Below are 57,671 nucleotides of genomic sequence, written 5' to 3'. Positions count from 1 at the left end.
ACTCGCAGACGAACGCACGGCGGTCCGTATTGTCTTCGAAGTGCGCTTCGATCAGGCCCGCCGGATGACCTTCCGTGTACAGGATGAAGGTGCTGATAGACGACGACACCGCGTGATCCGCGGCGGTGGCGTCGAAACTGGCGACGTCCGCCGACAACGCGTCCTCGAGCGTCGCGCCGAACGCATACGGCGCCTCGCGCAGCGATGCAGTGCGAAGTTCGCGGAAAACGGCGCCCTGGTCAGCGGCGATGCGGCGAACGGTCAGTGACGGACTCATGCAGACGAAAACCCCTTGAAACCTTAAGACGTAGCTTTAACCGAACCGGCGCGCGAGTCAAATCATTATTGACCCGCCGCGCCGCTGCACGAAGCGTGGAGGCAAGGCGCGCGCAAAAAGGCGGGATAGGCTTGCCGGGCGGCACGGGCCGCGCAGGTCGCGGCACGCGCGGCCGGTCTTCCGGCGTCGCTCACGGTGCTTCGTAGCGGCCCGTGCCGTCCGGCCACGGCGTGAGCAGTTCATAGCCGTCGTCCGTCACGGCGATCATGTGCTCCCATTGAGCCGATAGCGAGCGGTCCCTGGTGACCACCGTCCAGCCGTCGCGCTGTACGGTGGTGCCCGCGCGGCCTGCGTTGATCATTGGCTCGATCGTGAAGACCATGCCCGGCTTCAGACGCACGCCCTGCCCCGGCTGGCCGTAATGCAGCACCTGCGGGTCTTCGTGATAGACCTTGCCGATGCCGTGCCCGCAGTAATCGCGCACAATGGAGAAGCCGTCGCGCTGCGCCACTTGCTGAATTGCGTAGCCGACGTCGCCGAGCGTCGCGCCCGGCTTCACTACGCGAATACCGGCGAGCATCGCCTCGTAGGTCGTGTCGATCAGCTGGCGCGCCACCGTGCCAGGCTGGCCCACGCAATACATGCGGCTGGTGTCGCCGAAGTAGCCGTCCTTGATGATGGCGACGTCGATGTTGATGATGTCGCCGTCCTTCAGGATTTCGTTGCGAGCCGGGATGCCGTGGCACACCACCTGGTTTACCGACGTGCAGACCGTCTTGGGAAAACCCAGATAGCCGACATTCGCGGGAATCGACTTTTGCGTGTTGACGATGAAGTCATTGCACAGCGCGTCGAGCTCTTCGGTGGAGACGCCCGCCCTGACATGCTCGCCGATCATTGCCAGCACGTCGGCCGCGAGGCGGCCGGAAATCCGCAGCTTGGCGATGTCGTCGGGGGACTTGTAGGTAATGGCCATGAATTCAGTCGATGTGGGTCGGATGAGGTTCGATGTTCAGCGCACGCCGAGCCGCCGCGAGTGGCCGGTGCATCATGCTCGCACCTACGATCGCTGGCCAATTGTACAGAGGATCGCCGGCGGGGCCGGGCAAACGGTTCGACCGAGTCGGCGCGGGATCTTTTTAGGCGTCGGGTCATCGTCAACCAACGAGACGCGCCAGGCCCATAGATGACGTCGAGGGTATCGAAGGGTGGTCCCACCGCAAAGCGAATGCGATGCACGGCCGCGATGCGTACGCGATTGTCCGCACGCTCGCCGGCGTGCAGAGTCCCGGCTATGGGCGCGGCCGGCGAAACAGTCTGCCCGACGACACGATCATTCGATACCGCCGCAAGATGCATACTGTCCTCGCCGCATTAACCTTTGAGTGGAGAGACCGATGACCGAATCCTCGAAGCACCACGCCATGCCGGCCGACCGCGGCCAGTGCAAGGCCATCGACCTGGCAGGCAAGATCGCGCAGATCGACGGTCACTGGCAACCGCGCGTCGTCGCTGAAATGAATGACTATCAATTCAAGGTCGTGAAGGTCGAAGGCGACTTTCAGTGGCACCGGCATGCCGATACCGACGAAACGTTCATCGTCCTCGAAGGCGAGTTGCGTATCGACTTTCGGGCGGGTCCTTCGGGCGACGGTTCGATCGTGCTGCGCCCCGGGCAGATGGCGGTGGTGCCGAAAGGTGTCGAGCACAAGCCATCTGCAAACGCAGAAGTCAAGCTGCTGCTGATCGAGCCGCGAGGTGTGGTCAACACCGGCGACGGTGCGGCGGGCGAGCGTACCGTCGAGAACGACCAGTGGATCTGAGGCGCGCTGCGACGTAGGCCGGCTGGGAAGTCAGAGGCAGCGCAGACGGGTGCGCGTGGCAGGCGCGATTGTCGTCGATCGGGACGCGCCGGTTGAATGTTCGTACGTGGTCGCTCATGGTCGGCTGCACGGCGGTCTCATGCCGGACCTGCCTCGCCGGCAAGCTTATCCGAGCGATACCTTTTCCGGTTCGGCCCGAAACTTGTCTTCGAGCGCATTAACGCAGTTCGTGAACTGGGTGCGAAGGCCCGCGGAGTCGTCGCTCGGTGCGGAAAGGCCGTCCGATGTCACGGTCCAGCCGCTCGCAGTACGATCGACATCGAGATCGAACAACTGGGCCGATTCATTCTCCAGGATCACTGACTCGCGAAAACGCCCGCCCGCGGATTGGATGATCGCCTGGCAGCCCTGGTGAAGCCGGGCTGGGCGATGAGCATGCGCACCGATTGGGCCGCCGCTTTCAGGAACCGCGCTGTACATACGGAAGGACTCGAACTGCGGCGGCATGGCGGCAGCGACGAACTTCGCGTCGGAATCGGAAACGCCGTTGCTGCATCCGGGCAAGCATCCGACCAAGGCTGCCAGCATGATGCGACTGTGAACGTTGCAGAACGCGCGCAGCTTATCCCGCAGCTTGTGCTGACGTCTCGCAACTAAAGCTGACCCGGTTCGAGCCCGGCCCAGCGCGCCGACATGATGAGCGGCTGACTCAGGCATCGGGGCCTCGCTGGGCGGGGGCGCTCAGGTTCACGCACTCATATGCGTCGCGCCCGAGCCGGCCGACTTCGCGCCACACGGCAAAGGGAATCTCCTGACGGGTCGCATGACCCTCCACCAAGCTCTGGCATATCTGTGTCATCTGTCGAAGCAGCCCGATCGCATGGCTTTCGATTCTGTCTGCGTGCTGGTCGAGTGCCGTCTTCGCTTCTTGAGCCCGTTGCGCCATTGCCCGCCACTGGTCGTCGCGGATTTCCTGAGCGTTGGCGCCGCGCTGCGCAAGAGCGCTCGAAACGATGTAGAGGTCTTTGAGCGCAGTGATGACCTCCGGTGCCGGCACGACGCAGCCTTCGCCGGAGTCGGGCTGCGAGTGCGTCATCGGCATGGCCTCGACAAGTCCACCGAAGGCGCAATCGCGGGCTTTGTTTCCGACGAAGTCATGCGATCCGCCGAAAAACAGGCGCAAACGTGAGCGCTAGCAAGCCCACCGGACGACGACGCAATCATACGGTCGCTTCAGTGCTTATAAGCGAAGCATGCCTGCGCAGCTTCAGTGGGCGACAGGCCGGCGTCGAAATAGCCCCGAAGACGCTTCGTGGTCACAGAGTCGGGATGATAGTGCGGGTGGATAAACCCCGCATCGACCGCTTCGCCGTGCCAGACACGCGTCCATTGGTCGAGGCCCTGCTCGTACATTAGCGATACGTATTTCGAGTCGTTAAACATAGTGATTTTCCGAAAACCCAATAGACGCGTTTGCCGCTGATGACCCGCAGACACCGGACGCGACCACCTCTGCTCTCGCGCAACGTTGTCCGCAAGTTCTGACGCGCGACACCCCGCCGCAATCGTCGCTACCGCCGCCGAGTGTTCCGCGCCTCTATGCGCTTGGCGCGACGGCGACCGGCTTCAACGAACGCTGAACCGGTCAGTCATGGTTAAAGCCCCAATGACTTCCCGACGCATATCACGACTGTACCGAGACACTGCATTGCGCGATCGGGCTGCCGAGCAGGCCGAGCAACGCGCGTAGTCGTTGCCGATCCTGCACCGACAGGCCAGGGCGTCCCAGCATGCACTCGATCTGCGATTCCCAATAGTCGCGACGGATAAGCCACGGGCGATGCACCAGTGCGCTCATCGCCTTCTCCAGTTGCCCAATTTCGGTCTTCACCGTGTTCACGTTGGTCTCCTTGCGTGACCCTCTGAAACCTGGACCGTCTCCCACGCTATCGTGGACTGAAGCAGGCAGTTGATCCGGAAGAGGCCAGTGGCCCTTTCGATCACTCTTCGCAACGCCGATGGCACGCAGGTATCCGCCGCGACCCCACGCGCCAGACCTCGTGCAACGTCCGCTACAGGTAATTTAGCCATACCACCATCAGGACGTAGCTGAGGACGAAGAGCCAACTCAAAGTGCGATTAGGCCATGCCGACATCGGCTATCTCCATCAATACGGATGCTGGGTCAGTCTTTGCTGCTTCTGATCGCCGGGTCCGAGGCGAAACGCCTGCGCGATCTTTGCGGATCACCATGGCGCCCACGGATTTGCGCAAACGTTAGCGTTTTCACGTTCGACCCACGCTCGCGACGTGGATGAATTAACAATCTATTACGGCGTGCGCTCGGCATCTTTTGATAGGTGCAAACCCCATGATGCTCAGCCACCGCTTCAGCGGATGCGCGTCGCCGCCTTCATGCGTGAGGTGCGGCTCGCCTTGCTCAAAGCGTTGCAGCGGTGACGCGTGTCCCGGATACCTACCTATACCGTGCCAAGGGTTCCAAGCGTCGCGGGCCACAGCATCCACGGTAAGTGAGCAAACGTTTGCTTTTCCATGCTCGATCTGCCGCCGCATATGGGTTAATGCACCTGTATGACGGCGTCGGGCTTCAATGTTTTCGCTACGGAAAAGACCCGTGTTCCCCAGCCAATCAGTCCGGACTCAGGCGGCTCGATCGCGAGTCACGATCAGGTTCCGGCAGGGTGCCCGCAATGGGGGCCGGCCGGCGAACCGGACGGGTTGGCTTCCAGCAGACACCACTAAAAATCAGTGAACGCCCCTCAGGCCGCTTTCCAGCTGACTCTGAAGTTGGCGGACTTGCCGCTGCGCTGCCCGCAACTGGCTCTGCGCGACGGCTTTCTGTTGCGTCAGCGCGGCGGCTTCGGCACGCGTTTGCTGCTGCTGGCTGTTGACAATCTTCTGCTGCTGATGCGCGACGTCGAGGTCCGCCTGCAGGCGGTTCGCGCGATCCTGGGATAGCGCAATCCTCCGTTCCACGGACGCCCGTTGCGCGTCGAGCCGGGCCCGACGGATTTCCACTTCCGACAACTGCGCGGTCTGCCGCACGAAGTCTCTGTAGATCAGTTCTGCGCGCGTTTCGTCCTGCGTCTTGATGACGCGCCAGAAGTTCTGCTGCTGCGACAGCGCGACGTAATAGCTCGTTTCCCCGGCGTTGAACACGAGGCTTGCGACGTAGCTGCCGTTGCGCGTTCTGCGCAGTTCAGTCAGGTCCGAACCGCGGAGCAACCGTTGCAACTCGGCGACGTTGCCTGCGGCCGATTGCGTCGCTTCGTCGGCTGTGAGCACGCCCACCTGAGCCGGCTGTTCTTGCGTCGTGGCCGGCGTTGCCGTCGCCCCGCCCGGCTGGGCGAGCGCGGCGGCGCTTGTCCCGCTGTCCGGCACAGTCTGCGCATCGCCACTCTGCATGGCCCCAAACGTGACGAATGCGGCCATGGCGAGCTTCTCCGCAAAAGACAGTTTCATATGTTTGCCAACCTCTCATATCGATAGCAACGAGTTGGCAAAAAACGCCAACCGCAACTGGTGAAGTGAATCCTTGGTGACCTCTCGGTGACCTGTTAACGGCAATTGCGGGGGAATGTTGAGGTGACAAACGGGAGATCGACCGAAAAGAATGAACCGTGTCGGTTCAACTGCGAGCGTTCAAGGACTCGCGCAAACCAGCCGCCGCGACTGACGCGGTAGACGCCGGCGCGCAGAGTGCGGGACTCATAGATTTCTCCTGGCACGGTCGGCATCAGACCAGGTCGGCCGTGAAGATACGCAGGACCGCGCAACGACATCAGCCGGCCAACTTGTCAAAGCCGGCACCGATGCGTGTTGCACCGCGATTATCGGGCTACTGTGTATTCGGCCGGATGTCGACCAGAGCTTCGGTCAGAACCGCGAGTAAGCGGGCCCGCGCTCCCTCACCGCAGCCGTTGCGGCTATTGCGCCGCGGTCAGCTTGTGACCTGTCCACAGGGCCGCCGTGCCTGTCTGCGGCGCTTTGCGCTGGTCGCTCACTTGCTCGATCCCGCTTTTTAGTACTGACTCGCAAAAGGCCAGGCGGGCCCGGTAGTAATCTGCGTGCATCTGCGCATCGAGGATTCGTTGTTCAGCCTGGAACAGTTCCAGACGCAATTCTCGCAATGCCTTCTCGGCCCGCTTCTCTGGAGTAGGCACGCTACGCACTGTCCAGCTTGCTATCCACTGCAGCATGATGACCCCCTCATCGTCATGATGACATTCCGCCAGCTTCAAGTCCGACTTTTTGGCTCGGGTCCGGCGGCCCCTCTCTTGCCGGCACCACCGGTGACTCAACACCTCGATGATCAGGGAATACGTGCGCGTAGCACCGCGCGGTAGATCACGTTATTGCGAAGATTTTTTCGCGCCCAGCGACCGGTTGTTCTGGTGTGTGGCCGGATCGTATCGGTAGGTCTATTACCCGCGGATTTCCACGACGAGGGCAAGTCAGCCGAGAGCCCGTACCAGGACGCGAGGGCTCGCGCGGTGAAGACAGGGACGTTCTTCGACTCACGGGGTTTCTCGATAAATTCTGGCGGAAAGGGTGTCCGCCTTACTTGATGTCTTAATTCGTGGATAAGCATTCGATACTATCGGCAATGCGGTGTCTAAATGACGTCCAAGCGAATCTGCTCCAACAAATCGGCTGGCAGAACGATCTGGCCAATGCCAGGCAAGGCACGAACTCGCCCTTGAGGACGGCTGCGACATCGCTCTTGAAGAAGTGAACCAGTGCCTGTACGAACTTCATGAATGCCTCGCAGGAGTGTCGGGCAGCGCCTTCACGAGGTGCAACGTGGTGCGCTGCGTGACGAAACATGTCCGCAGATCGTTTTGGTGTGCGCCACTTGTCAGAATGACCAGGGCCTTCCCGTCGCTGCGATCAACCTCCCTAATCGCCAGGCGTCGTCGCGACCGGACACATCGTCGTACTCGGCGGTCATCAGCGCATGGAGATGCGTGTGGTAGTCCGGGCCTCGGTTTGTCGCAGAAGAATGCGCGCAGCCTCGGGATCGGGAGAACTGCAGTCTGTTACTTGTGGATGACATCGAGTTTTCTTTCGCGCACGACGTTGCGCGTGCATCCAATTTAATGTTTCCCGCTGGCTCAGCCACGCGCCCGCGCGCAGAGCGGCCAGTGCGAACAGCGAACTGATTGCGCCATCGGCGAAGGCGTCGGGTACGCTGCTCGTCGCGTAGAGATTATCGAGACTTAATAGGAAGGGCGCCACCCATGCAAGGCGCGGATACGAACGCGCACCGATGCCGAGCAGCATCGCGAAAGCAAGATACAGCGCGGCGGGCGGCATCGGAACGAAGTGCGATACCGGCAGGCAGGCAAGCAAGGAGGCCGCGAGATCGGACAGGCCGAACAGCATGGCGAGAACGAGATGGGTGCCGCGCGCGGGCACAGCGGTTCCAAGCGCGAGACAGCACAGCGCGCTGTCGAATCCGAGCGAGAGTTGATCGATGAGTGTGATCATCACGGACTCCATCGCGTCATGAGTTTGCCTTCACGCCAGCGTCAGCACCAGCACCTCACCGCCGTATGTCGGCACGATCACCCGACCGTCCACCGCAATCGGTCGATTGAACTTTGGATGAAGGAAATTCCAGTTCCATTGCTGCGAGTCCCACAGTGGCACGATCTCGCCGCTGCCGTCGCCGAAGCGGCCGAAGTCCTGCGCGTCGTAGGCGAACAGGCGGCCGTTGGTGACGCGCATGTTTGCGTCATCGTAGGGCATCATTGCCCAGATGACGCCGCCGTTGTGCGCATCGGCGGACAGCGCGAGGCTCCACCCCGGCATGCCGCCCGACGGCACCGGACTGTTCGGCGAGGCGAACGCCTCGCTGCTCGCGAGATAGGTCGATGCATGATCGTCACGCATGCTCCATGCGCGCACGTTGCCGTTCTCGCCACCGCAGAAATGCATCCAGCCGTGTTCCGCCGATTTCCACGCCACGGGGGTGCCGTGCAGATGATGCGTGCGGTTCGCCGAGAACCGGTTGAGCGCGGCGGGATTCGGCGGTGCGGGATCGATGCCCGGATCGAAATAAGTGTAGAGGATGGGCGGCGCGGCCAGCTTGGCGAAGTTGCCCTTGACGCCGTCTGGCTCGAGGTCCGCATGCTTAGTGTTGCCCGGCCGATCGAGATGGATGGTGTAGAGAATGCCGTCCTTGCCCGACACGAGCGCGACGCCCCGCTCTTCGATCAGGATCACGCCTGATGCGCCGAGGTCCTGATCCGACCATACTTCGGCCATATCCGCCATGCCGAGTTTGGCGAGGTGGGGCCCGATGCGAAAGTTCGATGGCCTGCGCTTCGGCAACACCGCCGCGACTGCCTCCCCGCCGGGATTACCGCCTGTTCGACCGTCGTCCGTGTACGGCGTCCACCAGCCCGTCACTTCGAACTTGTCCTTACCGTCCTGCGAGGCGCGCACATGCCGCAAGCGCACCACGCTTTCGGCGAAGTCGTGAATGCCGTCGAAATCTCCGTTGCCCGTCACGACCCAGATCGACCCGTCGCTCTGCACGGCGGGCGCGGAGCCGCTCATCCAGATACCGCCGCCGGTGCCGCGCTGGGTCGAACACCATGCCGCCGAAATGCCCCAGCGCTCCACGTCGACGGCGATGAGCCAGCCGCGCGCGTCGCCGCCTGTCTCCGCGATGGTTCCAAATGCAATGAACACGACGCCCTGAGATAGCGCGAGGCCCGAGCGCTGCTTGCGCTCCATGGACTTGAACGACAACTTGCGCAAGCCGCCGCCAGGGTTCACCTCGACGTTCTCAAGATTGATATCTTCATGCACCCGCTGACCGGTGGTGATGTCCAGCGCCACGACCTTGTGCACACCTTTGCGCCAGTCGCCGTCCGCGCTCGTCCAATAGCAGGCGAACAGAAGGCCCTTGGGCGCATCGATCACGGGCGTGGAGAGAATGCCCCATTGCACGTTGACGAGGTGCGCATCGATATCCATGGTGCCCTTGACCGGATGGCCCAGGAACGTGTCCCATAGTTGCTCGCCGTTGTCTGCATCCCACGCGTAGATGTGGTTGCCCATCGTGGCCTGGAAGATGACGTCGCGCGTCTTGCCGTGGATGTTCAGGCCAGACATATATAGCGGCTGCGCTTCGATCCGGGGATCATCGGGTGTGCGCAGGGTGAGCATCTGTCGGACGCCGCGCGTGCGCACCGCATCCGGTGTGAGCGCGGTCTCGGCAAGGAAAGCCCCAGAACGCGAACTATCGATGGAACGAGTCGTCACGGCTGCGCCCATGTCCGCTCCTTGTGATATCTGCGTGATATGTGATTCATAGACTATTGCCGCGAAGAAACAAGTGCCTCCTTAATTTAGCCTTTTCACGCTGATACATTATGTTTAAAGAACCAATTTAATTCGGTGTGCAAACTTCGCGAAACAGGGATCGTGATGGTATAACGGTCCGCAAATGACGGCGCACTGGCGGATTACGGCGTGAAACGCGCTTGAATTGGACCTCGACGAAACCTATATTTCGATTGCGAAGCGGCGACTGCCCAGTTGCGCACAGGATCATATTAACCAACCCCCGCTGAGCAGATTTCTATCGCCGAACGCTCCCAGTCCTGCGCTCGTTCGATCACACGGGCACCCGCGTACCCGGACGCCCACTCAAATTTCCCCTTTTTCAAAATAATTTTATCCATTTATTTAGGAATCGAAATGAACGACACTGGACATGGATTTATCACCCAGCAGAAGCAGATCCCTTTCACGAATCTCTTCGAATTGAGAGCCGAGACTTATCCGAGGGACAAGTTGCTGGCCTTGTCGAAGCTGATGCAAGGCGCGGTCGACACTGTAAAGGACGGCCCCGATCCTGAAGAGAATCTCTGGGTTCCGGCGGGTTATACCTACTTCGGTCAGTTCGTCGATCACGATCTGACATTCGACAGCACCTCGTCGCTCGATCCGGATGTCACGTTGGAGGACAAGAGTCGCGTGCCTACCAATCTGCGGACGCCGCGTCTCGATCTCGATTGCGTCTACGGCGACGGCCCCGCAGCCCAACCGTTCATGTATGCTGCTGACGGCGCCACGCTGCTTTACGGCGGCACGGGCCAGCCCCAGCTTCAGGCAAACCCGAACGGCCTCGTCTCCAGCGTCACGGCCACGTGGGACTTGCTGCGTGCTCCGAATGGGCGCGCCATCATCGGCGACAAGCGCAACGACGAGAACTCGATCGTCTGCCAGATTCAGCTTGCCATGATCAAGTATCACAACAAGATCGTCGAGTTGCTCAATGGCGAGAAGAAGGAAACCTGGGTCGTGCCAGGCAAGCTGTTCGAATCCGCACGCGCGGAGGTGCGCTGGACCTATCAGCGCATCGTTGCCGAGGATTTTTTGCCACGCATCATCCGGCAGGAGGTGCTGAAAGACCTGCAAGGCCTGAGCTTCGAGAAACGGAAAGATAGCTACGTGCTTTATCCGGACAAGGATGGTCTCAGGGCCAACCTGCCGCGAGAGTTCGTCGCCGCCGCTTATCGATATGGGCATTCGGGCGTGCGCACGGGATACCGCCTTAATTCACAGACACGTCTTTCAATCTTTCCCAGCAGCGAACAAACCGATCAAAGCACCGACAGCCTGCTCGGCTTCGACCCGCTTCCTCAACATCACATCATCGATGACTGGGGCCGGTTCTTTCCTGATAACGGTCCGGGCACGGACATTGGGGGCACCGGCAGGAAAGCCGCCGACGATACGCCGGATCCGCGCGTGCGGCTGCAATTCGCCTATAAGCTCGACCCGACGCTGGTTGATCCGCTTTCTGTGCTGCCACCCAGCGTGGCTGGCTCAGCCGCAACGGACGAAGCGAAGAAACAGGTCGATAACAGGCTGCCGAATCCGGATCGTCCGCCGCTTGCGCTGCTCAATCTTTTGCGCGGCAACGCATATGGTCTCGTAGGCGGTCAGGCCGTGGCCGAGAAGCTTCAGGCGGCGGGAAAGGGCCCGGGGCCGCTTCCCGCTGACAGGCTCGTCGTCAGAGTGGAAACGGAGCTACGCCCAGAGAACGATACTGACCCCGAGTCGCAGGCCTTCCAATGGACACCGATCGATCCGGATTTGCAAAAGGATACGCCGCTCTGGTTCTATGTTCTGGCCGAAGCTCAGGCACCCATCCTCGATTCGGTGGGAGGCGGCGAGAGCCGCGTTTTCTCGGAGAACGACCTGCTCAACGGCCCCGGCGCGCTGACGCAGCTCGGCTGGGTCGGCGGACGCATCGTCGCGGAGGTCATTTACGGCATCCTCGATTCGGATGAGCAGTCTTACGTGCGCGACAAGAAGGGATCTAGCTGGAAACCGCGTTTTGCCGGCAGCGGGCCGGTACGCATGAGAGGGCTGCTCGACTTCATCGCGAAGTCCTGATCTGCCCACACACTCGCCCGCCGTCCGGGCGAGTGTCCATCACAACCCGGAGAAATTCCTTCTCCATGTGATGCAGCAAGGCGCATGAACCCCCTCTTCGCGCTTCTTTCGGTCGGCACATCGCCCGTCTTGCATATGCAGGCGATCGCGGAACCCTCGAGCGATCTCGACTAGGCAGCCAGTGTTTCCTGACGCTGGGCTAGTTCGCGATAGAGTGCATCGATCTCCGCACGCCATCCTCGTCGGCCCCGATCCACGTGGCCACGCATCACGAGGACATACGGCACACCGCGCAAGCTTGCGCTTTCCAAGGTGGGCGGGTCCCACAAATATCGCGATCGGCAATCCCTACAACTATCGCGCGTGCGCGCGAGAGAACCGGCGTTCAACAAACAACAGCCTTCACACTCCCGACTATGGCCTGGCAATAGTAAAAGTGAGGGCTCCTATACAAGCTTGCGCCGCCATCGTTGCCCTCTGGCATTCAGCACTTCGAGCAATGGCGGGTTCTTTGGTGGGTAGAAACGAAAACAGGCCCCGAAGGGCCTGTAGTCTTGATGTCTTGGCGGAAAGGGTGAGATTCGAACTCACGGTACCCCTAAAGGTACACTGGATTTCGAGTCCAGCGCATTCGACCACTCTGCCACCTTTCCGGGTTTTCCGACTCGTAGCGATGAAGCCACACTGTCAGAACCAAGCGGGTCGTTGCTTGGGAGAGAAAGATTATAGAACAGCTAAATCCGATTTCCAAGCCCCTCATCGAAAAATCCGGAAGAGGCCTACCAACCACGGCGGCGCCCCACTGCACTGACCCGACGAACTATCGGTGAGCGCTTAGCGCGCATTGACTTCCAGCCGCTCCACGCCGCCCAGGTAAGGCCGCAACGCCGCGGGCACCGTCACCGAACCGTCCGCGTTCTGGAAATTCTCCAGCACGGCCACAAGCGTGCGGCCCACCGCCAGCCCCGAACCGTTGAGCGTGTGCACCAGCTCCGGCTTGCCCTGCGCATTGCGATAACGCGCGTGCATGCGGCGGGCCTGGAACGACTCCGTGTTCGAACAGCTCGAAATCTCGCGATAGGTGTTCTGCGCCGGCACCCACACTTCCAGGTCATAGGTCTTCGCAGCCGAGAAACCCATGTCGCCCGTACACAACGTGATCACGCGATACGGCAACTCCAGCTTCTGCAAGATCGCCTCGGCGTGGCCGACCATCTGTTCCAGCGCGTCATACGACGTTTCGGGCGCGACGATCTGCACCATCTCGACCTTGTCGAACTGGTGCTGGCGGATCAGCCCACGCGTGTCGCGGCCATACGAGCCCGCTTCCGAGCGAAAGCAGGGCGAATGCGCGGTCAGCTTGATGGGCAGCGCCTCGGCCTCGACGATGCTGTCGCGCACCGTGTTCGTCAGCGAAATCTCCGACGTAGAGATCAGATACTGCGTCACCGTGTTTTCGTCACCGCCCTTCTCGACGCGGAACATGTCGTCGGCGAATTTCGGCAGTTGGCCGGTTCCGTACAGAATTTCCGGATTGACGATGTAGGGCGTATAGACCTCGGTATAGCCGTGCTGCTGCGTATGCGTGTCGATCATGAACTGCGCGAGCGCGCGATGCAGCCGCGCAATCTGTCCGCGCAGCAGCGTGAAACGCGCGCCCGAGAGCTTGGCGCCGGTTTCGAAGTCGAGCCCGAGCGGCGCGCCGACATCGACGTGATCCTTCACTTCGAAGCTGAACCGACGCGGCGTGCCCCAGCGGCGCACTTCCACATTGCCGGCTTCGTCGTCGCCGACCGGCACGCTTTCGTGCGCGAGGTTCGGCACGCCGAGCAGCAGGTCCGACAGACGCTTCTGGATATCGTCGAGCCGGGCCGCCGACGCCTTCATATCGTCGCCGATGCCGCCAACTTCGGCCATGACCGCCGAGGTGTCCTCGCCCCGCCCTTTCATCGCGCCGATCTGCTTGGACAGGCTGTTGCGGCGGGCCTGCATTTCTTCGGTACGGGTCTGGGTATCGCGGCGTTCCGCTTCGAGCGCGGTGAACGCCGCCGTGTCGAGGGTAAAGCCGCGATCGGCGAGGCGCCTTGCGACGCCGTCGAGGTCTTTGCGCAGCAGCTGAATGTCGAGCATGGGATGGGACGGATGTTCGTTGTATGAAGGGGGGATTTTAGCGCACCGGCGCGTGCGGCCGGTCCGTTAGATGGTTCGCGCGCGCCGGATCGGCGGCACGGCGCCGAAAGCGACGCAAGGCGGATGCGACTCAGCGCACCCGCGGCGCCACACGTGCTCAACTCTTCTTGCGCTTGTTCTCGCTGCGCCATTGCGCATCCAGTTCGGCCAGACGCGCCATCTTGTCGCCGATCTTGCCTTCGAGACCGCGCGGGGTCGGCTGGTACCAGTGTGGATCGCGCATGTTCTCCGGCAGATAGGTCTCGCCGGCCGCGTAGGCATCGGGTTCGTCGTGCGCGTAGCGGTACTCGTGGCCGTAGCCGAGTTCTTTCATGAGCTTGGTCGGCGCGTTGCGCAGATGCACCGGCACGCCGCGCGACTGGTCTTTGCTGACGAAACGGCGCGCTTCGTTATACGCGTTGTAGCCGGCGTTCGACTTCGGCGCGACCGCGAGATAGAGGATCGCCTGCGCCAGCGCCAGCTCGCCTTCGGGCGTGCCCAGGCGCTCGTAGGTTTCGGCGGCGTCGAGCGCAATGCGCGCGGCGCGCGGATCGGCGAGGCCAATGTCTTCCCACGCCATCCGCACGATGCGGCGCGCCAGGTAACGCGGGTCGGCGCCGCCGTCGAGCATCCGGCAGAACCAGTACAGCGCGCCGTCCGGGCTGCTGCCGCGCACCGATTTATGCAGCGCGCTGATCTGGTCGTAGAATGCGTCGCCGCCCTTGTCGAAGCGGCGCAGATTTTCCGCGAGCGCGCTGCCTAGCAAGGCACCGTCGATCTCGGTGGTCTTTTGCTGAGCGGCGGCGCGCGCGACGATCTCGAGGTTGTTCAGCAGCTTGCGGCCGTCGCCGTCGGCCGAACCGATCAGCGCGTCGCGCGCTTCGTCCGTGAACGTGAGGCCGCCCAGTTCCCGCTGCGCGCGCTCGAGCAGTTCGCGCTGCTCGTCATCGGTAAGGCTTTTGAGCACGTACACCGCGGCACGCGAGAGCAATGCGCTGTTCACCTCGAACGACGGATTTTCGGTCGTCGCGCCGACGAACACGAACAGCCCCGACTCGACGTGCGGCAAGAACGCATCTTGCTGGCTCTTGTTGAAGCGATGCACCTCGTCCACGAACACCAGGGTCTGATGGCCGTTCGCGCGATGAATCTGCGCGGTCTCGACGGCTTCGCGGATATCTTTCACGCCCGAGAGCACCGCCGACAACGCAATGAACTCGGCGTGAAACGCAGCGGCCATCAGTCGCGCGAGCGTGGTTTTACCGACGCCGGGCGGGCCCCAGAGGATCATCGAATGCGCTTCGCCCGATTCGAATGCGACGCGCAGCGGCTTGTTCGGGCCGAGCAGATGCGCCTGGCCGATCACTTCGTCGATATTGCGGGGCCGCAGGCGTTCGGCGAGCGGAACATTGGCACGGGTTTCTTCGAACATGACGTTTTGGGGATAATCTCGGCTTACCGGACGCGGTCGCACAGTGTCCCGTAGGGGGCCATAAGGGCCGCTTGGTCCGCTTGGTCCGTATGAAGGCGGCATGCTCCCGGATGAGCGAAGACGGCCGACGCGGTTTGGGCAACGTCTTGCATTATGACAGTGACGGCCTCTGGGCGATGGCCGCGTCTCGCCGATCGAACGACGTGGGCCGCATCGCGCGGAAAAATCCGCACGATCAACGGCGCAGCCTCGCGAGGCAAAGGCCAGTAGCAACAGCCAGCGCCGCCGCGCCGGCAATCCAGCACCAAGGCCGTCACCGGCCAGGCAAGCAACATCGACAGGAACACGACAGATGGCACAAGATCCACTCGCCGGCGACGCCGGTTCCACCTACGCACCGCTCATTCCCGTGCCCGACGCACGCCGCGCGTTCCGCACCGGCGACGCGTTCGCGCTCTGGTTTTCGCTCGGCATCGGCCTGCTGGTCGCGCAGGCGGGCGCGCTGCTGGTGCCGGGGCTGTCGCTGCCGCACGCGCTGCTGGCGATCGTCATCGGCAGTGTGATCGGCGTGGTGCTGCTGGCGCTCGCCGGCGTAATCGGCACGGACACGGGGCTCGCGGCGATGTCGTCGCTGCGTCCGACGCTCGGCGTGCGCGGCGCCTCGGTACCGGCGGTGCTGAACGCGGTGCAGTTGGTCGGCTGGGGCTCGTTCGAGGTGATCGTGATGCGCGATTCCGCCGACGCCCTCGCCAAACAGGCCTTCGGCCTCTCGATGCCGCTCATCTGGACCGTGATATTCGGGCTGCTCGCGACGCTGCTGGCGATCAGCGGCCCGCTGTCGTTCGTGCGGCGCTTTCTGCGCAGCTGGGGCATCTGGCTGCTGCTCGCGGGCGCGGCGTGGCTGACATGGAATGTGCTCGCGCGGCAGAACCTCGCGGCACTGATGCAACGTCCGGGCACGGGCGAGATGTCGTTCGGCGGCGCGCTCGACCTGGTGGTGGCGATGCCGCTGTCGTGGTTGCCGCTGATCGCCGACTACACCCGCTTCGGCCGGCGCCCCGGCGAGACGTTCCGCGGCACACTGGTCGGCTATGGCATCGCGAACATCTGGTTCTATGCGCTGGGCGCGGTATATGGCCTCGCGGCCGGCGGCGGCGATGCGCTGCTGACCGGCGCGCTCGCGCAGGCCGGCGGAGGCCTGGCACTGCTGCTGATCCTGATCGACGAAATCGACAACGCGTTCGCCGATATCCACTCGGCTGCCGTGTCGACCGGCACGTTCTGGACGCGTGGCACCGTGCCGTTGCTGTGCGCGGCATTCGGCGCGCTTTGCACGCTGATCGCGCTTCTCGTGCCGATGGCGAAGTATCAGAACTTCCTGCTGCTGATCGGCTCGGTGTTCGCGCCGTTGTTCGGCGTCGTGCTGATGGATCACTTCATTGTGCGCAAGCGCCGCATCGAAGCCGCTGCGCTCGCCGACGTGCGTGGCCGCTACGGCTTCTCCGGGGGGTGGCATCTGAGCGCGTTCATCGCGTGGGCGATCGGCATCGCCGCGTATCAGGTGATCAATCAATGGCTGCCGAATCTCGGCGCGACATTGCCGTCGCTGATAATCGGCGCGGCGTGCTACTTTGGGTTCGTGTCGACGCGCAAGACGGCTTACGCGTGATGCCTTCGGGGCTCAAGTCCGATGTAAGGGAAAGCCTGCAGTACGGCCGTATTGCAGGCTTTATTGTTGTGAGTGGCGGTCCGAAAATCGCACGCCCCGATTGGCGATTTACTTCACCGCGCTACGACCCGATGCCCGATACGTCACGTGGATGACGTGCGATGTGTGTCGACAATCGACGTGGACCACTAGCGCACTCACAGGGGCTTTGCTCAGCCGCCTTCGACAAGCACGCTCCAAAAAGCCGCGCCAAAAGCGCGGCTCGTTGCCTGCGAAAAAAACAACGCCAGCAGTACGTTATCCGTTGATCACATCCGCGCCCTTCGGCACTGTGAACTTGAACGCATCGGCCGGCAGTGGCGGGTTCTTCTGAATGTTCGAGAACGTCAACAGCGTCACGTTGCCGAACACGTCGTGCAGTTCCATCGCTTCCAGGTTACCGTCCTTGAAGCCGATGCCGACGCTTTGAAACTGCGTGTCCTTCGCCTTCGGCGTCAGCTCCAGCCAGTCGATGCCGGCCTTCACGCCCGCGTCACGCAGCGTGAAGTTTTTGTCGAGATCGTTGCTGCCGAAAAGAATGGCCGCCGGGCTCGCCCCGAGTGCGCCGCCGAGCGCACGCACCGTGACCTGGTTCAGATCCTTGTCGTACACGTAGAGCTTGTCGCCGTCCGCCTGCAAGAGCTGCGCATACGGTTTCTCGTACTGCCAGATGAACTTGCCCGGACGCGCGAACGTGAACGTGCCGCTCGACGTGCCACTCCTGCTCGCGCCGCCGGTGGAAAGCGCGCCGCTCGCGCCCTGCGCCTTGCTCGGCGCGCGCACTTCCTGCTGCACGAAGGTGCCGCGCGCCGAGTGGACTTGCGCGACGAACGCCTTCAGTTGCTCGGTGCCGCTCGCGAATGCCTGCGACGCGACCAGCACCGACGCGCCGATCGCGACGCCGGCGACGCTGCGCATGATGGTCCGCGCGAGTTGGCCGAAGCGGCCGGATTGAGCGCTGCATGTAGCGTGCTGCTGCGCGAATCGCTGCATATGGTTTTCTCCCTTGATTGAATGGGTTCGACAGCCGCGAGGGGCGGTGAAGCGGGGGCGATGGCCGTTGGGCTTGCGTGGCGGGCTTCCGGCATGCGGCCCCGGAGACTCGCCAGCGCGGCCTATCCGAAAGGTTAGGGAGCCGCCCTCAAACCAGCCTTATCAGTCCGGAGAGCCGCGCTTGCGCTCCGGCTCACCGCTCTCCAGGGCACGCATTCAGCGCGAGGCCACCCGCCTCATTCCGCTTCCCGCGCCGGCGCAAGAATCTCGCGATTGCCGTTCGACGACATCGCCGACACCACGCCCGAGTTCTCCATCTGTTCGAGCAAGCGCGCGGCCCGGTTGTAGCCGATGCGCAAATGCCGCTGCACCAGCGAGATCGACGCACGGCGGTTTTTCAGCACGACGTCGACCGCCTGGTCGTACAGCGGGTCCGACTCGCCGTCGGTCGCGCCGGCTGAGGCCGCGCCTTCGTCGCCGCCCTCGCCGCTCACACCGCCTTCGAGTATGCCCTCGATGTAGTTCGGCTCGCCCTGCTCCTTGAGTTTGTCGACGACGCGATGCACCTCTTCATCGGAGACGAACGCGCCGTGCACCCGCACCGGCAAGCCGCTGCCCGGCGGCAGATAGAGCATGTCGCCCATGCCGAGCAGCGATTCCGCGCCCTGCTGGTCGAGAATCGTGCGCGAGTCGATCTTCGACGACACCTGGAAGGCCATTCGTGTCGGCACGTTGGCCTTGATCAGGCCCGTGATCACATCCACCGACGGACGCTGCGTCGCGAGAATCAGATGGATGCCGGCCGCGCGCGCCTTTTGCGCGATGCGGGCGATCAGTTCTTCGACCTTCTTGCCGACCACCATCATCAGATCGGCCAGTTCGTCGATCACCACGACGATGTTCGGCAGGCGCGTGAGCGGCTCGGGTTCGTCCGGCGTGAGGCTGAACGGATTGGGCAGCTTCTCTTCCCGCTTCGCCGCTTCGTCGATCTTGTTGTTGTAGCCGGCGAGATTGCGTACGCCGAGCTTGCTCATCAGCTTGTAGCGCCGCTCCATCTCGGCGACCGCCCAGTTCAGCGCGTGACCGGCCTGGCGCATGTCCGTCACCACAGGACACAGCAGATGCGGAATGCCTTCGTAGACGCTCATTTCGAGCATCTTCGGATCGATGAGGATCATGCGGACCTGCTCGGCGCTCGCCTTGTAAAGCAGCGACAGGATCATCGCGTTGATCCCCACGGACTTGCCCGAACCCGTGGTGCCGGCCACCAGCAGGTGCGGCATCTTTGCGAGGTCGGCGCACACCGGCTTGCCGCCGATGTCCTTGCCGAGCCCCATGGTCAGCGGCGAGGCGGCGTCCGCATAAACCGCCGAGCCGAGAATCTCCGACAGGCTCACGGTCTGGCGGCGCTGATTCGGCAGTTCAAGCGCCATGAAGTTTTTGCCCGGAATCGTTTCGACCACGCGGATCGACACGAGCGACAGCGAACGCGCGAGATCCTTCGCCAGATTGACGATCTGGCTGCCCTTCACGCCGGTGGCCGGCTCGATTTCATAGCGCGTGACGACCGGCCCCGGATAGGCCGCGACCACGCTCACGTCGACGCCGAAGTCCTTGAGCTTTTTCTCGATCAGACGCGACGTGAATTCCAGCGTATCGGCGGAGATGGTCTCCTGCGCGGCGGGCGCCGGGTCGAGCAGCGAGATGGGCGGCAACGTGGAGTCGCCGGGCAGATCGGTGAAGAGCGGCACTTGCCGTTCTTTTTCGACCCGCTCCGATTTGGCCGGCGTGACGAGCGGCGGAACGATCACGACGGGTTCATGTTCCTCGATCCGCACGCGGCCCTTCTCGACCTTGCCTTCACGCTTGACCGCGGCCGCTTCGCCGAGCTTGCGGTCGCGGCCGGCCTCGCGGCGCAACTTCGCGAAGGTCACGGCGGAGATGATCGACTCGCCGACTTTCTCGGACACCGACAGCCACGAAAACCGGAAGTACAGCGACAAGCCAATGGCGAGCGCGATCAGCAAAGCGAGCGTGCCGCCGGTGAACCCGAGCGCATGCGACACCCCGCGCGCGACGGCCTCGCCGACCACGCCGCCCATCGTGCCGGGCAACTGCACCTTCAGCGACCACATGCGCAACGCCTCGATGCCGCTGCACGCCAGCAGCACCAGCGCGAACGCAAACGCGTCCGCCAGCCAGCTCACGCCGCGCGGCTCGCCTTCGTGGCCGTCTTGCCGGTCGTCCGCGTGACGGGTGATGCGCCGGTAGTTGGCGGAGATATGACGGCCCAGCAGCACGATCCACCAGTAGGCGGACAGCCCGAACAGCAGCAGCATGATGTCCGAGGTCCGCGCGCCGACGCGCCCCGCCCAGTTGGCGATATGGTCGGTCTGCGCGGAATGGGTCCAGCTCGGATCGTGCCTGCTGTAACTGACGAGCGCCATGAGCAGGAACACGCCCAGCGCCACCTGCAGGATCCAGCGGATTTCGGTGAAAAGGCGCGACATGCGGTGCGGCAATGCCTGCGCGCTCGCGGAATAGGGAGCTTTTGCCATTGATCCTGTTGCGTGGGTAGCCGATTGCCGGCCGCAGATGCGGCCAGAGCCTCGCCCAGCGTGGCTTCGGCTCCGATCCCGGCGACCGGAAACTTCGATCCGGCCTATTGTAAACGCAGTGCCCCGCGCAAGGCTGTAAATGACAGTAACGAGGGCGGTTGCCGCGCGGCCGCACCGCGCGCCCACCCGCGCACGCTATCGCGGCGATCGGAAAGCTTCATGGAGCAGCCTCGCGCCCCGACCTTTATAATGCCGCACTGGCACCCATCTACAGTTTCAGCTCGAGTCGCATGGCCTCGCATGGGCGAGCCCGGCACCGTATAAGGATTCAATCATGCCCGCAACTTCAACGAAACACGCCAAGGTTCTGATTCTCGGCTCAGGTCCCGCCGGCTATACGGCGGCAGTCTACGCGGCACGCGCCAACCTCGCGCCGGTGCTAGTCACCGGTCTTGCCCAGGGCGGCCAGCTGATGACCACGACCGACGTCGAAAACTGGCCCGCCGACGCCAACGGCGTGCAAGGCCCGGAACTGATGGCGCGCTTCCTGGAGCATGCCGAGCGCTTTAACACCGAAGTCATTTTCGACCACATCCATACGGCGAAGCTCGATGAGAAGCCGATTCGCCTGATCGGCGATTCCGGCGAATATACGTGCGACTCGTTGATCATCTCGACGGGCGCGTCGGCGCAGTACCTGGGCCTGCCGTCGGAAGAAGCGTTCATGGGCAAAGGCGTGTCGGCCTGTGCGACCTGCGACGGCTTCTTCTACAAGCAGCAGCAAGTGGCGGTGATCGGCGGCGGCAATACCGCGGTGGAAGAAGCGCTGTACCTGTCCGGCATTGCCAAGAAAGTGACCGTGATCCACCGCCGCGACAAGTTCCGCGCAGAGCCGATCCTGATCGATCGCCTGCTCGCGAAGGAAAAGGAAGGCGTCGTCGAAATCAAGTGGAATCACACGCTCGACGAAGTCACCGGCGACCAATCCGGCGTGACCGGCGTGCGCATCAAGCACACCCAAACGGGCGAAACCACCGACATCGCGCTGCAGGGCCTCTTCGTCGCGATCGGCCACAAGCCGAACACGGACATCTTCGCAGGTCAGCTGGAGATGAAGAACGGCTACATCATCACCAAGGGCGGCCTGAACGGCTTCGCGACCGCCACCAGCGTGCCGGGCGTATTCGCCGCAGGTGACGTGCAGGACCATGTGTACCGTCAGGCGATCACGAGCGCGGGCACGGGTTGCATGGCGGCACTCGACGCACAGCGCTATCTGGAGACCATCAACGAGATGGCCGGCGAACATGCGATGAGCCAGGAAGCCGAGCGTTGAGCGGCGGCGCTAAATTGCGACGGTAAAATGTCGGTTGGGGGTGCCCCGGCCGCTTGTATGACAGAAGGCCGCGGCTGGAAAGCCCGCGGCCTTTTTCGCATGGGGCGGGTGGGTATGGGGCCGGTCGTAGCTGTGGCGGTTGGATTTGCGGCGGTTAAATCGGTAACGGGTCGGACGTCCGGTGAGTTAGAACTGCGGCAGGTTTGCCTTCCAGTTACCTCATGCGCGTGGTATGCGCGTGGCTTTCGTTTGCGTAGTCCGCTCCGGTCCTTTTGTGCACGTGAGTGCCGCGCCCCGCGTCTGCCGAGCACTTCGCCATAGCGCCACAGCGCGCTTTCCGACACCTGTCACAAGCCGTCGCGCGACCACCTACATTTTCTGCGTGTATTACCGATATGCCGAAGAATCACCCACACCCCAGCGAACCGAAGCGCCCGCGAGCCGTCGCCAAACCCGTGCCTGAGCCGGCCATGCCGGTCGCCGAGTCGAAACTCGATCGAGCGACAGGGCTGGCTGGCCTCGGCGCGCTGTGCGATGCCCTGAAGGTCGATGCGCAACGGCGCGAGCGCCAACGTGTGGCGACCGCGGCGGCGCAGCGCGAAGCTGCGGCCGACGCCGACCTGTTCCGCCGCGAGATCGGCGCGGTGGCGCCGCTGATGACGCCGCCACGCGCGACGCTGCCGCGCAATCCCCCACCGCCGCTGCCCGTGCAGACCCGGCTCGACGAAGAAGCCGTCCTGCACGAAGCGATCTCCGACGAGTTCGATCCCGAAGTGCTGCTGGAGACCGACGAAACACTGTTCTACTGCTGCCCCGGCGTGAGCCAGGAAGTCGTGCGAAAACTGCGGCGCGGCGACTGGATCGTGCAGGCACAAATCGACCTGCATGGAATGCGGCGCGAAGAAGCCCGCGAGGCGCTCGCCGAATTCATCCGCGAATCGGTGAAGCGCGGCTTGCGCTGTTTGCGCGTGATTCACGGCAAGGGTTTGGGCTCGATCGGCAAGGAGCCGGTATTGAAGGGCAAAGTGCGCGCGTGGCTGGTGCAGAAGTCCGAGGTGATCGCGTTCTGTCAGGCGCGCCCGCACGACGGCGGCGCCGGCGCGGTGGTCGTGCTGCTGCAGCCAGGCACGCTGCCGGCAAACGCGAAGCGCTGAACGCAGGCACAGCGACACAGCCGAGCCCGACGCCGGCGCTGAGCACGATGCGACCCGCGCGTTGGTGAGCGGGTGGCTGTACGTGTTGCTGGGCTAAGTGCTAATTGAACGTCGACTCGGTGCATAGCGTAGCGAGCGCGACCACGTTGATGCTGCTGCCGCCGAAGATGACGTACCGGTTCGACGTCTTTTCGCCGCGTTGAGCGTGGCGGTTGGCAATCCGGCTTCACCACTGTCGATTTTCGCGCTCGCCGTTCGTCGTGACTTACACGGCCCTGGCGGCCGTCGTTGCGCCACGGCGCGCCCGCAACCGTCCAAGGTGACCGCGATGACCCTGAAACTGTATGCCCACCCGTTCTCCTCGTACTGCCAGAAGGTCTTGACTGCACTCTACGAGAACGGCACGCCATTCGAACTGCGGCTTCTGTCGCCAGACAACCCGCAAGCGCTCGCCGAATTCGCCGCGCTGTGGCCGATCAAGCGTTTTCCGGTGCTGGTCGATGACAACCGGACGGTGGTCGAGGCGACCATCATCATCGAATACCTCGGCCTGTATCACCCGGGGCCGAGGCCGCTGTTGCCCGCCGACCCGCGCGCCGCGCTCGAAGTGCGCAGCATGGACCGCTTCTTCGACAATTACATCTCGACGCCGCAGCAAAAGATCGTCTACGACAGACTGCGCCCCGAGGCGGAGCGCGACCCGCGCGCGGTGGCCGAAGCCCGCGCGATGCTCGATACCGCGTACGGCTGGCTCGATAAAGTCATGGGCGAACGCGAATGGGCGGCCGGCGACACCTTCAGCCTCGCCGACTGCGGCGCGGGCCCCTTCCTGTTCTACGCAGACTGGACACATCCGATCGACCCCGCTTTCGCGCATGTGCGGAGCTATCGCCAGCGGCTGCTGGCAAGGCCGTCGTTTGCGCGAGCGGTCGATGAAGCGCGGCCGTACCGTCCATTGTTTCCGCTCGGCGCGCCGGAGCGGGACTGAGCCGCGGGAAAGACAGTTCAGCCACCTGCATCAGCGGCGGCGCACCATGGCGCGGGCGACCGCGCGGCCCACGCACTGCAGCGCAAGCTTGCGGGCGCCGCGCTCGGCCGTCTCCAGCACAACACGATTCGCACCCTGTAAACTCTCCGCCAAGACCCCGTCCGCTCATCACTCATAAGGCACGACATGGACCGTTTCGAAGCGATGGAGATATTTACGCGCGTCGTCGAGGCGAACAGCTTCACCAAGGTATCCGAATCGCTGGACCTGCCGCGCGCCAAAGTGAGCCGCACGATCCAGGCGCTGGAAGAACACGTCGGCGTGCGGCTGCTCAACCGTTCGACGCGCCAGGTGAGCGTGACCGAAGACGGCGCGTCGTTCTACGAACGCTGTGTGCGAATCCTCGCGGAAGTCGCCGACGCGGAATCGTCGCTGTCGAACAAGCGCGAAAACCCGGCCGGCACGATCCGCGTCGATACGTCCGGCACGCTCGCCCGTGCGCTGCTGTTACCCGCGCTCGACGATTTCTACCGGCAATATCCGCAGATCGACGTGCGGCTCGGCCTCGCGGATCGCAACATCGATCTGATCCAGGACGCCGTGGATTGCGTGATCCGCATGGGCACGCCGGAAGAGTCGAGTCTGGTCGCGCGGCGCATCGGCGAGGCGCGCATCGTCACCTGCGCGTCGCCCGCGTATCTGCAGAAATACGGCACGCCCACCACGCTCGAAGAACTTGCGGAGCATCGCGCCGTCAACTACGTGTCCGCGCGCACCGGCCGCACTTTTCCGTTCGAATACCAGGTGAATGGCGAGATCGCGAAGATCGCGATGAAAAGCGTGCTCGCGGTGAATGACGGCTCGGTGTACATCGGCGCAGGCGCGCTCGGCCACGGGATCATCCAGCCGTCGCGCTTCATGGTGTCCGAACTGATCGAGCAAGGCGCGCTGATAGAAATTCTCACCGACTACAAGAGCCCCGGCACGCCGCTTTCGGTGCTTTACGCGCACCGCCGCAATCTGAGTTCGCGACTGCGGGCGTTCATCGAATGGGTGAGCGCGCTGGCGCACAACAATCCGGACTTGCGGATCGCAGACGCGTGAGGCCTGCCCCAGCGCGATCAAGAAAAAGCCCCTTGCACCGGGAAGCGCATGGGGCTTTTCTCAAGCATCGCACAGCAAGGCGAATCTGTTCGCTCAGGCGATCCGCTCTTCGTTGGCCGGATCGAACAGCACCGCCTTCGACGTATCGAACAACAGCGTCGTGTTCGTGAGCGGTTGCGGATTGGACGCCGGATGCACGCGGCTCACCACGCGCTTGCCGTTGACCTGCGCAAACACCAGCGTGTCGGGACCGGTCGGCTCGATCACGTCGACCTTCACCTCGACCGGCTGCAGCTTCGAGTCGTCGCCATGCGCGCCGCGCGCGTCGGTAATGCGCTCGGGCCGCAGACCGAGAATCACCTCACGACCCACGTGCGACTTCACCTTGGCCGAGTCGAACGGCAGCACCAGCGCCTTGCGCGACACGCCCGTGTCCAGCTCGATGCCGACGCCCGCGCCTTGCTCCACCAGCTTGCCCTGGATGAAGTTCATCGGCGGCGCGCCGATGAAGCCGGCCACGAACAGATTCGACGGCGAGTCGTAGATGTCCTGCGGCGCGCCGAATTGCTGCACGATGCCGTCCTTCATCACCGCAATGCGGTCGCCGAGCGTCATCGCCTCGATCTGATCGTGCGTCACATAGACGATCGTCGTGCCCAGGCGCTGATGCAGCAGCTTGATCTCCGAACGCATCTCGATACGCAGCTTCGCGTCGAGGTTCGACAGCGGCTCGTCGAACAGGAACATCACCGGATCGCGCGCGAGCGCACGGCCCATCGCCACGCGCTGACGCTGGCCGCCGGACAGCTGGCCCGGTTTGCGGTCGAGCAGGTGCGTGATCTGCAGCGTGTTCGACACGCGCTCGACGATCTGCGTCTGCTCCTGCTTGGGCACCTTGCGGATGTTCAGGCCGAAGGAGATGTTCTCGCGCACCGTCATCGACGGATACAGCGCGTACGACTGGAACACCATCGCGATATCGCGATCTTTCGGCGACAGGTTGTTGACCGTCTTGCCGTCTATCCTGATCTCGCCCTTGGTCACCGTCTCGAGGCCGGCGATCATGTTGAGCAGCGTCGACTTACCGCAGCCCGAGCCGCCGACCAGAATCAGGAACTGGCCGTCGTCGATGTCGATGTCGACACCCTTCAGAACCGGCACCCCGTTCGGGTAGGTCTTGTACACGTCACGGATGGAAAGGCTTGCCATGCTGTGATTCCTCTTGTCTCTGGTACTGCTTGAAAACGTCTTGTCGGGTGACGGCGGCGCGGCTTCGGTTGCGCGCCGCCGCGCCCGGATGGTTTGGCCCGGGTTCAGCCGCGGTTTGCCCTTAGCCTTTGACCGCGCCGGCCGTCAGACCGCGCACGAAATAACGTCCGGCGACGATGTAGACGAGCAGCGTCGGCAACGCGGCGATGATTGCGCCGGCCATGTCCACGTTGTATTCCTTCACGCCGGTGGAGGTGTTCACGAGGTTGTTCAGTGCCACGGTGATCGGCATCGAATCGACGCCGGAGAACACGATCCCGAACAGGAAGTCATTCCAGATCTGCGTGAATTGCCAGATCAGGCACACCATGAAAATGGGCAGCGAGACCGGCAGCAGGATCTTCGTGAAGATCGTGAAAAACCCCGCACCGTCGATGCGCGCCGCCTTCACGAGTTCGGCCGGAACGCTCACGTAGAAGTTGCGGAAGAACATCGTGGTGAACGCGATACCGTAGATCACGTGCACCACCACCAGGCCCGTCGTCGTGTTCGACAGCCCGAGCATGCCTTCGAAGCGCGCCATCGGCAGCAGGATCGCCTGGAACGGAATGAAGCAGCCGACCAGCAGCATCGTGAAGATCGGATCGGCGCCACGGAAGCGCCAGTGCGTGAGCACGTAGCCGTTGAACGCACCGATGATCGACGAGAGCAGCACGGCGGGAATCACCATGCGTACCGAGTTCATGAAGAACGGCTGCATGCCGTCGCAACGCACACCCGTGCAGGCGCCGCTCCAGGCCTTGATCCACGGAGCGACCGACCAGTGGGTGGGCGGGGTGAGCAGGTTGCCGCTGCGCAACTGGTCGATGTCCTTGAACGACGTGGACAGCATCACATACAGCGGGAACAGGAAATACAGGGCGAACAGGATCAGGGCCGCATAAATGACGGCGCGGCTCATCGTCATCTTAGGCTGCATTGCGGGTGCTCCTCGATTCCAGATACATCAGCGGCACGAGCACGGCCACGACGGTGGCGAGCATCATGATCGACGATGCCGCGCCGACGCCTAGCTGCCCGCGATTGAACGAAAACGTGTACATGAAGATAGCCGGCAGCGACGACGACGTGCCCGGACCGCCCGCGGTCAACGCAACGACCAGGTCGAAGGTCTTGATGGTGATATGGCAAAGAATCAGCAGCACCGAGAAGAACACCGGCCGCATGCTCGGAATCACGATCTTGCGGTAGATGGTGGGCAGGTTCGCGCCGTCCATCTGCGCGGCCTTGAAGATTTCACCGTCGACACCGCGCAGCCCGGCGAGGAACAGCGCCATCACGAAGCCGGTGGATTGCCATACCGCGGCAACGACGACGCAGAAAATCGCTTTTTCCGGATCGCCCAGCCAGGTGAACGAAAAGCTCGTCCAGCCCCAGTCGTGGAACACCTTTTCGAGGCCGACGCTCGGCGTCATGATCCATTGCCAGGCCGTACCCGTCACGATGAACGAGAGCGCCATCGGGTAAAGAAACACCGCGCGCAGCGCGCCTTCATTGCGGATCTGCTGATCGAGCAGGATCGCGAGAAACAGGCCGAGGCCGATACAGATACCGATGAACGGAATGCCGAACCAGCCGAGATTGGCAGCCGAGGTCCAGAACACGTCGTTGTCGAACAATTCCCGATAACGATCGAGGCCGGCGAATTCATAACGAGGCATCAGCCGCGAAGTGGACAGCGACAGAAAGCCGGTAATTGCGATGAAGCCATACACGAAGATCAGGCTGATCACGACGCTGGGTGCGAGCACCAGCTTCGGAATCCAGCGATCGGCAAGGGCCGCCATGGGCGAAGTGCGGCGGGTGACGGGGGCCGTTTTCCCTTTCCCGCTGATAGAAGCAGTCACTGCTCGACTCCTGCTGAAACTGTACCGCCGCGGTGATGGCGCCAAAACAGCGCGAGCTCCGGCGACGGCATAGGTGTGACTCCATGAAACCTGGGTGAAGCCGCCTGCAAGCCGTGCGCGCAGCGCACGTAGCACGGACTGCCGTCGGCGACCTGAAGGGCGCGCCCGGCCCCTCGTCGGAAGGCTACCGGGCGCGCCGCTTCGCTTACTTCACTTACTTGGTCTTCGCTGCCTTTGCGAGCGCGGCAACGGCGCTCTTCGAATCCTGCTGCGAGTTCATGAACTTCGTGACCACGTCGGAGATAGCGCCGGCTGCTGCATCCGGTTGCGCCATGCCGTGTGCCAGCGACGGCACATAGCCACCGGACTTGATCGCGATCTGCTCATCCGCGTACGACTTCTTCGCGCAGTCGTCGAACTTGTCCATCGGCACGCCCAGACGCACCGGGATCGAGCCCTTGTACAGGCTGAACTGCTCCTGGAAACCCGGCGACATGATCGTCTTCGCGAGCGCGATCTGACCCGGCGTCGCCGCTTTCTGGCCCTTCTGCTGGAAGAACACGAACGAGTCGACGTTGAAGGTATACGCCTTTTCGGTCCCCGGCACAGCGGCGCACACGTAGTCCGAGCCCGACTTCTTGCCGGCGTTGGCGAATTCGCCCTTCGCCCAGTCGCCCATGAACTGCATGCCGGCCTTGCCGTTGATGACCATCGCCGTGGCGAGGTTCCAGTCACGGCCCGTGCGGCCTGCGTCGAAGTAGCCTTGGATCTTGCGGACCGTGTCGAACACGCCAACCATCTTGTCCGAAGTCAGCGTCTTTTCGTCGAGGTCGACGAGCGCCTTCTTATAGAAGTCCGCACCTTGCGACAGCACGACGTCTTCCCACAGCGTCAGGTCTTGCCACGGCTGACCACCCATCGCGATCGGCTGGATGCCGGCGGCCTTCATCTTGTCGGCCACCGAGAAGAACTCGGGCCACGTGGTCGGAACCTTGCCGCCTGCCTTGTCGAGCGCCGCCTTGTTGATGTAGAGCCAGTTCACGCGGTGCACCGAGAAAGGTGCCGCGACGTAGTGACCGTCCGCGTGCATGATCTTGTCGATTTCCGGCGGCAGATTCTTTTTCCAGTCGCCCGCCACTGCGTCGATCGGCACCAGCACCCCTTGCGAAGCCCACTCCTGGATCAACGGACCCTTGATCTGTGCGGCGCTCGGCGCATTGCCCGAGATCACCTGGGTTTTCAGAGCCGTCATCGCTGCCGCGCCGGCGCCACCCGCAACCGCGAAGTCCTTCCACGTGTAACCCTGCTTCGTCATGTCGTCCTTGAGGACGCCGACGGCTTTCGACTCGCCGCCAGAAGTCCACCAGTGCAACACTTCGACCGACTCGGCAGCCTGCACCGCCGACACGCCACACATCAGACCCGCAGCGCACAAAGCGCCCATGATCGCGCGAAATTTCATTGCTTATCTCCTCCAGACACCTGAACAAAAAAACAAATGGCCCCTGATGTCGCCAGGGTGCTGTGGTTGGTTCAAACAGGCAAAACACTGGGCGATCGGGCACGGTCGGGCGCATGCGCGAGGCATGTGCCGGCGGACCGGTATCCGGCCGCTGGAAGCTCAAGAGATGAGTGGTTTGGAATGCAACTGTGTGTCTCCTCTTTTGATTTTTGCCTGCCCGCGTCGCGCGGCAGACTCGAGGTGCCTTGCAGTGAACCTGGACAACCGCGCTCTGTGCCGACAGCAGCCGGCTTTGCGCAAGAGCACCGGGCTTGCTGGCAGATGCCGGCACGCAATGTCCATTAACATGCAGGGACGCCTGCCGATTCGGGAAAACGCGCATCTTGCCGAACAGCGCACGCTTTTTTCATCGAATTAGCGCTACCTCTTGATTTGGATTGTAGTTAAACTACAATTCAGTGTCAAAAAATATTTTATCGGACTACGGTCGCCCTGAAGGTCAGCGCGGCGGCCCCCATGACATCGACGGAAACTCATGCAAACCGATTCAAGCTTCACCTTCGTTCTCTTCGGCGGAACCGGCGATCTATCGATGCGCAAGATCCTGCCCGCACTGTTTGAAGCGCACCGTGCAGGGGGCATGCTCGCCGACAACGGCAAGATCGTCGCGGTGGCGCGGCATGCGGCGGATCGTGGCGAGTACCTGCAATGGGTGAACGAGCATGTCAAACCGCATGTGTCGAAGAACGGCGTGGACGAAACGGCGTGGGCGAGCTTCCTTGCGCGCATCGAGTTCGTGAAGATCGACCTCGGCAATCCCGAAGACTTCGTACTGCTGCGCGACGCCGTGCGCGACCTGCCCGGCATCCGCGTGTTCTATCTGGCTACGGGCCCGTCGCTGTTCGTGCCGATCTGCCGCGCGCTGGCGTCGGTCGGGCTCAACGAAAACGCGCGCATCGTGCTCGAAAAGCCGCTCGGCTACGACCTTAAATCGTCGAATGCGATCAACGACGCGGTCGGCGAAATCTTCGCGGAAGAACAGATCTACCGGATCGACCACTACCTCGGTAAAGAGCCGGTGCAGAACCTGCTCGCGCTGCGCTTCGGCAATGCGCTGTTCGAGCCGCTGTGGCGCCGCGAGTGGGTCGAGAGCATCCAGATCACGATTGCCGAGCAGCTCGGCGTCGAAGGACGCGGCGACTTCTACGACAACACCGGCGCGCTGCGCGACATGGTGCAAAACCATTTGCTGCAGTTGCTGTCGATCGTCGCCATGGAGCCGCCTCATTCGATGGATTCCGACTCCGTGCGCGACGAAAAGCTGCGCGTACTGCGCGCACTCAAGCCGATCGATCCAAACGAGATCAGCAAGGTCGCGGTGCGTGGCCAGTATCATGCCGGCGGGATTCGCGGCACGCCGGTCCCGGCCTACACGAGCGAGCCCGGCGTGAAGGCGAACAGCACGACCGAAACCTTCGTTGCGCTGAAGGTCGAGATCGAGAACTGGCGCTGGGCCGGGGTGCCGTTTTTCCTGCGCACCGGCAAGCGGCTCGCGGATCGCGTCGCCGAAATCGTGGTGAACTTCCGGCCGGTGCCGCATTCGGCCCTGGGGGTGTCCGCGTTGCGCGCGGGTGCGAACCGCCTCGTGATCCGCCTGCAGCCTAACGAAACGATTCGCCTCTACTGTCTTGCGAAGCAGCCCGGCGAGGGCATGAACCTCGCGAGCGTGCACCTCGACCTCGCGTTCGATCAGTTCTTCGGCGAAGGACAGATGGAGGCCTATCAGCGGCTGCTGCTCGACGTGATCAACGGCCGCCTCGCGCTGTTCGTGCGGCGCGACGAGCAGGAAGCCGCATGGCGTTGGGTCGAACCGATCCTGAACGAGTGGAAGGCCTCGAACAAGCCGCCCAAGCCCTATGCGGCGGGCACTTGGGGACCGGCCGCGGCAAGCGCGATGCTCGCGCAGCACGGCACCTGCTGGCTGGAAGAAGAGAATTGACGGACGGCGCCGCGCGTTGTTCGGTTGAATAAAGCGCAGCGCCGCAGCAAGAACCACCGACGAACTGAACGGAATGGCGCCGGCATTGCTCGCGCGCCTGCAAGCCATCTCGCTTTGCAGGCGCTGCGCGAGAACAGTACGGCGCATTCCGCAGATCTAACACAAAAAGCAGCACGGAGGAGAAGTGATCGAGCTTCATGCTTTCGACGATCAACGCGCCCAATCCGACGCGTTGGCGAAGGCGGTTGGCGACGCATTGCATGCGTCGCTCGCCGCACAGGCGGTCGCGTCCGTGGCCGGTACCCCGATAGCCGGTACGCCCGCTGCCGGTACACCGGCTACCGGCATGCCAACCACCGGCGTGCGCCCAGCCATGCTTGCCGTATCCGGCGGGAGCAGTCCGCGTCCGTTCCTGCAAACGTTGTCCGCGCAGCCGTTCGACTGGGCGCGCATCGCCGTGACGCTGGTCGACGACCGCTGGGTGCCGGAGACCGACAGCGCGAGCAACGCGCAACTGGTGCGTGCCACGCTATTGCAGAACGCCGCGCGCAACGCGACGTTCTGGCCGCTGGTCGACACCGCTCAGGATCTGCGCGCGCATGTCGCCGCGCTGAACGCCGACCCGCGCTTTAACGCCGCGCCGGACGTCGCCGTGCTCGGCATGGGCGAGGACGGCCATACCGCGTCGATCTTCGCGGACTCGCCCGAATGGGACCACGCGATCACCACCCAAGAACGATTCGTCGCCGTGCATCCGGGCAGTGCACCGCATGCACGCGTAAGCTGGTCGCTCTCCGCACTGAAGGAAGTGAAGCAACTGTTTTTGCTGATCGCAGGACCGCGCAAGATGGACGTGCTCAATGCAGCCGCCGCTTCGCTACAAAAAAATGCCATCTCACAGTTGGCAAACGACAAGGGAGTGAGGCTCGATGTCTACTGGTGTGCAAACTAAGGCTGTAGCAGCGGGCGCGGGCCAGCACGCCGACGGACCGAGACTGCTGGCCGACATCGGCGGCACCAACGCGCGCTTCGCGCTGGAGACGCGCCCGGGCGAAATCGGCTCGGTACAGGTGTATCCGTGCGCCGACTATCCGGGCGTCGCCGAGGTCATCAAAAAGTACCTGAAGGACATGAAGATCGGCCGCGTGAATCATGCGGCGATCGCGATTGCGAACCCGGTCGACGGCGACCAGGTGAGCATGACGAATCACGACTGGACGTTTTCGATCGAAGCGACACGCCGCGCGCTCGGCTTCGACACGTTGCTGGTGGTGAACGACTTCACCGCGCTGGCCATGGCGCTGCCCGGCCTCACCGACGCGCAGCGTGTGCAGGTGGGCGGCGGCACGCGCCGTCCGAACAGCGTGATCGGCCTGCTCGGTCCGGGCACCGGCATGGGCGTGTCCGGCCTGATTCCCGCCGACGACCGCTGGATCGCGCTCGGCAGCGAAGGCGGCCACGCCACCTTCGCACCCGCCGACGAGCGCGAAGACATCGTGCTGCAGTATGCGCGCAAGAAGTGGTCGCACGTGTCGTTCGAACGCGTGGCCGCCGGCCCCGGCATCGAAGTCATCTACCGCGCGCTGGCGGCCCGCGACAAGAAACGCGTGACGGCCCATATCGACACCATCGAGATCGTCAAACGCGCGCTCGACCGCGAGCCGCTGGCGGCCGAAGCCCTCGACGTGTTTTGCGGCATTCTCGGCACCTTCGCGGGCAATATCGCGGTGACGCTCGGCGCGCTGGGCGGCATCTACATCGGCGGCGGCGTGGTGCCGCGTCTCGGCGAATTTTTCGCGCGCTCGTCGTTTCGCCAGCGCTTCGAGGCAAAGGGCCGCTTCGAGGCCTATCTGAAGACCGTGCCGACCTATGTGATCACTGCCGAATATCCGGCCTTCCTCGGTGTCTCGGCGATTCTCGCCGAGCAGTTGTCCAACCGCGCGGGCGGCAGTTCGTCGGCGGTGTTCGAGCGCATTCGCCAGATGCGCGACGCGTTGACGCCTGCCGAGCGCCGCGTCGCCGATCTCGCGCTGAATCATCCGCGCTCGATCATCAACGATCCGATCGTCGACATCGCACGCAAGGCCGACGTGAGCCAGCCTACGGTGATCCGCTTCTGCCGTTCGCTCGGCTGCCAGGGCCTGTCGGACTTCAAGCTGAAGCTCGCAACGGGTTTGACCGGCACCATCCCGGTGAGCCACAGCCAGGTGCATCTGGGCGATACCGCGACGGACTTCGGCGCGAAGGTGCTGGACAACACCGTGTCGGCGATTCTGCAGTTGCGCGAGCATTTGAACTTCGAGCAGGTGGAACGTGCGATCGACTTGTTGAACGGCGCACGGCGCATCGAGTTCTACGGGCTGGGCAATTCGAACATCGTCGCGCAGGATGCGCACTACAAGTTCTTCCGCTTCGGGATTCCGACCATCGCTTATGGCGATCTGTACATGCAGGCGGCGTCGGCTGCGTTGCTCGGCAAGGGCGACGTGATCGTGGCCGTCTCGAAGTCGGGCCGCGCGCCCGAACTGCTGCGCGTGCTGGACGTCGCGATGCAGGCCGGCGCGAAAGTGGTCGCGATCACGTCGAGCAATACGCCGCTCGCCAAGCGCGCCACCGTCGCGCTGGAGACCGATCACATCGAGATCCGCGAGTCGCAGTTGTCGATGATCTCGCGCATCCTGCATCTGGTGATGATCGACATTCTCGCGGTCGGCGTGGCGATCCGTCGCGCGATGCCGAGCGCGGACGTGGCCGACACGCTCGCCAATGCGCGCGAAGGCGCCGACGACGACACGACCGCCGTGCTGGACTGGTTGAGTCACGGCGCGGCTTCGTCGGCCCGCGATTGAAGCAGTGAGTCAGCCTGCGCCGCTCGACATCCATCGCGATGCGCGCCGCGCGGGTATTCTGCTGCGCTGTTATGCCACGTCCGCTGTCATCTCAGGTCATTACCCGCCGTCGTTATCGCCCGGACAAACAGCGATAATAGATGCTCTATCGCCCGAGGCAACACGCATAGCCCGATGATCATCCGCCCGCATCTCCACTGGTTCCGCATGCTGCTCGCGTGGCGGGGCTCGGTTCTTCCGCAGCTGCTGCCGCGGCTCTTCCTGATCTTCTGCATCTCGATCGTCGCGCTGGCGGCCCACGACCATCTGCTGCCGGTCTCGCTTAATCTCAACACCACCACGCCCTTCTCGCTGATCGGCATCGCGCTCGCGGTGTTTCTCGGCTTCAGGAACAACGCCAGTTACGACCGCTGGTGGGAAGCGCGCAAGTTGTGGGGCCAGTTGCTGAACGAGTCGCGCTCGCTCACTCGCGAGGCGCTCACGTTGCCGGCACGGCCGCTGCCGAAAGAACAGGTCGGCGAATTTCTCGCCGCGCTCGGCGCCCTTCCGCACGCGCTGCGGCATCAGTTGCGCCGTAGCGACCCCGGTGAAGACCTCGCCGCGCGGCTGCCCGCGGCGCTGTTCGAGCGCGTCATGGCGTCGCGCTACAAACCGGCGACCTTGATGCTCTATCTTGGCGAATGGGTGCAACGTCATGCGCAGGCAGGCGCGCTGGACCCGATGGCGATGATCGCCTTCGACCGGAATCTGAATGGACTGTCGGATGTGATCGGTGGATGCGAGCGCATCGTCTCGACGCCGCTGCCGTTCGCGTACTCGGTGATGATTCACCGCACGGTGTATTTCTTCTGCGCGTCGCTACCGTTCGGACTGGTGGACAGCATCGGCATCTTTACGCCGGTGTTCGCGGTGTTCGTCGCGTACACGTTCATGGCGCACGAAGCGATCGCCTCGCAGATCGAAGAGCCGTTCGGCACCGACGACAACGACCTCGCGCTCACCACGATGTCGACGATGATCGAGGACGCGATGCGCGATCTGCGCGGCGAACCGGCGCTTACGCTGCGCGAGCCACAAGCGGAAACCTATCTGTTCGACTGAGCGCGCCTGACGCGCGTTCAGTCGTTGCCGGCCGTTTCCGACAAACGCTTGAGCGTCGCCACGCGCGCACCGATGATGTCGATGCGGCCGCGCTCGTCGACCACCGGCGTGGTAGCGGCGAGATACGCGCTCCAGGCGCGTTGTGCGCGCACCAGCGTCGCACGCGAGTGCGGCGGCATCTTCGACTGCAAGCGGCGGTAGTAGCGATTCAGATCGAACATTGCGTGTTCGCAATGCGCGTCGGCGCTGCACGCACGCGGACGGCGCGGCGGCGGACTGCCTGCATCGGCCACCGCGCTGCGCAACACGAGCGCCCGGTCGCGCACCGGCTGCAATTGCATGTCGGCTTCGGCCAGCACATACATCGAGCCGCGCGTCGTCGCGAACACCGCGGCCAGCATCTGCTTCTCGGCCTCGCGCGAGGCGAGCCAGGCCGTCTGGCTCCTGTCCCACAGCTTGCGCCGCGCGGCCGGCAGCTTCGGCTGAAGCTGCTGCCATGCGCTGTCCAGGGCGGCCTTCCAGCCGATCCGCGCGTTGTCCATGCACTGCACCTGGCCCGCCGTGGTTGACATGTCGCTGCGCGCGAGACACGCGCGCATCGCCGCGTCGATCGGATCGGCGGCAGCGACTTCGGCGTGCGCCGCCGCCGACAGCGCGCCGCACAGCGCCGCCGACGCCACGGCCAGCGCGCCCCACGTGCGCCGCCAGCTGCCGGCGCGCGTCGATGACTTCAGCCAACGCATCGTCAAACGCGAACGCAATCGACGAAGTATTCGATGCGCCCGTTGATCATTTCCCCGACAAGCCCGTGGATGTCCGTGTGGAATCCCGGGAAACGCTCGTTGAATTCGCGCGCGAAACGCAGGTAGTTGACGATGGTTTTATTGAAGCGCTCGCCCGGAATCAACAGCGGAATGCCCGGCGGATACGGCGTCAACAGGATCGACGTGACACGGCCTTCGAGTTCGTCGATGGGCACCCGGTCGATCTCGCGGTGCGCGAGCTTGGCGAACGCGTCGGACGGCTTCATCGCCGGCTCCATGCTCGACAGGTACATCTCGGTCGTCAGGCGTGCGATGTCGTTCGCGCGGTAGACGCTGTGAATCTGCTGGCACAAGTCGCGCAGGCCGACGCGCTCGTACATCGGATGATGCGCGACGAACTCGGGTAGCACGCGCCACAGCGGCTGGTTGTTGTCGTAGTCGTCCTTGAACTGCTGGAGTTCGGTGACCATCGAGTTCCAGCGGCCCTTCGTGATGCCGATCGTGAACATGATGAAGAACGAATACAGCCCCGTCTTCTCGACGATGATGCCGTGCTCGGCCAAATACTTCGTGACGATCGCGGCCGGAATGCCGGTCTCGCCGAAGCCGCCGTCCATGTCCAGGCCCGGCGTGACGATGGTCGCCTTGATCGGGTCGAGCATGTTGAAGCCTTCGGCGAGCGAGCCGAAACCGTGCCACGGATCGTTCGGCCGCAGCATCCAGTCTTCGCGCGAGCCGATGCCTTCCTCGGCGAACTGGTCCGGGCCCCACACCTTGAAGAACCAGTCCTCGCCGTATTCGGCGTCGACCTTGCTCATCGCGCGGCGGAAGTCGAGCGCTTCGGCGATCGACTCCTCGACCAGTGCGGTGCCGCCCGGCGCTTCCATCATTGCCGCGGCCACGTCGCACGACGCGATGATCGCGTACTGCGGGCTCGTGGACGTGTGCATCAAATACGCTTCATTGAAGCGATGCTTGTCGAAGCGGCTGTTCTTCGAATCCTGCACGACGATCTGCGAGGCCTGCGAAATACCGGCCAGCAGCTTGTGCGTGGAATGCGTGGCGAACACCAGCGCGCCGATGCGCGGACGGCCCGCGCCGATCGCATGCATGTCCTGATAGAACTCGTGGAACTCGGCGTGCGGCAGCCAGGCTTCGTCGAAATGCAGCGTATCGAGCCATTCGCCCAACATCTCCTTGATCATTTCGACGTTGTAGATCACGCCGTCGTAGGTGCTTTGCGTGATCGTCAGAATGCGCGGCTTGAGGTTCGGGTTCTTCGCGAGCGCTTCGCGCGCGAACGGATTCGCCTCGATCTTCTTGCGGATGTTCTCCGGCTCGAACTCGCTGCGCGGAATCGGGCCGATGATGCCGAAGTTGTTGCGCGTGGGCGTGAGGAACACGGGAATCGCGCCGGTCATCGTGATCGCGTGCAGGATCGACTTGTGGCAGTTGCGGTCCACCAGCACGATGTCGCCCGGCGCAACCGTGCCGTGCCACACGATCTTGTTCGAGGTGGACGTGCCGTTGGTCACGAAGAACACGTGGTCGGCGCTGAAGATGCGCGCCGCATTGCGCTCCGAGGCAGCCACCGGGCCGGTATGGTCGAGCAATTGGCCGAGTTCGTCGACCGCGTTGCACACGTCCGCGCGCAACATGTTCTCGCCGAAGAACTGATGGAACATCTGGCCGAGCGGGCTCTTCAGAAACGCGACGCCGCCTGAGTGGCCGGGGCAGTGCCACGAGTACGAACCTTCTTCCGCGTACTGCACCAGTTCCTTGAAGAACGGCGGCGCGAGCGAATCCAGATAGACCTTGGTCTCGCGGATGATGTGGCGCGCAACGAACTCCGGCGTGTCCTCGAACATGTGGATGAAGCCGTGCAGTTCGCGCAGGATGTCGTTCGGCAGATGCCGCGAGGTGCGCGTTTCACCGTACAGGAAGATCGGAATGTCCGCATTGCGGCGACGCACTTCGGCCACGAACGCGCGCAGCGCGACGATGGCGGCGGCCAGCTCCGGCGTCTCGCCTTCCACGACCACGTTGTCGACGTACGGCAGCAGCTCGTCGTCGTCGATCGACAGGATGAAGCACGACGCGCGGCTCGACTGCTGCGCGAACGAGGTCAGATCGCCGTAGCTCGTCAACCCGAGCACTTCCGCGCCTTCTTTCTCGATAGCTTCGGCCAAAGCCCGGATGCCGGAACCCGAGATGTTCTCGGAGCGGAAATCTTCGTCGATGATGACGACGGGAAAACGAAACTTCATGGGCGATTCTCCAAAAACAACGACCGCTGCATTGCGTGAATGGCAGCGGTCACCTGATGTACCTGGTGGGTCAGTGCGCTGCCGCCGTCACGTCTTGGGCAACGTGACGCCGTGCTGACCTTGATATTTGCCGCCGCGATCCGCGTACGACGTTTGACAAACCTCGTCGCTTTCGAAAAACAGCACTTGGGCCACGCCTTCGTTCGCGTAGATTTTCGCGGGCAAAGGTGTCGTGTTCGAGAATTCGAGCGTGACGTGCCCTTCCCATTCGGGCTCGAACGGCGTCACGTTGACGATGATCCCGCACCGCGCGTAAGTTGATTTGCCCAGACACACCGTGAGCACGGTGCGCGGAATACGGAAGTACTCGACCGTGCGCGCGAGCGCGAACGAATTAGGCGGGATGATGCAGACATCGCCCTTGAAGTCGACAAACGACTTCTCGTCGAAGTTCTTCGGATCGACGATGGTCGAGTTGATGTTCGTAAAGATCTTGAATTCGTCGGCGCAGCGGATGTCGTAGCCGTAGCTCGACGTGCCGTAGCTGACGATCTTCCGGCCGTCTTCGGAGACGCGAACCTGGTCGGGCGCGAACGGCTCGATCATGTTGTGGGAGTCGGCCATGCGCCGGATCCACTTGTCGGATTTGATGGTCATAGGTGAACGCTGCTCGACGTGAATGACAGATGTGTGACGGATAACAACAACCCGGCGCTGCCGGGCGACTTGCGAAGATGGGGCGCCGGCTTCGCCACCCTTTATCGGGTTCACGGCCCGCGCGGCACGACGCGCAACGCTGAACGCAGGACTGAAACGGGCGATGCCGCGGCCTCGGGCCTTGCATTGACCGCTCTGTTGCCGCCGCGCGCCGCAACGAAAGCCGCTCATTTTACGCGATCACGGCGATGCTGCCGCAGGCGCGCTTCGAACGGCCACGCGAGCAACCGGCCACGCGGAGCGGCGAGCCCGCGCTCACCTGCTCACTGGCGAATCACGCCGCATGCGATTGCGGCGCCCGCGCCATGTTGTGGATACGCGTAGGGATCGGTCGCGTCGTGATGCAGCACCACCGCGCGCTGCAACACCGAGCGGATCCCGTCGAGCGATACATCGGGCGCAACGATGAAGCCCGTGGCCATGCCGTTTGCGTCCGCATGAATGTTGGCGAGATCGCCTTCCACGCGTGCCCCCGCTTTCAGACGCTCGGCGGCCGGCGAGAACACCTGGCCCGTGCTGGAGCCGTCGGCGGCATTGCAGTCGCCCCGCTCGTGAACCTGCAGCGCGTGATCGCTATTGGGCGCCATGCCCGCGAGATTGTAGGAGACCTGCACACCGTCCGAGCGCTCGATAAACGTCACGAGACCGCGCGCCTGATTGCCCACGGTGGGGAGCAATTGTGCGTCGGCGCGTTTTTCCTGTGGTCTCAGGAACACGCTGCAACCGCATAACAGCACGCTGCTGGCAGCCATGACAATGAACGCCTGCACCGCCTGCCCGTCGATTCGTTTTCCCATGCGATCCTCTTGTCGGCCTGGCGCCCGCCCCTGCGGGCGCCGAGCCGAACCTGTGAAGTCGACATGATACCGCGAGACCAGGCGCAAATAGACGCCTCGGCCCCTTGTCCGAAAGGCTGCTCAGGTGTTCTGCACAACGATGTTGGGAAACTTCGACGTCATGTCGCGAGCCCGCTTGGCGATATGGATCGCCACCTTGCGCGCGATCGAGCGGTAGATTTGCGCAATCCGCCCATTCGGGTCCGCCACGACGGTGGGCTTGCCCGAGTCGGCCTGCTCGCGGATGCGGATGTCGAGCGGCAGGCTGCCGAGCATCTCGACGCCGTATTCCTTGCCCATCCGCTCGCCGCCGCCAGCGCCGAAGATAGGCTCTTCGTGGCCGCAGTTCGAGCAGATATGCATGCCCATGTTCTCGACGATGCCGAGGATCGGAATGCCCACCTTCTCGAACATCTTGAGACCCTTCTTCGCGTCGAGCAGCGCGATGTCCTGCGGCGTCGTGACGATCACCGCGCCCGTCACCGGTACGCGCTGCGACAGGGTCAGCTGGATGTCGCCGGTGCCCGGCGGCATGTCGACGATCAGGTAATCGAGGTCCTGCCAGTTCGTCTGACGCAACAGCTGTTCGAGCGCGGACGTTGCCATCGGGCCGCGCCACACCATCGGGTTGTCCTGCTCGATCAGAAAGCCGATCGAGTTGGCTTGCAGGCCGTGGCCGGTCATCGGGTTCATCGACTTTTCGTCGGGCGACTCGGGACGGCCGGTGATGCCGAGCATCATCGGCAAGGACGGGCCGTAGATGTCGGCGTCGAGCACGCCCACCGATGCGCCTTCGCTCGCCAGCGCCAGCGCCAGATTGACGGCGGTGGTGCTTTTGCCGACGCCACCCTTGCCGGACGCCACCGCAACGATGTTCTTCACGCCCGGCAGCAGCTTGACGCCGCGCTGCACGGTATGCGCGGCGATCTGCTGGGACACCTCGACGCGCGCGTTCGCCACGCCCGGCACCGCGCGCAGCGCCTCGGCGAACTGCGTGCGGATCGCGTCGAACTGGCTTTTCGCCGGATAGCCCAGCACGACCTGCAGACCGACGGTAGCGCCTTCCACGGTTACGTTGCGGATATTCTTAGCGGCCGCGTACGGCAAGCCGGTGTTGGGGTCAGTGACAGCTGCGAGGGCAGCGTCGACCAAAGCCCGATCGATACTCATTAGCACTCCGTGGGGACACGTTCTGGCGCGGTAGATTCGCTGTCTCAGCCGCGCGCGGGAATTTGAAAAAAATTGTTAGTCGACATTGCGAAAACCCGGCCCGCCGGGCACCCTTCCGCCAGGCGCGACGCCTTGGGGCCGTACCATTCTGCACTTCAAGCGTTATTGTAGTGGCTGACGCCCGGCGCTGCCGGAAGACCCTTCTTCGCTGTCGGACCGGCCCAGCAAAGACCTCCCGTTGCTGTAGCGAGGGGGCTTGGGCTCCTATCCGTCAACTTCGCTGAATAATTGGACCGTGCACTCGCTGCCTGCGAGTGTGTTCGCTTCACTTAAGAGGAATGCAACAATGAATGCAAAAATCATGACCCGCCTGGCTGTGTTCGCCGTCGCGGGCTCCGTGCTGGCTGGCTGCGCCACTGAACAGGGCACCAATACCGCGGTCGGTACAGGCGTAGGCGCCGGCACCGGCGCGGCGCTCGGGGCGATCTTCGGCGGCGGGAAGGGCGCGGCGATCGGGGCGGGCGTCGGCGCCGCGGTGGGCGGCGTGACCGGCTACAACTGGCAAAACATTCACAACCGCCTGTCGGGCGCCACCAAGGGCACCGGCACGCAAATCACCGAGCAACCGGACGGCTCGCTCAAGCTCAATATCCCGAGCTCGGTCACGTTCGACACCAGCAGCTACGCGGTCAAGCCATCGTTCGCGCCTGTGCTCGACCAGCTTGCGCAAACGCTGCAGCAGAATCCGGAAGTGGTCGCCTCCGTGGTCGGCCACACGGACAGCACCGGCTCGCCGCAATACAACCAGACGCTGTCGGTCAATCGTGCGCAAAGCGTGACGGGCTACCTCGCGCAACGCGGGATCGCGCCGCAGCGCCTGTCGGCAACCGGCATGGGCCCGAACCAGCCGATCGCCGACAACAGCACCGAAGCCGGCCGGGCGGCGAACCGTCGCGTGGAAATCTACCTGCGCGCCACCGCGCAGCACGCAACGCAATAAGGACTGCACTTCAGGAGCGTGACCGAGCCGGGCGCCGGGGCTTGCCCGCACCGTCCGGCGCGGCCGTGAAGGCGCCCACACGAAATCCTGCACGGGCACGAAAAAAATTCGAACTCTGCCGGAAATCCGCGGTCTCTCTTTACGGTACGTGGCTGGCGAAGCCGCCGCGTCACCATTCTCCTCTTGTCGTTGTTGCTCCGGGGTCTAACCACCCCGGTTTTTTTTGGGCGCTCGATTTTCGCCGCTCGGCGTTCCCGCTGCCGGCTTTCGCGAATCACGTCCGTGCACGCCACCGCGGCCCGCTACGCGCCCGCCCAGCCGATCTCGCGGGCGGCCGCCCTGCTAGAATCAACCTTTCGTCCCACCGCAGGCTCCCACCATCCTTATGTCAGCACCCGCCACCGATCTCTCCGCAGGCGCGCCGTCGAGCCGTCGCCAGATTCTCGTCACGTCGGCCCTTCCGTATGCGAATGGGCAAATCCATATCGGCCACCTGGTCGAATATATCCAGACGGACATCTGGGTCCGGACGTTGCGAATGCACGGTCATGAGGTCTATTACGTGGGCGCCGACGACACCCATGGCACCCCGGTCATGCTGCGCGCGGAAAAAGAAGGCGTGACGCCGAAACAGCTGATCGAGCGCGTGTGGCAGGAGCATAGGCGCGACTTCGACAGCTTCGGCATTTCATTCGACAACTACTACTCGACCGATTCCGAAGAGAACCGCGTTCTCAGTGAAAACGTCTATCTGGCGCTCAAGGAAGCGAACCTGATCGACGCGCGCGAGATCGAACAGGCGTACGACCCGGTCAAGGAAATGTTCCTGCCGGACCGCTTCATCAAGGGCGAGTGCCCGAAATGCGGCGCAAAAGACCAGTACGGCGACAGCTGCGAAGTGTGCGGCTCGACCTATCTGCCCACCGAACTGGTGAATCCGTACTCGGTCGTCTCGGGCGCCACTCCCATTCGCAAGACCTCGACGCACTACTTCTTCCGGCTGTCCGATCCGCGCTGCGAGAACTTCCTGCGCGCGTGGGTCGGCGGCCTCGCGCAGCCGGAAGCCACCAACAAGATGCGGGAATGGCTCGGCGACGCCGGCGACGCCAGGCTCGCCGACTGGGACATCTCCCGCGACGCGCCCTACTTCGGCTTCGAGATTCCTGGCGCGCCGGGCAAGTATTTCTACGTGTGGCTGGACGCGCCGGTCGGCTACTACGCGAGCTTCAAGAACCTCGCCGAACAGCGCGGGCTCGACTTCGACGCGTGGGTTCGCCGGGGTTCGAAGGCCGAGCAGTACCACTTCATCGGCAAGGACATCCTGTATTTCCACACGCTGTTCTGGCCGGCCATGCTGGAGTTCTCGGGGCACCGTACGCCGACCAACGTGTTCGCGCACGGCTTCCTGACTGTCGACGGCGCGAAGATGTCCAAGTCGCGTGGCACCTTCATCACCGCGCAAAGCGTCGTGAACACGGGCCTGAATCCCGAATGGCTGCGCTACTACTTCGCGGCCAAGCTGAACAGCACGATGGAAGATCTCGACCTGAACCTCGACGACTTCCAGGCGCGCGTGAACAGCGATCTGGTCGGCAAATACGTGAACATCGCGAGCCGCGCGGCCGGGTTTCTGTTCAAACGGTTCGACGGCCGCGTGCAGGACAGCGCGATGCAGCATCCGCTCCTGGCCACGCTGCGCGCCGCGCTCCCGCACATCGCCGCGAACTATGAAGCGCGCGAGTACAACCGCGCGCTGCGCCAGACCATGGACCTGGCCGACGCCGTCAACGCGTACGTCGACACGTCCAAGCCGTGGGATCAGGCAAAAGACCCGGCGAACGCCGTCGCGCTGCATGAAACCTGCAGCGTCAGCCTGGAGGCGTTTCGCCTGCTGTCGCTCGCGCTCAAACCCGTGTTGCCGAAACTGGCCGAAGCGGTCGAGGCTTTTCTCGGCATCGCGCCGCTGGTCTGGGCGGACGCCAACGTGCCGCTCAGTTCCACCCGGCCGATCAACGCATACACGCATCTGATGACGCGCGTCGATCCGAAGCAGATCGAAGCGCTGCTCGCGGCCAATCGCGATTCGCTGCTGGCCACGCCGGAAGCGGCGCCGCCCGCCGACGCGAAGTCCAAGGCGAAGGCCAAAGCCGCGGCGGCGGCGGCTGCGCCTGCCAACAACGACGAAACGCCCGGCGTGATTTCGATCGACGACTTCGCGAAGATCGATCTGCGCATTGCGAAGATCGTCGACTGCAAGGCCGTGGAAGGCTCGGACAAGCTGCTGCAACTCACGCTCGACGTCGGCGAAGAGAAAACCCGCAACGTGTTTTCCGGCATCAAGTCGGCGTATAGGCCGGAGCAACTGGTCGGCAAGTTGACCGTGATGGTCGCGAACCTCGCGCCGCGCAAGATGAAGTTCGGCCTGTCCGAAGGGATGGTGCTGGCGGCCTCGGCCACCGACGAAAAGGCCGAACCGGGCCTGTACGTGCTCGAACCGGATAGCGGCGCGAAGCCGGGGATGCGTGTCAAGTAGCGGGCGCTGACGTCGGTTGCGGGTAGTTGCGCCGCGAACCCCGCATGAAAACGGCAGGCTGTGAAAAGCGTGCCGTTTTTTTTCGGACGCGTGCTATTTCCGGGCGCGGGCGGCGGGTAGCGGGCGGCGGATGGTGTGGCGGGCCTCGCACCTCGCACCTCGCACCTCGCACCTCGGGCCTCGGGCCTTGCACCTCGGGCTGCCGAGCTGCCGAGCTTCGGTATCCGGATCCCTGGCTACAGGCCTCAATCTAGGGCTACGGGCCGCGCACACCCCACTGCGCCATCACCACAAAGATTTAAACCGGTCGAACCGCCGCGTGTACAGCACATTAGCCCCATAGAACGTGCCGCCGTACGCGACCACCGACCAGTAGCGCGTCAGATTGATCGTCGCCTTGATTGCGTTGCTGGCCGACTGCAACCCCTGCTCATAGCCGATCACGAGCCACTCATTGATCGCCTTCGACACCATCACCACCTGCGGATCGGTCAGTCCGACTTCGCTGCGCCCAATCGAAAACTCGTCGAGCCCGACAGTCTGCGCGATCCGCTGGCCGGTCGTGCTGCCGAGCAGCGCGAGGGCCGTCGTCATCGTGCTTTGCTGGCCGAGGTTGTTGCCCTGATCGGTGCCGTGGCCGAACAGCAGCCACGAGAGCTTGTCGTTGTCGGGCACGTTCGGCTCCGACACCAGTCGCGCCACCGGCATCTGCGCGGTGCCCGTCACCTGCACGCCTGCCTCGACCTGCTGGTTGCGGCGCATCGCCAGAATGTTGATACCGGGGTTGGTCACCGGACCGTTGAACGTGAAAAAGCCGTTTTCGATGGAGAGCTTTCGGCCGAACGCGGTGTACGTCGAACCCGGCGTGACGCGTACGTTGCCGACTGCGCGCAGCGGCACGTTCGGCGCGCTGATCGCAGTGATCGTGCCGGTCAGGCCGAGATCGGCGCCGCGCGCGCGGAAGCGGAAGTCGTTGCCCAGACTCAGCTCGATATTGGCACGTGGCGCGAACGGGCTCACCGGCTGCGGGCCGCCCGCCACCGGACGCGGCCGGCCGCCCGACACGGTGCCATCCGGACGGATGACCGCCACGTCGTCACCCAGGCGCGGCGCGGCCTGCTCGGGCAGATCGAACAACGCGTGATCGACGACGAATTTGCCGTTGATTGCCAGGCCGCGCTCCGCGCCGCCGTTGGCGATGCTGGCGCTGCCCGAGAGCGACAGATTACGGTCCGGCGCCGCGAACAACTCGAGTTTGTCCGCGACGATGCTCGCGCTCAGATCGGGCTCCGCGCTGTCCAGTCGCACGCGGCCGGTGGCGCGCAGGGTGCCGCTTGCGCCGTGGAACTCGACCTGCTGGAAGTCGACCAGATTCTGCGAAAGCGCGATGCGCACGACGCCGTCCTTGAGTTGCACGCCCTGGTCGACGACGGTCGCGGATAGCCCATCGCCGGCCAGCAAGCCGCTCAGACTCGGCCTCGCGACCGTGCCGGCGAGCGCCAGCCTGAGCGAGAGGTGCCCGTCGAGCAGGTAGCTCGGGCCCAACAGCCCGCCGGTCGTTTTCAGCGACGGCACATCGGCTTTCACGTTGCCCGCCAGCGCGCCTTCCTCGTTGAACGTCAGCAGGCCGTCGCGCATGACCAGCGTGGTGTGCGCGTCGGCATCGATCACGCCGACCCGGCTCGCCTGCGCGTGCAGCGTCGCGTTGAGCCGGTTGCCGCCCGTAAAATCGGCGCGCGCGCTGATGTCGCCGATTCCCAGCGACGCAAGGCCGCGGCCGATTTCGACGGTCACGTCGCCGCCGCGGCGCCGCAACTGGATATGGCCGGTGGCGGTGGCGCCCAGCGAGAAGTCCCAGTCGCCGTCGAACACCAGATCGGTCCTGACGGGCGGCGGTTCTCCAGTGATTTCATGCCGCAGCTGCTGCAGGCGCGCAAGCGAAACGTCTGTCAGGCTACCCGCCGACTGGATCTTGCCGTGATCGAACGCGAACGATTTCAGGCTCAGCACCGCGCCTTCGATCGTCAGGCGGGTCGCGCCGAGCGTCAGCCGGCGCGGCGCGGCGCTCACCGCGAGCGGCGACTCGAGATTGAGCGCCGGCGTGCCGCGGTTTTGCAGGCGCGTCACCGTGCCGTCCCAGCGCGTGCCGTCGCGCGCTTCGGTCAGTTTGCCGTTGGCCGCGAGCGTCAGATCCAGCGGACGGCCCTGCAGCTTGCCGGTCGCGGCGGCTTCGAGCGCGTGATTGGCGCGCGTGCCGGACAGCCGCGCCGTGAGCGTGGCCAGATCGACGCCGCCCGCGCTGACATTGCGCGCGTCGGTGGTAAAAGCGAGCGCGCCGTTCGCGCCGTCGCGCAACTCCGCGTGGCCTTGGGCATGGCCGACACGATTGCTGCCGAACACGACGCTTTCGGCCCGATAGTTCAGCAGGACGTTCGGATGCGCGAACGAACCGGTGAGGTCGCCATCGGCGGCTACGAGGCCCGCGAGGCCGAAGCCGAGCCGCTCGAGCTGCGGTGCATCGACGCGAAACCGCAGCCGGTCGCCGCTCGCGCCGAAGCTGCCCTGCAGATCGACCTGGTTGCCCGCCACCGACAGATTGGCATGGCTCGGCAAGATCCGCGAGCCGGCCAGCTGGATCGTGCCGCCACCGGTCAGCGGCAGGTTGTCGTAGACGCTCGGGCCGAGCCTGAATTCGGCCTTGGTGGTAAAGACCGGGCCGAGCACGCCGGCCGCGGTGAGCGTGCCGTTCACGCGCGCTTCGATCTTGCGTGCGGGCGGCGCGGGCGGGGCGCCCCGTCCCGGGCGGCGAGCGGGCGGCGGCGTTTTGCGCTCGATCACTTCCGTCTGCACGGCGGCTTTGGCGGTGTTTTTCGCGATCGCGGCGGCCTGGTCGCCGGGCGCTGCGCTTTTTGCGCCGGCTGTGGTGCCCGCCTGGGCCACGGTCCGCGCGGCCTGCGCGGTCCGCGCGGGTTGCCCGCCGCCCGCCGCCGGGGACGGCCCGGTAACCGGCGTGCGCGCGGGCATCTGCGAGGTCAGCGTCAGCGGATCGAAATCCGTCAGTTCGGCCTTCAGGTTATACGTGGAATTGGGGTCGTGCTTGAGCGCGCCGGACAGGTCGATGCGCCCGCGGCCCGACGTGATGCGCACGTCGTTGAAACTCATGCGCGCCGGGTCGAAAGTTACCTTGCCCTGCGCGCGCAACGCGGCGCGCGGGTCGGCGAGATCGAGCGTGAGGCTCTGAATGTCGTCGTTCAGGCGGATGCCGACCGAGCCAGAGAGTTGCGTGGGCCGCACCGTCGCTTGCAGCGCGTTGAGGTCGAGTCCCGCGACGCGCAGGTCCAACTGACCTCGCCGGCCCGTCAAGCTGCCGCCGCCGGTGATCGTCGCATTTTTGACGATCCGCACGTTCAGATTCGACAGATGCTGCGCGTGGGCGTCGAGCCGCACATCGGCATTGGCGTCGATGAGCGGCAGCAGTTTCTGGTCGATCGCGCCGGGCTTGGCGTTGACGATGGACACATGCCCGGCGACCGCGAAACCGGCCGCGCGTTGGCTGTCGGTGTCAGACTCGGCAACGTGCGTGCCGTGGCCGGTAGTGGAAGGCTGCGCGGGGCCGGCTGCGTTGCCGGCGGCAGGCGTGCCGGTGAGCGCCGCGGCAGCGGCAGCAGCTTTGCCGGCGCTTGCTGGCGCCGTCGAGCCACTGGCCGTCGCCGCAAAGCTGCCATCGGCCCTGCTCGCTGCACCGCTCGCGCCGCCCGCCGCAGCACTCTTCGCGCTGCTCACCGCACGGCTGCCGCGGGCCACCACAGCACCGTTGGCTGTGATGGCCGCACTGCTCGCACCGCCCCTCAGAGCGCCATTCGCGGCGCTCGCCGCACCGCTCGCGCCGCCCACCGCAGCGCCGTCGACACCGCTCGCCGTCCCACTGCGCCCGCCCACCGCAGCGCCGTTGACACCGCTCGCCGTCCCACTGCGCCCGGCCGCCCCAGCGCCGCTGGCGGCACCCTCCGCCTTACCCTCATTCGCCCGTGCTCCACCCTGCGCCACCGGCTGCAAATCCGCGCGCACCGCCAGATCGGCCAGCGGCGCGCCCGGCGCGAAGGCTTGCGGATTGACGTGATCGAAGGTCAGTGTCGCGCGTTGCAGCGGGACGGCGCCGAACGGCGTGGCCTCGACCCGCGCGTGGCCAGCGAGCTTCATGCCGCTCGCGTCGAGTTCGGCGACAAGCTGTTCGAGCGAGCCGCTCAGGTGGCCGCCCACCGCTACGGCCTCGTTGTTGACCTTGCCCGAATAGCCGACCTCGCCGGTGAGCGGAAACGGCCGCAAGCCGTCGAGCCTCAGCGACGCCGTCACCGCCCCGAACGGCGTATCGAGCCGTTCGATCGCGGCCTCGTGATGGCGCCCGTCGCTGCGTCCATGAAACACGAAATGCGACAGCTCGGTCGTCGACGTGCCCTGATGCAGCAGCAGCGTGTCGACCTGCACGTCGCGAATGTCGAGTTGCATCGGCAAGCGCAGGTCCTGCGGCAGCTTGAGCGGCTTGCTGCTCGACGAGGAGGCGCCGATATGCGCGTCGATCGTGCCCACGTGCAGGTAGTCGACGGTGAAGCGCCAAGGCGCACGCGCAAGCGCCCAGCGGCCCGCCACATGGTCGATCTGGATGTCGGTGCCGGTGCCGTCCAGACTGCGCCAGCGCACTTGTCGCAGTTGCACGCCGTTGGCCAGCGTGCCGCCCTCCAGCGTGCCGCCGAGCTTGCCGCCCAGCAGTTTGACCGCCGCCTGCCACGCATAGGCGGTGCCGCGCTCGGTGGTCAGCGCGCCGTACAGCAGGCCAACCGCCAGCGCCAGCAGCACCACCAGCACCGCCAGCGTCGACAGGAACGTTTTCAGCAGCACGCGGCCGAGCCGGCGCGTGCGCGGCGGCCCGGAGGGCGGCTGCTGGCCAGGCGGGCTGGCGCCAGGCGGCTGCGCGGATGGGGGGTCGGCTGCGTCCTTGCTCATGCGCGGTTCGTACCAAAGCGGTTTTTCATCAGAAGGCGATGCCCAGTGTCAGATAGGGCCGCACGCTGTGGTTGCGGATTCCGTAGGCAACGTCCACATTGACCGGGCCGACCGGGCTGCGCCAGCGCGCCCCCACGCCGACGCCGGGGTAAAAGACCTTTTGTCCCCAGGTGTCGGTGGCCGTACCGATGTCGAAGAAGACGGCGCCGCCCCAATCGTGCGAGAACCAGTGCTGATACTCGGCCGCCCCCGTCAGCAGATATTTGGTCGGCAGCACCGAACCGCCGACGTTGTTGCCGATGCTCTGAAAGCCGTAGCCGCGCACCGAGTTCGATCCGCCCGCGCGGAACAGCAGGGAGGCCGGAATGCCGCTCGAACTGCCGCTCGTGAACACGCCGCCCAACTCGGCGCGCAACAGCACGATGTCGTCGTTGCCGATCGGCAGGTATTGCTGGCCGCGCGCGTAGCCGCGGATGAAGGTCTGTTCGGTCAGTATGCCCTTGATCGCAAAGCCCGCCTCCACGTGCACGACGTTGCCACGGCGCGGGAAGAGCGGGTCGTCGGTGTCGCGGCGAGTCCACGACCAGGCCGGCACCAGCGCATGCGCCGTGGTGGGCGGCGCCGTGTTCTGGTCGAGCCGGTCCTGATAGAACAGGAGCGAGTAGTTGTAATCGAGGAACTGCGCGGTGCGCGCGCGCTGCACACCGCCGCGGATGCTGTAGATGCGCGTGTCGGAGACGTCCGTGGTGGTGTAGGACGCCAGCGCGCTATTGGTCCATGCGCGTGGCCCCGGCGGCATCGACAGCTGGATTTGCCCGTACTGCTGGGTCTGGTCGGCGCGGCCCTCCACCGTAAAGGGCCACGCCTTGCCGAACGTGTTCAGATACGAGTACGCGCCCTGCACGAGCGCGCCGTTGTCAGTGGAATAACCCACGCCGCCGCGAAAGCTGTGAAACGGAAATTCGGACACCTTCACGTGGATCGGCGTGTCCATCGGCTTGGCCGGGTCGTTGTCGAGGTCGATTGCGACGCTCGCGAAGTACGGCGTGTTCTGCAACTGCCGCTGCAGTTCGGCGACGCTGCGCGTGTCGTAGATGTCGCCGGGGGAAATCGGATTGACATTGCGCACGATCCATTCGGGATAGCGCCGCGTGCCCGACACGTCCAGTTGGCCCATCGTGAAGGTCGGCCCGCTATCGTAGATGACCGACAGTTTGGCTTCGCGCGTGCGCGGATCGATCAGCGCCTCGGAGTGATAGATCTTCGCGGCGAGATACCGGCGCGACTGTAGCGCCCGCAGCGACGCGTTCTTCGCGTCGTCCCAGCCGCCCTGCGTGAACGGCTGGCCTTCGTGCAGCGAGAACGCGAAGCGCGTAGCGTTTTCCTGTGTCTTGTCTTCGGTGAGCACTGCGCCGCGAAACGTCAGTTCGACCGACTTGACGATGGTTTGCGGCCCGGGATCGACGTTCACTGTGACGCGGCGCGTGTTGTCGACGGTGCGCACGTCGGTGCGCACGACCGGCGTGAAATAGCCCTGCGTCGCGGCCAGATCGCGCACCTGCTGCGGCGTGGCGGTAATCAGGAACGCGAACTGGTCGTCGCTGATGTCGGGCCGTTTGGCGAAGCGGGCAATATCGAGATGCTGCTCGAGCAGTTTGCGCAGCGAGCGCGGCGTGGCCACCACATCGACCTTGTAGCTGGGCGTCGCGCGCGCGGCTTGTGCTGTGCCGGCAACCAGCGCCAGCGCGACGATGCCGAAGGCCAGCCACGCCCGCAGCCAGCCTGACGCTTGCGCTGGCCGGGCAGCGCACCCGTGCCTCCAACCGGCATTTTCTTGCCGCCGATGCGGCTTGTCGATCGAACATCCCGCCAAACAGGACCTCCGGCCTCGGTTGATAAATTCTTCGTTTTGCCCGGCCGCGTGGCGGCGGGCAAGGCATGCTATTTGACCACATCGGAGCGATCGCGAGCCTCTCAAAAAGGAGCGCCGCCGCCGTTTTTAGACCGCGCGCGGCGCATGCGGTAAAATTCCCCGGTAACGGCACCGTCTCGCGTTTTCGCCGGGCAGAGCCCACCTCATCCACCCACGGACGTCGAGCCATGTATCAATCGGACATCACCCAGTTCCTGAATCAGCTCAAGCAACAGAAGCCCGATCTGGAAGCCGAGCAACGCCGCGGCCGCGCGCTGCTGTGGGACAAGCAGCCGGTCGATCTGGAAGAACGCGCCGAGCAGAAAGCGTCGCGCGTAGAACAGACGCCCTACGCTTACTATCAAAACTTCTAAGCGCGTGAGCCACGCCGACGAGGCGCACGGCGCGGCCCCGGCCGACGCCACACTCGCCGCGCCCACCACCGATTCGACGCCCGACACCGTCGACGGCATTGCGTTTGCGCGTCTATACGGCGAGCCGCTCTTCAAGCTGCCGACGGACCTGTATATCCCGCCGGACGCGCTCGAGGTGTTTCTCGAAACCTTCGAAGGGCCGCTGGATCTGCTGCTGTACCTGATCCGCAAGCAGAACTTCAACGTGCTCGACATCCCGATGGCGGACGTCACGGTCCAGTACCTCGGTTACGTCGACCAGTTGCGTCAGACCAATCTCGAACTCGCCTCCGAATATCTGCTGATGGCCGCGATGCTGATCGAGATCAAGTCGCGCATGCTGCTGCCGGTCAAGAAGGCCGACAGCGGCGACGAGGCCGAAGACCCGCGCGCGGAACTGGTGCGCCGCCTGCTGGAGTACGAGCAGATGAAGCTCGCCGCGCAGCGCATCGACCAGTTGCCGCAACTCGGACGCGACTTCCTGCGCGCCGAGGTCTATATCGAGCAAAGCATCACGCCGCGCTTTCCCGACGTGAACAGCGAAGACCTCCGCGCCGCGTGGGCCGACGTGATCAAGCGCGCGAAGCTGGTGCAGCATCACAAGATTTCGCGCGAGGAGCTGTCGGTGCGCGAGCACATGAGCTCGATCCTGCGGCAGTTGCAGAACGCGCGCTTTATCGAGTTCTCCGACCTGTTCGACACCACGCGCGGCGTGCCGGTGGTGGTGGTGAATTTCATCGCCGTGCTCGAGCTATGCCGCGAATCGCTCGTCGACATCACCCAGGCCGAGCCGTTTGCGCCTATCTACGTGCGCCTTGGCTATCTGCCGGCCTGAGACCGGCGCCGTGCCATCCGGCACCGGAGCGGCGCGTGCCGCCCCGCTTCGCTTGAGTCCGGTGCGCCGAGCGCACAAATCCACTACAATCGCGCGCTGAAAACCCGTCATCCGTCACGAGGCGGCGGCCCGCGCGATTGCCTGAAGTCTTGCGCCAACCGAGTCGCGCGCCGCGCGAGGAAATTTCAGTCCGATCATGAAAGTCATCAGCTCGATCCATGAATTGCGCGACCAGTTGCGCGGCCAGAATCGCACCGCCTTTGTGCCGACCATGGGCAATCTGCATGAGGGCCATCTGTCGCTGATGCGTCTGGCGCGCCAGCATGGCGACCCGGTGGTGGCCAGCATCTTCGTGAACCGGCTGCAGTTCGGCCCGAACGAAGATTTCGACAAATACCCGCGCACGCTCGAAGCCGACATCGACAAGCTCCAGAAAGAAGGCGTCTACGTGCTGTTCGCGCCGACCGAGAAAGATCTGTATCCGGAGCCGCAGGAGTATCGCGTGCATCCGCCGCATGATCTGGGCGACATCCTCGAAGGCGAATTCCGCCCCGGTTTTTTCCAGGGCGTGTGCACCGTGGTGATGAAGCTGATGTCGTGTGTGCAGCCGCGCGTCGCGGTGTTCGGCAAGAAGGACTATCAGCAGCTGATGATCGTGCGCCGCATGTGCCACCAGTTCGCATTGCCGACCGAGATCGTCGCCGCGGAAACCGTGCGCGACGCCGACGGCCTGGCGCTCAGCTCGCGCAACCGCTTCCTGCAGCCCGCGGAACGCACCGAAGCGCCGATGCTGGCCACGGAACTGAACCGCGTACGCGACGCGGTGCTCGCCGGTGAGCGCGACTTCGCCAAAGTCGAACAGGCGGCGATGGCCGCGCTGGCCGCGCGCGGCTGGCAGCCGGACTACGTCGCGGTGCGCAAGCGCTCGGACCTCCTTCCGCCCGGCGCGCAGGACGCCAACGCGCAACTGGTCGTGCTGGCCGCGGCGAAGCTGGGCGCGACGCGACTGATCGACAACCTCGAAATCTGAAGCCTTAACTGACGCCACACAGGATCGGTCATGCAACGCAACATGCTGAAGTCGAAGATTCACCGTGTCGCGGTCACGCACTGCGAGCTGCACTACGAAGGCTCGTGCGCGATCGACGAAGACTTGCTGGAAGCGGCGAACATCGTCGAAAACGAACGGATCGACATCTGGAACATCAACAACGGCGAGCGCTTCTCGACCTACGCGATCAAGGGCGAACGCGGCAGCGGCATGATCTCGCTGAACGGCTCTGCCGCGCGGCGCGCGCAGCTGGGCGATCTGGTGATCATCGCGGCGTTTGCGGTGGTCGATGAAGCGGAATTGAAGGCAGGCTGGAAGCCGGACCTGGTGTTCGTCGACGACAACAACAGGATCAAGGGCAGCCGCGACCACGTGCCGACGCAGAACTGGACGTGAAAAACGGGACGTCAATCGGCCAGCAGTTGCTCGTTTCAGCCCCTCTCTAGCCGCTTACCGGGCATCTCTCGCATGCACGTTGTTTGACACGCCGGCCTGGCGCGTTAATTGACACAAGTTCGGCAGGTTGGCCAGCTTGCCCGCATGAGGGCCCGGCAAGACTAGCGGCTGGCTCCGGCAGCCACGGCCGCTCGTCTACCCCGCTTCAACGCTTCTTGCCGCCGCCGTTGGTCCAGTCGAGGATCGGCTGCCATTGCTCCAGATCTTTCTCCACGCGGCTTTTCGCGACGTCCCACAGGGTCAGGCCGTGCGCCGCCAGTTGCACGTAGTTCTGCGTGTCGCGCAAAAAACCCAGCACCGGCAGATTCAACCCCTCGACAAAACGATGCAACTGCTCCGCCGAGCGCGTGCGCGCGTCGACGCGCATGCCCACCACGCCGATTTCGATCGCCCCTTTCCTGACCGCTTTTTCCTTCGCCAGTCGCTCGAGAAAGTCCTGCGTGGCGAGAATGTCGAACATGGATGGCTGCAGCGGCACGATCACTTTGTCGGCGAGGTCCAGCGCGATGCTCAGGCGATTACCGTGCAAGCCGGCCGGCGTATCGACGACCGCATGCTCCAGACCCTTGGGCGGTTTGGCCGGCGCGTCCTGATTGACTGCCCAGCTTTCGATGGCCGGCAGCGTGTCGGGGCGCAGCGCCAGCCACCCCTGCGCGGACTGCTGCCTGTCGAGGTCGGCCAGCGCAACCCATTCGCCGGCCGCCGCGAAATAGCCGGCCAGATTGGTTGCTAGCGTGCTTTTACCCACGCCGCCCTTCGGATTCGCCACCACGATCACCGTCATGAGTTCTCCCGGAAAGAAGGCTGGGCTCCGCCAGCCGGTTTGCCGCGCTTTTACTGTGACTTGCGCCGGCGGGCTCAGATCCGTGCATTTGCAGATCACCCGCCGATCCAGCCGTTGATAATATCGACAAATGCAACGCGGCGAAGCCCCCAACGGCGAATCGACCGCTTTACCCTGCAGGTTTTTTTCATCAAGGACCCCAAAGTCATGACCCAGCTCCGCCCGGAATACACGATCGAAAGTCTGCACGAACGCCAGCGAGGCAAGCTGCCTGGCTGGCTTGGCCTGCGTGTGCTGTCCCTGGAAGAGGGGATGCTGAGCGCGGAGTTGACCGTGCGCGAAGAGTTGCTCGCGCCGAACGGCTTTTTGCACGCGGCCAGTGTGATCGGTCTGGCCGACAGCGCCTGCGGCTACGCGTGCCTTGCGCATTTGCCGCAGACGGCGCGCAATTTCACGACGATCGAGCTGAAGAGCAACTTTATTGGCACGGCGACCGAAGGGGTCATCCGCGCGGTGGCGAGGGGCGTGCACCTGGGGCGCAGCACACAGGTCTGGGACGCCACGGTGACCGGTCCGAACGGCAAGACCATGGCTCTCTTTCGCTGCACGCAGATGGTGCTGTATTGACGACGACAGGCCCCGTGCGCTGCGCTGCGGTAGCGAGAGGCCTTCGTCTGGGACCGTTGAGCCGCTTTCGGGTCAATGGTCAATTGCGGGGCTCGGCAGTGGCAAGCAGCATGGTCGACTGCTTGCCGTAGCGGCCCAAAGATCAAGCAACCGCCGCGCGTGGCGCCTTCGCGGCGCTGATTGCCAGCGCACCGCCGCCGAGCAGCGCCTGCACCACCAGCGTCACCGCCCAGAACGCCGGATATTCCCAGCCGCCGTTCGGCGAAGCGAAGCCCCAGCCGTTGTGCAGATGCGCCGACATCGCGCCGAGCATGAACGGCAGCAGCACCAGCGCGACCCAGCGCACCTGCACCCCGAGCAGCAGCGCGACGCCGCCAAGCAGTTCGACGAATGCCGTGAGATAGCCGAGCCACCCCGGCAAGCCGAGCGACACGAAGAATTGCGCGGTGCCGGGCAGCGTGAAGACAAAAATCTTTTGCAGACTGTGGGCGAGATAGAGCACGCTCAACGCAACGCGAAGCAGTAGCGCGGCCAGATCGGGGGAGCGGTTCGAGTTCATGAAGAGTCCTTGATAAGGGGACGGCCGGCAGCCGTCGATGGCATGAACTCTATTCGAACCGCTCGAATCGAAAAACAGTTGCCAATAGTTTAATTACTTCCCCATACGATTGAATCGCGGCGTTCCGGCTGACCGCCATCAACCGATCGCCGCAAAAAGCTTCCCGAGATCGAGGTGCGCGGCAAGGGTGTCGGCCAGCCGATCCAGCGACGCTTCACGCAACGCCGGATAGTCGAGTTCGTCCGCATCCGCCAGCCCCGCCCACGCAAGCAACGCGGCGCACGCGGACGGTGTGTCGAACAAGCCGTGCACGTAGGTGGCGAGAAGCTGGCCGTCGGCGGAGATCGCGCCGTCCGGATGCGCATCGCGCGCCTCGTGCGCCGCCTGTGCCGTTTCCAGTTGCAACGCGGGCGCGTCGAGTGCCGGGCCGCGCGTCTCCCCCATGTGAATCTCGTAGCCGACCACGTCGGGCGAACCGGGCAATGCCAGGCGCCCGGTCACGTTCTTCAGCGTCTTCTCGCGCGTGAGCACCGTCGAGTAATCGAGCCAGCCGAGCCCCGCCGACGTCCCCGGGGCGCCTTCCACGCCGTGCGGATCGGCCACTTCGCGCCCCAGCATCTGCATTCCGCCGCAGATGCCGATCACCCGTCCGCCGTAGCGCAGGTGCTTTTGCAACACCGCGTCCCAGCCCTGCTCGCGCAGGAACGCCAGATCGCCGCGCACGTTTTTCGACCCAGGCAGAATGATCAGATCGGCCGGCGGCGGTGGCGTGCCGCTTCGCACGTAGTGGAAGTCGACCTGCGGATGGGCGCGCAACGCGTCGAAGTCCGTGTGATTACTGATGTGCGGCAGCACCGGCACGACCACCCGCAGCATTCTTTGCGCTCCGCCGCGGTGCGCGGCGCGCAGCTCGGGCGGCAGCATGTCTTCCGCGTCGAGCGTCAGCCCGTGCAGATACGGCACGACGCCGAGCACCGGCTTGCCGGTTTTCGCTTCCAGCCAGTCCAACCCCGGCTGCAGCAAGCCGATGTCGCCGCGAAAACGGTTGATGACGAAGCCGCGTACACGCGCCTGCTCGCTTGCCGACAGACACGCCAGCGTGCCGGTCAGATGCGCGAACACACCACCGCGGTCGATGTCGGCCACCAGCACCACCGGACAATCGACGGCTTGCGCGAACCCCATGTTGGCGATGTCGCGCTCGCGCAGATTGATCTCGGCGGGACTGCCCGCGCC

The 57,671-nt window shown here is 64.1% G+C and carries 46 protein-coding genes and 1 tRNA gene (2 of these 47 running past the window's edge); 18 read left to right on the top strand and 29 right to left on the bottom strand.

From position 1 onward, the window contains the following. Positions 1-277: the 5' portion of a GNAT family N-acetyltransferase gene (locus ABQJ48_RS15555; RefSeq protein WP_367838896.1), read on the bottom strand. The gene continues 257 nt to the left of window position 1, outside the view; only the first 277 of its 534 coding nucleotides appear in the window; its start codon is at positions 275-277; its stop codon lies off the left edge, out of view. A 190-nt stretch (positions 278-467) separates the two neighbouring features. Continuing rightward, entirely contained in the window at positions 468-1,253 is a 786-nt protein-coding gene (gene map / locus ABQJ48_RS15550) for a type I methionyl aminopeptidase (RefSeq protein ID WP_367838895.1), read from the bottom strand. Positions 1,254-1,674: 421 nt separating this feature from the next. Here map and ABQJ48_RS15545 point away from each other — a divergent pair, with 421 nt between their 5' ends. Continuing rightward, entirely contained in the window at positions 1,675-2,100 is a 426-nt protein-coding gene (locus ABQJ48_RS15545) for a cupin domain-containing protein (RefSeq protein ID WP_367838894.1), read from the top strand. Positions 2,101-2,265: 165 nt separating this feature from the next. Here ABQJ48_RS15545 and ABQJ48_RS15540 read toward each other — a convergent pair whose 3' ends face one another. The 8 genes from ABQJ48_RS15540 to ABQJ48_RS15505 all read right to left on the bottom strand — a co-directional run bounded on the left by ABQJ48_RS15540 (position 2,266) and on the right by ABQJ48_RS15505 (position 9,408). Further along, positions 2,266-2,817 carry a hypothetical protein gene (locus ABQJ48_RS15540; protein WP_367838893.1) on the bottom strand — a complete coding sequence of 184 codons (552 nt, stop codon included), beginning with the start codon at positions 2,815-2,817 and terminating at the stop codon, positions 2,266-2,268. Then, complete coding sequence (locus ABQJ48_RS15535; protein WP_367838892.1) at positions 2,810-3,283, bottom strand: hypothetical protein; 474 nt, start codon at positions 3,281-3,283, stop codon at positions 2,810-2,812. Before ABQJ48_RS15535 ends, ABQJ48_RS15540 begins: the two co-directional genes overlap by 8 nt. 50 nt (positions 3,284-3,333) lie before the next feature. After that, complete coding sequence (locus ABQJ48_RS15530; protein ID WP_367838891.1) at positions 3,334-3,543, bottom strand: hypothetical protein; 210 nt, start codon at positions 3,541-3,543, stop codon at positions 3,334-3,336. A 241-nt stretch (positions 3,544-3,784) separates the two neighbouring features. After that, the gene (locus tag ABQJ48_RS15525) at positions 3,785-4,000 is read right to left on the bottom strand and encodes a hypothetical protein (RefSeq protein ID WP_367838890.1); all 216 of its coding nucleotides are present in this window, start codon (positions 3,998-4,000) and stop codon (positions 3,785-3,787) included. A gap of 866 nt (positions 4,001-4,866) precedes the next feature. After that, complete coding sequence (locus ABQJ48_RS15520; protein WP_367838889.1) at positions 4,867-5,583, bottom strand: DUF2968 domain-containing protein; 717 nt, start codon at positions 5,581-5,583, stop codon at positions 4,867-4,869. A 464-nt stretch (positions 5,584-6,047) separates the two neighbouring features. Further along, a complete protein-coding gene (locus tag ABQJ48_RS15515) occupies positions 6,048-6,362 on the bottom strand; it encodes a hypothetical protein (RefSeq protein WP_367838888.1) in 315 nt (104 codons plus the stop codon). A gap of 709 nt (positions 6,363-7,071) precedes the next feature. Then, a complete protein-coding gene (locus tag ABQJ48_RS15510) occupies positions 7,072-7,506 on the bottom strand; it encodes a hypothetical protein (protein ID WP_367838887.1) in 435 nt (144 codons plus the stop codon). A gap of 135 nt (positions 7,507-7,641) precedes the next feature. After that, on the bottom strand, positions 7,642-9,408 hold the full coding sequence (locus ABQJ48_RS15505; RefSeq protein WP_367838885.1) for an outer membrane protein assembly factor BamB family protein: 1,767 nt from the start codon (positions 9,406-9,408) through the stop codon (positions 7,642-7,644). A gap of 531 nt (positions 9,409-9,939) precedes the next feature. Here ABQJ48_RS15505 and ABQJ48_RS15500 point away from each other — a divergent pair. Then, a complete protein-coding gene (locus ABQJ48_RS15500; protein WP_367838884.1) occupies positions 9,940-11,541 on the top strand; it encodes a peroxidase family protein in 1,602 nt (533 codons plus the stop codon). A 563-nt stretch (positions 11,542-12,104) separates the two neighbouring features. Here ABQJ48_RS15500 and ABQJ48_RS15495 read toward each other — a convergent pair. The 3 genes from ABQJ48_RS15495 to ABQJ48_RS15485 form a co-directional block, all read right to left on the bottom strand. Next, a tRNA-Ser gene (locus ABQJ48_RS15495) sits at positions 12,105-12,194 on the bottom strand. A gap of 181 nt (positions 12,195-12,375) precedes the next feature. Then, complete coding sequence (gene serS / locus ABQJ48_RS15490; RefSeq protein ID WP_367838882.1) at positions 12,376-13,671, bottom strand: serine--tRNA ligase; 1,296 nt, start codon at positions 13,669-13,671, stop codon at positions 12,376-12,378. Positions 13,672-13,828: 157 nt separating this feature from the next. After that, entirely contained in the window at positions 13,829-15,142 is a 1,314-nt protein-coding gene (locus ABQJ48_RS15485; RefSeq protein ID WP_367838881.1) for a replication-associated recombination protein A, read from the bottom strand. Positions 15,143-15,494: 352 nt separating this feature from the next. On the opposite strand from ABQJ48_RS15485, the gene cytX reads away from it, so the two are divergent. Continuing rightward, the gene (gene cytX / locus ABQJ48_RS15480; protein WP_367838880.1) at positions 15,495-16,811 is read left to right on the top strand and encodes a putative hydroxymethylpyrimidine transporter CytX; all 1,317 of its coding nucleotides are present in this window, start codon (positions 15,495-15,497) and stop codon (positions 16,809-16,811) included. 297 nt (positions 16,812-17,108) lie between these two features. Here the strand turns inward: cytX and lolA are convergent, their stop codons facing one another. Together lolA and ABQJ48_RS15470 are read right to left on the bottom strand one after the other, a co-directional pair. Continuing rightward, on the bottom strand, positions 17,109-17,843 hold the full coding sequence (gene lolA, locus ABQJ48_RS15475; RefSeq protein ID WP_367838879.1) for an outer membrane lipoprotein chaperone LolA: 735 nt from the start codon (positions 17,841-17,843) through the stop codon (positions 17,109-17,111). A 236-nt stretch (positions 17,844-18,079) separates the two neighbouring features. After that, positions 18,080-20,401 carry a DNA translocase FtsK gene (locus tag ABQJ48_RS15470; RefSeq protein WP_367838878.1) on the bottom strand — a complete coding sequence of 774 codons (2,322 nt, stop codon included), beginning with the start codon at positions 20,399-20,401 and terminating at the stop codon, positions 18,080-18,082. Between the two features lie 334 nt (positions 20,402-20,735). Between ABQJ48_RS15470 and trxB the strand changes: the two genes are divergently transcribed. From trxB to ABQJ48_RS15450, 4 genes are all read left to right on the top strand, one after another. Then, entirely contained in the window at positions 20,736-21,737 is a 1,002-nt protein-coding gene (gene trxB, locus ABQJ48_RS15465; RefSeq protein ID WP_367838877.1) for a thioredoxin-disulfide reductase, read from the top strand. Between the two features lie 395 nt (positions 21,738-22,132). Then, a complete protein-coding gene (locus tag ABQJ48_RS15460) occupies positions 22,133-22,891 on the top strand; it encodes a Smr/MutS family protein (protein WP_367838876.1) in 759 nt (252 codons plus the stop codon). Positions 22,892-23,219: 328 nt separating this feature from the next. Then, positions 23,220-23,879 (top strand): glutathione S-transferase family protein, encoded by a 660-nt coding sequence (locus ABQJ48_RS15455; RefSeq protein WP_367838875.1) that lies wholly within the window; start codon positions 23,220-23,222, stop codon positions 23,877-23,879. A gap of 186 nt (positions 23,880-24,065) precedes the next feature. Then, on the top strand, positions 24,066-24,983 hold the full coding sequence (locus ABQJ48_RS15450) for a LysR family transcriptional regulator (protein ID WP_367838874.1): 918 nt from the start codon (positions 24,066-24,068) through the stop codon (positions 24,981-24,983). A gap of 93 nt (positions 24,984-25,076) precedes the next feature. On the opposite strand, the gene ABQJ48_RS15445 is transcribed toward ABQJ48_RS15450, so the two are convergent. The 4 genes from ABQJ48_RS15445 to ABQJ48_RS15430 all read right to left on the bottom strand — a co-directional run bounded on the left by ABQJ48_RS15445 (position 25,077) and on the right by ABQJ48_RS15430 (position 29,561). Next, entirely contained in the window at positions 25,077-26,192 is a 1,116-nt protein-coding gene (locus ABQJ48_RS15445) for an ABC transporter ATP-binding protein (RefSeq protein ID WP_367838873.1), read from the bottom strand. 121 nt (positions 26,193-26,313) lie between these two features. Continuing rightward, positions 26,314-27,171 (bottom strand): carbohydrate ABC transporter permease, encoded by an 858-nt coding sequence (locus ABQJ48_RS15440; protein ID WP_367838872.1) that lies wholly within the window; start codon positions 27,169-27,171, stop codon positions 26,314-26,316. Further along, positions 27,161-28,099, bottom strand: coding sequence for a carbohydrate ABC transporter permease (locus ABQJ48_RS15435; RefSeq protein WP_367838871.1), 939 nt, complete (start codon positions 28,097-28,099; stop codon positions 27,161-27,163). The genes ABQJ48_RS15440 and ABQJ48_RS15435 overlap by 11 nt, the downstream gene beginning before the upstream one ends. Positions 28,100-28,313: 214 nt before the next feature. Next, entirely contained in the window at positions 28,314-29,561 is a 1,248-nt protein-coding gene (locus ABQJ48_RS15430; RefSeq protein ID WP_367838870.1) for an ABC transporter substrate-binding protein, read from the bottom strand. Positions 29,562-30,096: 535 nt separating this feature from the next. Between ABQJ48_RS15430 and zwf the strand changes: the two genes are divergently transcribed. The 4 genes from zwf (at position 30,097) to ABQJ48_RS15410 (ending at position 35,510) form a co-directional block, all read left to right on the top strand. Then, positions 30,097-31,560, top strand: coding sequence for a glucose-6-phosphate dehydrogenase (gene zwf, locus ABQJ48_RS15425; RefSeq protein ID WP_367838869.1), 1,464 nt, complete (start codon positions 30,097-30,099; stop codon positions 31,558-31,560). 184 nt (positions 31,561-31,744) lie between these two features. Beyond that, positions 31,745-32,512 carry a 6-phosphogluconolactonase gene (gene pgl, locus ABQJ48_RS15420; protein WP_367838868.1) on the top strand — a complete coding sequence of 256 codons (768 nt, stop codon included), beginning with the start codon at positions 31,745-31,747 and terminating at the stop codon, positions 32,510-32,512. Next, complete coding sequence (locus tag ABQJ48_RS15415; RefSeq protein ID WP_367838867.1) at positions 32,490-34,409, top strand: bifunctional transcriptional regulator/glucokinase; 1,920 nt, start codon at positions 32,490-32,492, stop codon at positions 34,407-34,409. The genes pgl and ABQJ48_RS15415 overlap by 23 nt, the downstream gene beginning before the upstream one ends. Positions 34,410-34,583: 174 nt before the next feature. Continuing rightward, a complete protein-coding gene (locus ABQJ48_RS15410; RefSeq protein ID WP_367838866.1) occupies positions 34,584-35,510 on the top strand; it encodes a bestrophin family protein in 927 nt (308 codons plus the stop codon). A gap of 17 nt (positions 35,511-35,527) precedes the next feature. On the opposite strand, the gene ABQJ48_RS15405 is transcribed toward ABQJ48_RS15410, so the two are convergent. From ABQJ48_RS15405 to apbC, 5 genes are all read right to left on the bottom strand, one after another. After that, positions 35,528-36,253, bottom strand: a complete 726-nt coding sequence (locus ABQJ48_RS15405; RefSeq protein ID WP_367838865.1) for a lysozyme inhibitor LprI family protein — start codon at positions 36,251-36,253, stop codon at positions 35,528-35,530. 2 nt (positions 36,254-36,255) lie between these two features. After that, the gene (locus tag ABQJ48_RS15400; RefSeq protein WP_367838864.1) at positions 36,256-38,541 is read right to left on the bottom strand and encodes an Orn/Lys/Arg family decarboxylase; all 2,286 of its coding nucleotides are present in this window, start codon (positions 38,539-38,541) and stop codon (positions 36,256-36,258) included. Between the two features lie 87 nt (positions 38,542-38,628). Continuing rightward, positions 38,629-39,198, bottom strand: coding sequence for a dCTP deaminase (dcd, locus tag ABQJ48_RS15395; protein WP_367838863.1), 570 nt, complete (start codon positions 39,196-39,198; stop codon positions 38,629-38,631). 323 nt (positions 39,199-39,521) lie between these two features. Beyond that, entirely contained in the window at positions 39,522-40,055 is a 534-nt protein-coding gene (locus ABQJ48_RS15390; protein ID WP_367838862.1) for a superoxide dismutase family protein, read from the bottom strand. 120 nt (positions 40,056-40,175) lie between these two features. Next, positions 40,176-41,264: an iron-sulfur cluster carrier protein ApbC gene (apbC, locus tag ABQJ48_RS15385; protein WP_367838861.1), complete on the bottom strand. Its 1,089-nt coding sequence runs from the start codon at positions 41,262-41,264 to the stop codon at positions 40,176-40,178. Between the two features lie 346 nt (positions 41,265-41,610). Here apbC and ABQJ48_RS15380 point away from each other — a divergent pair, with 346 nt between their 5' ends. Continuing rightward, positions 41,611-42,264, top strand: a complete 654-nt coding sequence (locus tag ABQJ48_RS15380; protein WP_367838860.1) for a YiaD family glycine zipper/OmpA-like lipoprotein — start codon at positions 41,611-41,613, stop codon at positions 42,262-42,264. Between the two features lie 385 nt (positions 42,265-42,649). Continuing rightward, entirely contained in the window at positions 42,650-44,797 is a 2,148-nt protein-coding gene (gene metG, locus ABQJ48_RS15375; protein ID WP_367838859.1) for a methionine--tRNA ligase, read from the top strand. 285 nt (positions 44,798-45,082) lie between these two features. On the opposite strand, the gene ABQJ48_RS15370 is transcribed toward metG, so the two are convergent. After that, complete coding sequence (locus ABQJ48_RS15370) at positions 45,083-49,798, bottom strand: translocation/assembly module TamB domain-containing protein (RefSeq protein ID WP_367838858.1); 4,716 nt, start codon at positions 49,796-49,798, stop codon at positions 45,083-45,085. 28 nt (positions 49,799-49,826) lie between these two features. Next, positions 49,827-51,671, bottom strand: coding sequence for an autotransporter assembly complex protein TamA (locus ABQJ48_RS15365; protein WP_367838857.1), 1,845 nt, complete (start codon positions 51,669-51,671; stop codon positions 49,827-49,829). A gap of 227 nt (positions 51,672-51,898) precedes the next feature. Between ABQJ48_RS15365 and ABQJ48_RS15360 the strand changes: the two genes are divergently transcribed. The 4 genes from ABQJ48_RS15360 to panD all read left to right on the top strand — a co-directional run bounded on the left by ABQJ48_RS15360 (position 51,899) and on the right by panD (position 54,405). Next, entirely contained in the window at positions 51,899-52,084 is a 186-nt protein-coding gene (locus ABQJ48_RS15360; protein ID WP_367838907.1) for a DUF3460 family protein, read from the top strand. Between the two features lie 4 nt (positions 52,085-52,088). Next, positions 52,089-52,958, top strand: a complete 870-nt coding sequence (locus tag ABQJ48_RS15355; protein WP_367838856.1) for a segregation and condensation protein A — start codon at positions 52,089-52,091, stop codon at positions 52,956-52,958. Between the two features lie 196 nt (positions 52,959-53,154). Beyond that, positions 53,155-53,988 carry a pantoate--beta-alanine ligase gene (gene panC / locus ABQJ48_RS15350; protein WP_367838855.1) on the top strand — a complete coding sequence of 278 codons (834 nt, stop codon included), beginning with the start codon at positions 53,155-53,157 and terminating at the stop codon, positions 53,986-53,988. A gap of 30 nt (positions 53,989-54,018) precedes the next feature. Then, the gene (gene panD, locus ABQJ48_RS15345) at positions 54,019-54,405 is read left to right on the top strand and encodes an aspartate 1-decarboxylase (RefSeq protein ID WP_007175926.1); all 387 of its coding nucleotides are present in this window, start codon (positions 54,019-54,021) and stop codon (positions 54,403-54,405) included. Positions 54,406-54,610: 205 nt separating this feature from the next. On the opposite strand, the gene ABQJ48_RS15340 is transcribed toward panD, so the two are convergent. Continuing rightward, on the bottom strand, positions 54,611-55,249 hold the full coding sequence (locus ABQJ48_RS15340; RefSeq protein WP_367838854.1) for a nucleotide-binding protein: 639 nt from the start codon (positions 55,247-55,249) through the stop codon (positions 54,611-54,613). Positions 55,250-55,456: 207 nt separating this feature from the next. Here ABQJ48_RS15340 and ABQJ48_RS15335 point away from each other — a divergent pair, with 207 nt between their 5' ends. Beyond that, on the top strand, positions 55,457-55,876 hold the full coding sequence (locus ABQJ48_RS15335; protein ID WP_367838853.1) for a PaaI family thioesterase: 420 nt from the start codon (positions 55,457-55,459) through the stop codon (positions 55,874-55,876). 142 nt (positions 55,877-56,018) lie between these two features. On the opposite strand, the gene ABQJ48_RS15330 is transcribed toward ABQJ48_RS15335, so the two are convergent. Both ABQJ48_RS15330 and ABQJ48_RS15325 read right to left on the bottom strand, forming a co-directional pair. After that, a complete protein-coding gene (locus ABQJ48_RS15330; protein WP_367838852.1) occupies positions 56,019-56,435 on the bottom strand; it encodes a DoxX family protein in 417 nt (138 codons plus the stop codon). Between the two features lie 138 nt (positions 56,436-56,573). Then, positions 56,574-57,671, bottom strand: the 3' portion of a protein-coding gene (locus tag ABQJ48_RS15325; RefSeq protein ID WP_367838906.1) for a cobyric acid synthase. The gene runs 381 nt beyond the window's last position; the window shows 1,098 of its 1,479 coding nt (coding positions 382-1,479); the start codon falls outside the window, past its right edge; its stop codon occupies positions 56,574-56,576.

This window comes from Paraburkholderia suaedae (genome assembly GCF_040812055.1).
Taxonomy (GTDB): Bacteria; Pseudomonadota; Gammaproteobacteria; order Burkholderiales; family Burkholderiaceae; genus Paraburkholderia.
Note: the sequence above shows the minus strand (reverse complement) of the source record. Positions and strands in the feature narration are given on the sequence as shown.

What these genes read in the sequence shown, in the direction of transcription:
- map (WP_367838895.1), bottom strand. Translation starts at nt 1,253, where the DNA reads ATGGCCATTACCTACAAGTCCCCCGACGACATCGCCAAGCTGCGGATT.
- ABQJ48_RS15545 (WP_367838894.1), top strand. Translation starts at nt 1,675, where the DNA reads ATGACCGAATCCTCGAAGCACCACGCCATGCCGGCCGACCGCGGCCAG.
- ABQJ48_RS15540 (WP_367838893.1), bottom strand. Translation starts at nt 2,817, where the DNA reads ATGCCTGAGTCAGCCGCTCATCATGTCGGCGCGCTGGGCCGGGCTCGA.
- ABQJ48_RS15530 (WP_367838891.1), bottom strand. Translation starts at nt 3,543, where the DNA reads ATGTTTAACGACTCGAAATACGTATCGCTAATGTACGAGCAGGGCCTC.
- ABQJ48_RS15520 (WP_367838889.1), bottom strand. Translation starts at nt 5,583, where the DNA reads ATGAAACTGTCTTTTGCGGAGAAGCTCGCCATGGCCGCATTCGTCACG.
- ABQJ48_RS15510 (WP_367838887.1), bottom strand. Translation starts at nt 7,506, where the DNA reads ATGCTGTTCGGCCTGTCCGATCTCGCGGCCTCCTTGCTTGCCTGCCTG.
- ABQJ48_RS15505 (WP_367838885.1), bottom strand. Translation starts at nt 9,408, where the DNA reads ATGGGCGCAGCCGTGACGACTCGTTCCATCGATAGTTCGCGTTCTGGG.
- serS (WP_367838882.1), bottom strand. Translation starts at nt 13,671, where the DNA reads ATGCTCGACATTCAGCTGCTGCGCAAAGACCTCGACGGCGTCGCAAGG.
- ABQJ48_RS15485 (WP_367838881.1), bottom strand. Translation starts at nt 15,142, where the DNA reads ATGTTCGAAGAAACCCGTGCCAATGTTCCGCTCGCCGAACGCCTGCGG.
- cytX (WP_367838880.1), top strand. Translation starts at nt 15,495, where the DNA reads ATGGCACAAGATCCACTCGCCGGCGACGCCGGTTCCACCTACGCACCG.
- lolA (WP_367838879.1), bottom strand. Translation starts at nt 17,843, where the DNA reads ATGCAGCGATTCGCGCAGCAGCACGCTACATGCAGCGCTCAATCCGGC.
- ABQJ48_RS15470 (WP_367838878.1), bottom strand. Translation starts at nt 20,401, where the DNA reads ATGGCAAAAGCTCCCTATTCCGCGAGCGCGCAGGCATTGCCGCACCGC.
- trxB (WP_367838877.1), top strand. Translation starts at nt 20,736, where the DNA reads ATGCCCGCAACTTCAACGAAACACGCCAAGGTTCTGATTCTCGGCTCA.
- ABQJ48_RS15460 (WP_367838876.1), top strand. Translation starts at nt 22,133, where the DNA reads ATGCCGAAGAATCACCCACACCCCAGCGAACCGAAGCGCCCGCGAGCC.
- ABQJ48_RS15455 (WP_367838875.1), top strand. Translation starts at nt 23,220, where the DNA reads ATGACCCTGAAACTGTATGCCCACCCGTTCTCCTCGTACTGCCAGAAG.
- ABQJ48_RS15450 (WP_367838874.1), top strand. Translation starts at nt 24,066, where the DNA reads ATGGACCGTTTCGAAGCGATGGAGATATTTACGCGCGTCGTCGAGGCG.
- ABQJ48_RS15445 (WP_367838873.1), bottom strand. Translation starts at nt 26,192, where the DNA reads ATGGCAAGCCTTTCCATCCGTGACGTGTACAAGACCTACCCGAACGGG.
- ABQJ48_RS15440 (WP_367838872.1), bottom strand. Translation starts at nt 27,171, where the DNA reads ATGCAGCCTAAGATGACGATGAGCCGCGCCGTCATTTATGCGGCCCTG.
- ABQJ48_RS15430 (WP_367838870.1), bottom strand. Translation starts at nt 29,561, where the DNA reads ATGAAATTTCGCGCGATCATGGGCGCTTTGTGCGCTGCGGGTCTGATG.
- zwf (WP_367838869.1), top strand. Translation starts at nt 30,097, where the DNA reads ATGCAAACCGATTCAAGCTTCACCTTCGTTCTCTTCGGCGGAACCGGC.
- ABQJ48_RS15415 (WP_367838867.1), top strand. Translation starts at nt 32,490, where the DNA reads ATGTCTACTGGTGTGCAAACTAAGGCTGTAGCAGCGGGCGCGGGCCAG.
- ABQJ48_RS15410 (WP_367838866.1), top strand. Translation starts at nt 34,584, where the DNA reads ATGATCATCCGCCCGCATCTCCACTGGTTCCGCATGCTGCTCGCGTGG.
- ABQJ48_RS15405 (WP_367838865.1), bottom strand. Translation starts at nt 36,253, where the DNA reads ATGCGTTGGCTGAAGTCATCGACGCGCGCCGGCAGCTGGCGGCGCACG.
- ABQJ48_RS15400 (WP_367838864.1), bottom strand. Translation starts at nt 38,541, where the DNA reads ATGAAGTTTCGTTTTCCCGTCGTCATCATCGACGAAGATTTCCGCTCC.
- dcd (WP_367838863.1), bottom strand. Translation starts at nt 39,198, where the DNA reads ATGACCATCAAATCCGACAAGTGGATCCGGCGCATGGCCGACTCCCAC.
- ABQJ48_RS15390 (WP_367838862.1), bottom strand. Translation starts at nt 40,055, where the DNA reads ATGGGAAAACGAATCGACGGGCAGGCGGTGCAGGCGTTCATTGTCATG.
- apbC (WP_367838861.1), bottom strand. Translation starts at nt 41,264, where the DNA reads ATGAGTATCGATCGGGCTTTGGTCGACGCTGCCCTCGCAGCTGTCACT.
- ABQJ48_RS15380 (WP_367838860.1), top strand. Translation starts at nt 41,611, where the DNA reads ATGAATGCAAAAATCATGACCCGCCTGGCTGTGTTCGCCGTCGCGGGC.
- metG (WP_367838859.1), top strand. Translation starts at nt 42,650, where the DNA reads ATGTCAGCACCCGCCACCGATCTCTCCGCAGGCGCGCCGTCGAGCCGT.
- ABQJ48_RS15370 (WP_367838858.1), bottom strand. Translation starts at nt 49,798, where the DNA reads ATGAGCAAGGACGCAGCCGACCCCCCATCCGCGCAGCCGCCTGGCGCC.
- ABQJ48_RS15360 (WP_367838907.1), top strand. Translation starts at nt 51,899, where the DNA reads ATGTATCAATCGGACATCACCCAGTTCCTGAATCAGCTCAAGCAACAG.
- panC (WP_367838855.1), top strand. Translation starts at nt 53,155, where the DNA reads ATGAAAGTCATCAGCTCGATCCATGAATTGCGCGACCAGTTGCGCGGC.
- panD (WP_007175926.1), top strand. Translation starts at nt 54,019, where the DNA reads ATGCAACGCAACATGCTGAAGTCGAAGATTCACCGTGTCGCGGTCACG.
- ABQJ48_RS15340 (WP_367838854.1), bottom strand. Translation starts at nt 55,249, where the DNA reads ATGACGGTGATCGTGGTGGCGAATCCGAAGGGCGGCGTGGGTAAAAGC.
- ABQJ48_RS15335 (WP_367838853.1), top strand. Translation starts at nt 55,457, where the DNA reads ATGACCCAGCTCCGCCCGGAATACACGATCGAAAGTCTGCACGAACGC.
- ABQJ48_RS15330 (WP_367838852.1), bottom strand. Translation starts at nt 56,435, where the DNA reads ATGAACTCGAACCGCTCCCCCGATCTGGCCGCGCTACTGCTTCGCGTT.